At 61.6% G+C, this 57,671-nt stretch carries 51 protein-coding genes and 1 pseudogene (2 of these 52 only partly in view); 31 read left to right on the forward strand and 21 right to left on the reverse strand.

Annotation, left to right across the window (positions count from 1 at the left end):
• Window positions 1-289: the 5' portion of a helix-turn-helix domain-containing protein gene (locus N554_RS0131670; RefSeq protein ID WP_029587103.1), read on the reverse strand. Its footprint begins 107 nt before the window's first position; 289 of the gene's 396 nt are visible here — the first part of the coding sequence; its start codon is at window positions 287-289; its stop codon lies beyond the left edge, outside the window.
• 934 nt (window positions 290-1,223) lie between these two features.
• Here N554_RS0131670 and N554_RS0131680 point away from each other — a divergent pair.
• On the forward strand, window positions 1,224-1,958 hold the full coding sequence (locus tag N554_RS0131680) for a cytochrome c biogenesis CcdA family protein (protein WP_029587104.1): 735 nt from the start codon (window positions 1,224-1,226) through the stop codon (window positions 1,956-1,958).
• A gap of 108 nt (window positions 1,959-2,066) precedes the next feature.
• Here N554_RS0131680 and N554_RS0131685 read toward each other — a convergent pair whose 3' ends face one another.
• Window positions 2,067-3,341 (reverse strand): serine hydrolase domain-containing protein, encoded by a 1,275-nt coding sequence (locus N554_RS0131685; RefSeq protein WP_029587105.1) that lies wholly within the window; start codon window positions 3,339-3,341, stop codon window positions 2,067-2,069.
• 135 nt (window positions 3,342-3,476) lie between these two features.
• On the opposite strand from N554_RS0131685, the gene N554_RS0131690 reads away from it, so the two are divergent.
• The 4 genes from N554_RS0131690 to N554_RS0131705 all read left to right on the forward strand — a co-directional run bounded on the left by N554_RS0131690 (window position 3,477) and on the right by N554_RS0131705 (window position 7,210).
• On the forward strand, window positions 3,477-4,388 hold the full coding sequence (locus tag N554_RS0131690; RefSeq protein WP_029587106.1) for an intradiol ring-cleavage dioxygenase: 912 nt from the start codon (window positions 3,477-3,479) through the stop codon (window positions 4,386-4,388).
• 107 nt (window positions 4,389-4,495) lie between these two features.
• On the forward strand, window positions 4,496-5,377 hold the full coding sequence (locus tag N554_RS0131695; RefSeq protein ID WP_051677832.1) for an aldo/keto reductase: 882 nt from the start codon (window positions 4,496-4,498) through the stop codon (window positions 5,375-5,377).
• 207 nt (window positions 5,378-5,584) lie between these two features.
• Complete coding sequence (locus N554_RS0131700; RefSeq protein WP_029587108.1) at window positions 5,585-6,526, forward strand: DMT family transporter; 942 nt, start codon at window positions 5,585-5,587, stop codon at window positions 6,524-6,526.
• Window positions 6,527-6,640: 114 nt separating this feature from the next.
• Window positions 6,641-7,210, forward strand: a complete 570-nt coding sequence (locus tag N554_RS0131705) for a carboxymuconolactone decarboxylase family protein (protein WP_029587109.1) — start codon at window positions 6,641-6,643, stop codon at window positions 7,208-7,210.
• A 258-nt stretch (window positions 7,211-7,468) separates the two neighbouring features.
• Here N554_RS0131705 and N554_RS0131715 read toward each other — a convergent pair whose 3' ends face one another.
• Window positions 7,469-7,930, reverse strand: a complete 462-nt coding sequence (locus N554_RS0131715; protein WP_029587110.1) for an Lrp/AsnC family transcriptional regulator — start codon at window positions 7,928-7,930, stop codon at window positions 7,469-7,471.
• 138 nt (window positions 7,931-8,068) lie between these two features.
• On the opposite strand from N554_RS0131715, the gene N554_RS0131720 reads away from it, so the two are divergent.
• Together N554_RS0131720 and N554_RS0131725 are read left to right on the forward strand one after the other, a co-directional pair.
• Window positions 8,069-10,435 carry a transketolase gene (locus N554_RS0131720; RefSeq protein ID WP_029587111.1) on the forward strand — a complete coding sequence of 789 codons (2,367 nt, stop codon included), beginning with the start codon at window positions 8,069-8,071 and terminating at the stop codon, window positions 10,433-10,435.
• Window positions 10,436-10,749: 314 nt separating this feature from the next.
• Window positions 10,750-12,180 (forward strand): aldehyde dehydrogenase family protein, encoded by a 1,431-nt coding sequence (locus N554_RS0131725; protein WP_029587112.1) that lies wholly within the window; start codon window positions 10,750-10,752, stop codon window positions 12,178-12,180.
• A 134-nt stretch (window positions 12,181-12,314) separates the two neighbouring features.
• Here the strand turns inward: N554_RS0131725 and N554_RS0131730 are convergent, their stop codons facing one another.
• A complete protein-coding gene (locus N554_RS0131730) occupies window positions 12,315-13,283 on the reverse strand; it encodes an SMP-30/gluconolactonase/LRE family protein (protein ID WP_029587113.1) in 969 nt (322 codons plus the stop codon).
• A gap of 158 nt (window positions 13,284-13,441) precedes the next feature.
• On the opposite strand from N554_RS0131730, the gene N554_RS0131735 reads away from it, so the two are divergent.
• Together N554_RS0131735 and N554_RS0131740 are read left to right on the forward strand one after the other, a co-directional pair.
• Complete coding sequence (locus tag N554_RS0131735) at window positions 13,442-14,266, forward strand: NAD-dependent epimerase/dehydratase family protein (RefSeq protein ID WP_029587114.1); 825 nt, start codon at window positions 13,442-13,444, stop codon at window positions 14,264-14,266.
• A gap of 113 nt (window positions 14,267-14,379) precedes the next feature.
• Complete coding sequence (locus tag N554_RS0131740) at window positions 14,380-16,086, forward strand: IlvD/Edd family dehydratase (RefSeq protein WP_029587115.1); 1,707 nt, start codon at window positions 14,380-14,382, stop codon at window positions 16,084-16,086.
• A gap of 145 nt (window positions 16,087-16,231) precedes the next feature.
• Here N554_RS0131740 and N554_RS0131745 read toward each other — a convergent pair whose 3' ends face one another.
• Window positions 16,232-17,035, reverse strand: coding sequence for an enoyl-CoA hydratase/isomerase family protein (locus N554_RS0131745; RefSeq protein ID WP_029587116.1), 804 nt, complete (start codon window positions 17,033-17,035; stop codon window positions 16,232-16,234).
• Between the two features lie 145 nt (window positions 17,036-17,180).
• Here N554_RS0131745 and N554_RS0131750 point away from each other — a divergent pair, with 145 nt between their 5' ends.
• Together N554_RS0131750 and N554_RS0131755 are read left to right on the forward strand one after the other, a co-directional pair.
• A complete protein-coding gene (locus N554_RS0131750; RefSeq protein WP_156042222.1) occupies window positions 17,181-17,351 on the forward strand; it encodes a hypothetical protein in 171 nt (56 codons plus the stop codon).
• Window positions 17,352-17,355: 4 nt separating this feature from the next.
• Entirely contained in the window at window positions 17,356-18,576 is a 1,221-nt protein-coding gene (locus tag N554_RS0131755) for an NAD(P)/FAD-dependent oxidoreductase (RefSeq protein ID WP_029587118.1), read from the forward strand.
• Here the strand turns inward: N554_RS0131755 and N554_RS0131760 are convergent.
• Together N554_RS0131760 and N554_RS0131765 are read right to left on the reverse strand one after the other, a co-directional pair.
• Window positions 18,573-19,526: a ribokinase gene (locus N554_RS0131760; protein ID WP_051677827.1), complete on the reverse strand. Its 954-nt coding sequence runs from the start codon at window positions 19,524-19,526 to the stop codon at window positions 18,573-18,575. The genes N554_RS0131755 and N554_RS0131760 overlap by 4 nt on opposite strands.
• A 25-nt stretch (window positions 19,527-19,551) precedes the next feature.
• Complete coding sequence (locus N554_RS0131765) at window positions 19,552-20,445, reverse strand: sugar kinase (protein WP_029587120.1); 894 nt, start codon at window positions 20,443-20,445, stop codon at window positions 19,552-19,554.
• A 214-nt stretch (window positions 20,446-20,659) separates the two neighbouring features.
• Between N554_RS0131765 and N554_RS0131770 the strand changes: the two genes are divergently transcribed.
• From N554_RS0131770 to N554_RS0131815, 10 genes are all read left to right on the forward strand, one after another.
• The gene (locus N554_RS0131770) at window positions 20,660-21,919 is read left to right on the forward strand and encodes a Glu/Leu/Phe/Val family dehydrogenase (protein ID WP_029587121.1); all 1,260 of its coding nucleotides are present in this window, start codon (window positions 20,660-20,662) and stop codon (window positions 21,917-21,919) included.
• Window positions 21,916-22,761, forward strand: coding sequence for a VOC family protein (locus N554_RS0131775; RefSeq protein ID WP_029587122.1), 846 nt, complete (start codon window positions 21,916-21,918; stop codon window positions 22,759-22,761). Before N554_RS0131770 ends, N554_RS0131775 begins: the two co-directional genes overlap by 4 nt.
• 246 nt (window positions 22,762-23,007) lie before the next feature.
• Window positions 23,008-23,715 (forward strand): TetR family transcriptional regulator, encoded by a 708-nt coding sequence (locus N554_RS0131780; RefSeq protein ID WP_197033825.1) that lies wholly within the window; start codon window positions 23,008-23,010, stop codon window positions 23,713-23,715.
• Between the two features lie 211 nt (window positions 23,716-23,926).
• The gene (locus tag N554_RS0131785; RefSeq protein WP_029587124.1) at window positions 23,927-24,736 is read left to right on the forward strand and encodes an ABC transporter permease; all 810 of its coding nucleotides are present in this window, start codon (window positions 23,927-23,929) and stop codon (window positions 24,734-24,736) included.
• A gap of 59 nt (window positions 24,737-24,795) precedes the next feature.
• On the forward strand, window positions 24,796-25,785 hold the full coding sequence (locus N554_RS0131790) for an ABC transporter substrate-binding protein (protein WP_029587125.1): 990 nt from the start codon (window positions 24,796-24,798) through the stop codon (window positions 25,783-25,785).
• Window positions 25,786-25,811: 26 nt separating this feature from the next.
• Window positions 25,812-26,660 carry an ABC transporter ATP-binding protein gene (locus N554_RS0131795; RefSeq protein WP_029587126.1) on the forward strand — a complete coding sequence of 283 codons (849 nt, stop codon included), beginning with the start codon at window positions 25,812-25,814 and terminating at the stop codon, window positions 26,658-26,660.
• An 11-nt stretch (window positions 26,661-26,671) separates the two neighbouring features.
• Window positions 26,672-28,075: an enolase-like domain-containing protein gene (locus N554_RS0131800; protein ID WP_029587127.1), complete on the forward strand. Its 1,404-nt coding sequence runs from the start codon at window positions 26,672-26,674 to the stop codon at window positions 28,073-28,075.
• Entirely contained in the window at window positions 28,072-29,223 is a 1,152-nt protein-coding gene (locus N554_RS0131805; RefSeq protein WP_029587128.1) for a Gfo/Idh/MocA family protein, read from the forward strand. Before N554_RS0131800 ends, N554_RS0131805 begins: the two co-directional genes overlap by 4 nt.
• 12 nt (window positions 29,224-29,235) lie before the next feature.
• Window positions 29,236-30,429 (forward strand): dihydrodipicolinate synthase family protein, encoded by a 1,194-nt coding sequence (locus N554_RS0131810; protein WP_029587129.1) that lies wholly within the window; start codon window positions 29,236-29,238, stop codon window positions 30,427-30,429.
• Window positions 30,429-31,292, forward strand: coding sequence for a sugar phosphate isomerase/epimerase family protein (locus tag N554_RS0131815; RefSeq protein WP_029587130.1), 864 nt, complete (start codon window positions 30,429-30,431; stop codon window positions 31,290-31,292). The genes N554_RS0131810 and N554_RS0131815 overlap by 1 nt, the downstream gene beginning before the upstream one ends.
• A gap of 130 nt (window positions 31,293-31,422) precedes the next feature.
• On the opposite strand, the gene N554_RS0131820 is transcribed toward N554_RS0131815, so the two are convergent.
• On the reverse strand, window positions 31,423-31,938 hold the full coding sequence (locus N554_RS0131820) for a Cache 3/Cache 2 fusion domain-containing protein (protein WP_029587131.1): 516 nt from the start codon (window positions 31,936-31,938) through the stop codon (window positions 31,423-31,425).
• A 168-nt stretch (window positions 31,939-32,106) separates the two neighbouring features.
• Window positions 32,107-33,327, reverse strand: coding sequence for a cytochrome P450 (locus tag N554_RS0131825; RefSeq protein WP_029587132.1), 1,221 nt, complete (start codon window positions 33,325-33,327; stop codon window positions 32,107-32,109).
• 114 nt (window positions 33,328-33,441) lie between these two features.
• Here N554_RS0131825 and N554_RS0131830 point away from each other — a divergent pair, with 114 nt between their 5' ends.
• From N554_RS0131830 to N554_RS0131855, 6 genes are all read left to right on the forward strand, one after another.
• The gene (locus N554_RS0131830; protein ID WP_029587133.1) at window positions 33,442-33,987 is read left to right on the forward strand and encodes a thiamine pyrophosphate-binding protein; all 546 of its coding nucleotides are present in this window, start codon (window positions 33,442-33,444) and stop codon (window positions 33,985-33,987) included.
• Window positions 33,984-34,574, forward strand: coding sequence for a thiamine pyrophosphate-dependent enzyme (locus N554_RS0131835; protein WP_029587134.1), 591 nt, complete (start codon window positions 33,984-33,986; stop codon window positions 34,572-34,574). The genes N554_RS0131830 and N554_RS0131835 overlap by 4 nt, the downstream gene beginning before the upstream one ends.
• A gap of 67 nt (window positions 34,575-34,641) precedes the next feature.
• The gene (locus N554_RS0131840) at window positions 34,642-35,343 is read left to right on the forward strand and encodes a TetR/AcrR family transcriptional regulator (RefSeq protein ID WP_029587135.1); all 702 of its coding nucleotides are present in this window, start codon (window positions 34,642-34,644) and stop codon (window positions 35,341-35,343) included.
• A 1-nt stretch (window position 35,344) separates the two neighbouring features.
• On the forward strand, window positions 35,345-36,538 hold the full coding sequence (locus tag N554_RS0131845; protein ID WP_029587136.1) for an efflux RND transporter periplasmic adaptor subunit: 1,194 nt from the start codon (window positions 35,345-35,347) through the stop codon (window positions 36,536-36,538).
• An 18-nt stretch (window positions 36,539-36,556) separates the two neighbouring features.
• Window positions 36,557-39,652: a MexW/MexI family multidrug efflux RND transporter permease subunit gene (locus N554_RS0131850; RefSeq protein ID WP_029587137.1), complete on the forward strand. Its 3,096-nt coding sequence runs from the start codon at window positions 36,557-36,559 to the stop codon at window positions 39,650-39,652.
• A 162-nt stretch (window positions 39,653-39,814) separates the two neighbouring features.
• Entirely contained in the window at window positions 39,815-40,558 is a 744-nt protein-coding gene (locus N554_RS0131855) for a 2-amino-5-chloromuconate deaminase CnbZ (RefSeq protein ID WP_029587138.1), read from the forward strand.
• Between the two features lie 117 nt (window positions 40,559-40,675).
• On the opposite strand, the gene N554_RS0131860 is transcribed toward N554_RS0131855, so the two are convergent.
• The 12 genes from N554_RS0131860 to N554_RS0131915 all read right to left on the reverse strand — a co-directional run bounded on the left by N554_RS0131860 (window position 40,676) and on the right by N554_RS0131915 (window position 54,608).
• Complete coding sequence (locus N554_RS0131860) at window positions 40,676-41,569, reverse strand: ABC transporter permease (protein WP_029587139.1); 894 nt, start codon at window positions 41,567-41,569, stop codon at window positions 40,676-40,678.
• 3 nt (window positions 41,570-41,572) lie between these two features.
• Complete coding sequence (locus N554_RS0131865; protein WP_029587140.1) at window positions 41,573-42,514, reverse strand: ABC transporter permease; 942 nt, start codon at window positions 42,512-42,514, stop codon at window positions 41,573-41,575.
• 166 nt (window positions 42,515-42,680) lie between these two features.
• Window positions 42,681-44,192 (reverse strand): ABC transporter substrate-binding protein, encoded by a 1,512-nt coding sequence (locus N554_RS0131870; protein WP_029587141.1) that lies wholly within the window; start codon window positions 44,190-44,192, stop codon window positions 42,681-42,683.
• A gap of 23 nt (window positions 44,193-44,215) precedes the next feature.
• The gene (locus N554_RS0131875) at window positions 44,216-45,325 is read right to left on the reverse strand and encodes an ABC transporter ATP-binding protein (protein WP_029587142.1); all 1,110 of its coding nucleotides are present in this window, start codon (window positions 45,323-45,325) and stop codon (window positions 44,216-44,218) included.
• Entirely contained in the window at window positions 45,322-46,311 is a 990-nt protein-coding gene (locus tag N554_RS0131880) for an ABC transporter ATP-binding protein (protein ID WP_029587143.1), read from the reverse strand. Before N554_RS0131880 ends, N554_RS0131875 begins: the two co-directional genes overlap by 4 nt.
• Window positions 46,308-47,018, reverse strand: a complete 711-nt coding sequence (locus tag N554_RS0131885; RefSeq protein WP_029587144.1) for a DUF1028 domain-containing protein — start codon at window positions 47,016-47,018, stop codon at window positions 46,308-46,310. Before N554_RS0131885 ends, N554_RS0131880 begins: the two co-directional genes overlap by 4 nt.
• Before the next feature lie 8 nt (window positions 47,019-47,026).
• Window positions 47,027-48,829 (reverse strand): gamma-glutamyltransferase family protein, encoded by a 1,803-nt coding sequence (locus N554_RS0131890; protein WP_029587145.1) that lies wholly within the window; start codon window positions 48,827-48,829, stop codon window positions 47,027-47,029.
• A 96-nt stretch (window positions 48,830-48,925) separates the two neighbouring features.
• Window positions 48,926-49,927, reverse strand: coding sequence for an ABC transporter ATP-binding protein (locus N554_RS0131895; protein WP_029587146.1), 1,002 nt, complete (start codon window positions 49,925-49,927; stop codon window positions 48,926-48,928).
• Window positions 49,924-50,910, reverse strand: a complete 987-nt coding sequence (locus N554_RS0131900; RefSeq protein ID WP_029587147.1) for an ABC transporter ATP-binding protein — start codon at window positions 50,908-50,910, stop codon at window positions 49,924-49,926. Before N554_RS0131900 ends, N554_RS0131895 begins: the two co-directional genes overlap by 4 nt.
• 28 nt (window positions 50,911-50,938) lie before the next feature.
• Window positions 50,939-51,913, reverse strand: a complete 975-nt coding sequence (locus N554_RS0131905; RefSeq protein ID WP_029587148.1) for an ABC transporter permease — start codon at window positions 51,911-51,913, stop codon at window positions 50,939-50,941.
• Window positions 51,914-51,927: 14 nt separating this feature from the next.
• The gene (locus tag N554_RS0131910; RefSeq protein ID WP_029587149.1) at window positions 51,928-52,908 is read right to left on the reverse strand and encodes an ABC transporter permease; all 981 of its coding nucleotides are present in this window, start codon (window positions 52,906-52,908) and stop codon (window positions 51,928-51,930) included.
• A 101-nt stretch (window positions 52,909-53,009) separates the two neighbouring features.
• Window positions 53,010-54,608 carry an ABC transporter substrate-binding protein gene (locus N554_RS0131915; RefSeq protein ID WP_029587150.1) on the reverse strand — a complete coding sequence of 533 codons (1,599 nt, stop codon included), beginning with the start codon at window positions 54,606-54,608 and terminating at the stop codon, window positions 53,010-53,012.
• A 196-nt stretch (window positions 54,609-54,804) separates the two neighbouring features.
• Between N554_RS0131915 and N554_RS0131920 the strand changes: the two genes are divergently transcribed.
• The 4 genes and pseudogenes from N554_RS0131920 to N554_RS0131935 all read left to right on the forward strand — a co-directional run.
• Window positions 54,805-56,058 (forward strand): NAD(P)/FAD-dependent oxidoreductase, encoded by a 1,254-nt coding sequence (locus N554_RS0131920; protein ID WP_029587151.1) that lies wholly within the window; start codon window positions 54,805-54,807, stop codon window positions 56,056-56,058.
• 116 nt (window positions 56,059-56,174) lie between these two features.
• The gene (locus N554_RS0131925; protein WP_029587152.1) at window positions 56,175-56,429 is read left to right on the forward strand and encodes a DUF6489 family protein; all 255 of its coding nucleotides are present in this window, start codon (window positions 56,175-56,177) and stop codon (window positions 56,427-56,429) included.
• Between the two features lie 3 nt (window positions 56,430-56,432).
• Window positions 56,433-57,234 (forward strand): annotated as a pseudogene (locus tag N554_RS36875) (esterase/lipase family protein).
• 73 nt (window positions 57,235-57,307) lie between these two features.
• On the forward strand, window positions 57,308-57,671 hold the beginning of the coding sequence (locus tag N554_RS0131935) for a WS/DGAT/MGAT family O-acyltransferase (protein ID WP_029587153.1). It continues 1,184 nt past the right edge of the window; only the first 364 of its 1,548 coding nucleotides appear in the window; its start codon is at window positions 57,308-57,310; its stop codon lies off the right edge, out of view.

Below are 57,671 nucleotides of genomic sequence, written 5' to 3' on the forward strand. Positions count from 1 at the left end.
TGTCGAGAAACAGCAGGCTTTCAACCTCTCGAGCCTTGCCGTCGCCGTCGTAGAAGAATGTGACGGGTACGTCGAGCGCGGTAGCGATTTGCTGAAGACGGGCGGCGCCGACCCGGTTGACGCCCTTCTCATATTTTTGAACCTGCTGAAAGCTAACGCCCAGTTTGTCGCCGAGCTCCGCCTGTGAGATTCGTTGCTCGACGCGCCGCAGCCGGATGCGCTTGCCCAGCTCAATGTCCGGCTTGCCGGCACTGCGCTGCTTCATTTTCTTTGCTGCTGATTTGTTCATTCTGGTTTCACCGTCCTTCGGTCGAAGCCCCGCACACATGGGTTAGGGATTCACCTCTATATACTGCTTTAAATTCTATACTGCTTTAAATTCGTTTGAATCGATGAATCGTCTTAGCATGAGAATTTTGTAAGATGAAAGGCTTCTACCAACCAATCGATCATTTGCCGTGCTCTCGGCATCGGCCGCTGGATGATACGACAGCCAAATATTGAATGGCCGGCGTAATTCAATCTCAAGAGGTACTATCTTCCCGCCAAACGCGCAATCGTAGGTCGGAAGCATGCGTTGCTGACAACGGTCCACGAGGTGGCGCCCGTTCCGCCTGCTAGCTTGGCAGAATATTTCGCAATCCACAACCGCAGCGGGTTCGCCGGCCACGCGTTTTGACGCTTATGCTATTTGTCCCGTGCCAGGGGAACTCAGGGGTTCGCGAAAGCGAGGCCCATATAGGCCTTCAGCTATAGGCCTTCAGTTGTAAGTCTTTCGAGGTCAATCGCGCGCTCGACAATTGCCCGAAAGGTTCTGGATCATTTCAACCGCGCAACCCAGTTCGTCCGCTGGATCGCGCGCTTTGAACCGTATCCTGCGAAATGCTATCCGAGCGCAGTAGCCCGTCGTGCTACGCTTGCAGATCCTTCACCGCGTTGTTGAACAAACGACAGACTCATCGCCCTCTGCTGAAGCTGGTCAAAGAGCGGCGTCGGTTCGTGAACGGGATACGCCGAATCCCGTCCGCGGTTTGCCGATAGCGTTGCGGCCGCGGTGCGCGACCAGTTGCCGCAATGCCGCATTGTTGATCGAGAAGGTCCACCGCCATCGCCGGTGCGATTGCGCATTTTTGCGCATCCGCTACACCAATCGGGACCAACCGGTGCTTCCCGATACCAGGCTTAGCCAAGATGGCAAGCCGCAAATTATCAGCGATGACTGAATGATTCACGATGTCTCGATTCCCGCGGCGCTGATTGCCGGCCTGGTCAGCTTTCTGTCGCCGTGCGTGCTGCCTTTGGTGCCGCCGTATCTGATCTACCTCACCGGCGCGACCATCGAGCGCGTCGCCAATGAACAGACGGTATCGTCCTCGAAGCGCGCGGTGATGGTATCTGCGCTCATGTTCGTGCTCGGCTTTTCGACGATATTCGTGGCGCTCGGCGCCAGCGCGTCGCTGATTGGCGGCTTGATCCGCGCCTGGTCGGCGGAGCTCGCGATTGTCGCAGGCATCGTCATTATCGTCATGGGCCTGCACTTCCTCGGGCTGACGCGGATCGGATTTCTGATGCGGGAAGGGCGTCTGCCGATTCCAAAGCCCGTGGGTTTGTGGGGGGCCTATGTGATGGGCCTGGCCTTTGCGTTCGGCTGGACCCCCTGCATTGGCCCGATTCTCGCAGCGATCCTTTCGGTCGCTGCCGCCGAAGCAACGGTGGCGAAGGGCGCAGGCCTGCTCGCAGTCTATTCCGCCGGGCTCGGGGTTCCCTTCCTGATAGCGGCTTTCATGGTTGAACAGTTCTCGACGCTGTTCTCGCGAATGAAGCGGCATCTCGCGACCGTGGAGCGGGCGATGGGCGTGCTGATGATCATCACCGGCATCGGCTTTCTCACCGGCACCGTATCCAATGTGAGCATCTGGCTGCTGGAGACGTTTCCAGCGTTGCAGAATTTTGGCTAGGGCCAAATCATCGTGAGCATCGAGAAGCCCGAAATCCGCCAAAATTTCAGCTCGCAAGCTACCTCCAACTGACGCCCGCGAGCGCGATGCGAAAGGCGCGCCGTTTCCTCAGAGATTGCTGTCGGTAATCGCCGAATAAATCATGGTGCGCAGTTCGCGGCGTATCGGATACGCGCTCGACGGCAGCACCTGGGTCATGAAAATGGCGATCAGCTCTTCCACGGGATCGATCCAGAACGATGTCGTGGCAACGCCTCCCCAGGCATATTCGCCGGCGCTGCCCGGGATCAATGTCTGCGCGGGGTTCATCGTGACGGAAAAACCAAGACCGAAGCCGATGCCGTTGTAGGTCGCCTCAGAGAACAGTGACCTCGACATTTCCGGCAGGGCGCGTCCGCCGGGCAGATGATTTGTCGTCATCAGTGCCAGCGTTTTGGGACTGATCAGCCTGACGCCGCCGAGTTCACCGCCGCCGAGCAGCGTGCGGCAGAAGGTGAGATAATCGGCCGCGGTCGAACACAACCCGCTGCCTCCCGAAACGAACGACGGCGGCGAGAGGAACGCGCTCTTGGTCGGATCGTCCTGCAGCGTCATGCCGCCCTTGCGATCGGTCGCATGGAACGTGATGCCGCCTTGCGGGTCGGCCGAGTAACACGCCGCGAAACGATGGGCCTTGTCGGCCGGCACAAAAAAGTCGGTATCGGTCATGCCCAGCGGCTCAAAGATACGCTCTTTCAGAAACTGTTCGAATGGCTTGCCGCTGATTTTGCCGATGAGATAGCCAATCACGTCAGTCGACACGGAATAATTCCAGGCCTCGCCGGGCGAGAATTCCAATGGAATTCCTGCAAGTTCGTCGATCATCGATTGCAGCGTTCCCGCCTTCACGACCTCGCCGACTTTCATTTCGCGATACGCGGCATCCACGTTGGACCGCTGCTGGAAGCCGTACGTCAGGCCGGAGGTGTGCCGCAGAAGATCTACGATCAACATTGGTCGTGACGGCGGCTTGGTCAGAAATGCCGGCGCTGTTCCGGCCTGGAAAACGCCGAGGTTTTTCCATTCCGGGATATATTCATGAACGGGCTCGTCGAGCGCGACGCGGCCTTCCTCGAACAGCATCATGAACGCCACGCTCGTGATCGGCTTGGTCATCGAATAGATGCGAAAGATGGTATCGTCTTTCACGGGCGCTTTGCGCTCGACGTCGGCAAAGCCCTGTACCGCGCTATGGACGACCTTGCCGCGGCGGTAGACCAACAGCTGCGTTCCCGGGAACCTGCCGGCATCGATGTAGCGGTGCTTCAGATGCGCTTCGACACGGTCGAAGGCGGCCTTGGACATGCCGGCGGATTCGGGGAAGGCAGGGGGCGGGGCTAACATCGGGATGATCTCCGGAGCTTTCGCTGGTCAGCTTGATAGCCGAAAGCGCGCCAGGTTCCAATCGCCGTATGCTTACCCTTGTCCGGTCGCTGATGTAGGCTTACGCGTGCAATCGCGTAACCCGCAGGAGCAACGATGCCCCAATTCGACGACACCGAACTTACCGCCGCCGTCATCCGCAGCTTTGAGGAGACGCCGGACCCGCGCGTCAAGTTCCTAATGGAAGAACTGGTGAAATCGTTGCACGATTTCGTCCGCAAAACCGATCTCACCTTCGACGAATGGGGCGCCGCGATTGATTTTCTCACCCGTACCGGGCAGAAATGCTCGTCGACCCGCCAGGAGTTCATCCTGCTCTCCGATGTCCTTGGGGTTTCCATGCTGGTCGACGCCGTGAACCATCGTGATCGCGACGGTGCTACCGAGACCACTGTGCTCGGCCCATTCTACGTCGGCGAGCACAAACCAACGGCTCACGGTGCGGACATTTCGGCCGACCTGCCGGGAGAACGGATGTTTGTGCAAGGCCGCGTCACCGATCTCAAGGGCAAACCGCTGGCGGGCGTCCCGGTGGACGTCTGGCACGCCGACGACGACGGTTTCTACGATTCGCAGAAGCCGTCCTATGAGACGCAGGGTTCGTCATCCCGGGCGCGGTTTATTACCGATGCCGACGGCCGGTTCTTCTTTCGCACCATCCTGCCTTGCAGCTATCCGATCCCGACCGATGGCCCGGTCGGTGAGATGATCCTGCAGGTTCGGCGTCACCCGATGCGGCCGGCGCATGTGCATTTTCTCGTCGATGCGCCGGGCTATGAGCCGCTGATCACCCATGTCTTTATCGAAGGCGACAAGTATCTCGATTCCGACGTGGTGTTCGGCGTGAAGAACGACCTGATCGCCAGAGTCGAGAAGCGCACAGATCCGGTGATGCCGGACGGCAAGCCCGCTGCCGCGCCCTGGCATTTGATGAGGTACGATTTTCGTATGAAGCCCGGCAAAGGGACCGCACCGAAACCGATGATGGCGGCGACTGAAGACGCCTGAAATCGGCAGCACGGCGACGCGCTTATCTTTTGTGCGGCGCACAAAGAATGGGCCTATCGCAACTTTGGGATGCGAACGGGCAGTCGGGGTGTTCTATGCTTTTTGCGATGCGTTTCGGCACGACGGCGCCCAATCTGTGCGAGGCACTTTTGAAAAAACAAAACTTTGGCTTGAGCGGTCCGCACGTGTCCGTGATCGGGCAAGGCACCTGGTATATCGATCGCGGAGATCGCAAGCGGGCGGTCGCAGCCTTGCGCCGCGGCATCGACGTCGGCATGACCCACATCGACACCGCCGAAATGTATGGCGATGCCGAGCTGGTGATCGCGGACGCGATCGCCGGTCGGCGCGACGAGACCTTTCTGGTATCGAAGGTGTTGCCGAGCAACGCATCGCGGCGCGGCACGATCACGGCGTGCGAGCGTTCGCTGAAGCGGCTCAAGACCGACCGGCTCGATTGCTATCTCCTGCACTGGCGTGGGTCATATCCGCTGGCGGAGACTGTGGCTGCGTTCGAGGAATTGGCCGGCGCCGGGAAAATCCGCTCTTGGGGCGTCAGCAATTTCGACGCCGATGATCTCGAGGAGATGCTGGCGCTTGCCGGCGAGGGCAGGATTGCCTGCAACCAGGTACTCTATCATCTCGGGGAACGCGCGATCGAACACGCGGTGATTCCGTGGTGCGAGGCGCACGGTGTTGCCGTGGTCGCCTATTCGCCGTTCGGTCACGATGATTTCCCGTCTCTGCGCAGCAAGGCGGGCGAGCTGCTGCAGTCGATAGCGGAAGCGCATGGCGGATCGTCGCGCCAGGTCGCCTTGAGTTTTCTGACGCGGGTCCCGTCGGTATTTGCCATTCCGAAAGCCTCGACGCCGGAACACGCCGCCGACAACGCCGCGGCAGGGGAACTGACGCTTAGCGAGAGCGAGATCGCCGAGCTGGACAAAGCCTTTCCGCGCGGGCCCCGCCCGCCAAGCCTGCCGATGCTGTAGCGGACACAGTTCTTAACAAGACGTTTCAGCGGCCCCGACGAGCCGCCGCGCGCAATCGCGCATATCGGCTTCTTGATTTCGGACCTTGTAGAATTCAGGCAATTAGCGTTTTTGAAGGAACTTGCCCGATTCGATAGTTTCAATTCTGCGCCCGAGTTGACCGTGACCCCGCCACCCGCCGCAGCCGCCAGGCTAGACAGCGCTCCATTGCCTTTACCTGACAAGAAGCCGATCGCACGCACCGCACCGGCGCGCGCCGACCGGCCGTTCCGCGGCATCGCGCTGATCCTCGCATCGACCGTGTTTCTCGGGGCGTCAGATGTCACCGCGAAATACCTTTCGGCAACGCTTCCCTCGATCGAGATCGCCTGGGTTCGATTTCTGGTGTTCGCGCTGATCATGGTTCCGGCGATGCTGCCGGGCTCGCCCTTGTATGCCTTGCGGACCGAGCGCCCCGGTCTTCAGCTGATGCGTGGCGTCGCATTGGTGTCGTCCTCGGTGTTTTTCATCTCCGGCTTGCGGTTTCTCCCGATCGCCGAAGCGTCCGCCACCGGTTTCGTCGCGCCGCTGTTCGTTACGGCACTGTCGATCTTTTTTCTTGGCGAGCGGGTGGGCGTGCGCCGGTGGCTTGCGACCGCGGTTGGATTGATCGGCGTGCTGATTATCCTGCGGCCGGGCACGGCCGCGTTTCATCCCGCCGCGTTCTTCCCGATCGTCTCGGCGCTGGCTTGGGCCTGTACGTTGATCATGACGCGGATGATGAGCGGAGGGGAACACGCCATCACCACGATGACCTATTCGTCGATCACGGGCGTTTGCATTTTATCAGCGCTGGTCCCGTTCGTCTGGGTCACCCCGAGCTGGAACGATATTCTGTTCGGAATTTTCATCGGCGTTGCGTCGACCGCGGGACAGTGGATCGTCGTGCTCGCTTTTCGTTATGCCGACGCCTCTGTGCTCGCGCCGTTTTCGTACATCCAGCTTTTGTGGGTCAGCATCCTCGGCTTTGTGGTTTTCGGCGAGGTGCCGGATATCTGGACCGTCGGCGGCGCTATCTTTATCGTCGCTAGCGGTCTCTACACCGCACACCGCGAGCGTGTCAGGCGGTCGCAGCTTTCGGTGCAGGCCGAGCCCTCTCCCAACGCCTGATTAGCGGCATTCTCTCACGTCGACGTGAGGCTGCCCCGCTGAAGCATCAATTCGTTTGCCATTGCGTTGTTGAACGGCGATCATCTCCGCGCCGGGTCACATGGAGACAGTGACATGCGTTTGCCAATCCTTCCGCCAGCGGAACTGAATTCCGAGCAGAAGCCCCTTTATGACGACATGCGAGAGGGCATAGCCAGGAACTTTCAGGGCTTCATCAATATACGCGACGATGGCGCGCTGCTCGGTCCGTGGAATCCGTGGATTCACGAACCGCAATTCGGCAAGCCGGTTTGGGAACTGACGAAAGCGATGGTGTCGAAGCCGTCGTTGCCAGCGGCCGTGCGGGAAATTGCTATTCTCGTGACCGGCGCGCATTTCCGGTCAGCCTATGAGCTCTACGCGCACGCCATCTTTGCGGAGCATCGGGGCCTGTCGGACGAGAAGCTGGCGACGATCGTCGCGGGGCAGCGGCCGACGGATCTGACACGGCAGGAAGCTGTCGCCTACGACGTTGCCTCGGCGCTTGTTGGCGGCGGTGTGCTGCCCGAGCTCACTTATCGCGCGGCCGTCGAGCAGTTCGGCCAGCATGGCGCCGCGGAACTGTCCTATCTCGTGGGGCTGTATTGTCTGGTGTCGGTCACGTTGAACACGTTCGACGTCCCGGTGCCGGAGACTTCGAGATAGACCGACGTGGCTGGCGCCGACCGCCGCGGCATCGACGGCGTCGCCGCCGCGTACACTGACGTGGCCAATCCGGAGCGTCACACCAAGATCATCGTCGAGCCGTGGCGGTAACTCTGGTTTTCCTCATGGTGAGAATCGCGTCCTTCGAGATTGGCGAACCGTCATTGCGAGGAGCTTGAGCGACGAACCAATCCGGCCTTGCTTCCCTAGGCTAGTTCTGGATTGCTTCGCTTCGCTCGCAATGACGGCCTGATACAATCACACCGGTAGTGCGATCGAATACTTCACCTGGCTGAGCGCAAAGCTCGATTCGATTGAGGCGATGCCGTCGAGCCGGGTCAGCTTGTTTTTCAAAAAAGCCTCGTATGAAGACAGGTCGGCGGCGACGACGCGCAAGAGATAGTCGCGATTGCCGGTCATCAGATAGCACTCCAAAACCTCGTCCCATCTCGAGATCGCTTTCGCAAACCGGTTGAGATCCTCCTCCTTTTGCCGCGCGAGCTTGATCGAGATGAACACGCTGACGTGCAAGCCCAGCGATTTCTGGTCGACGGTCGCGATGTAGCGCGTGATTACGCCGCGCTCTTCCAACAATTTGACCCGGCGATGGCAGGGCGAGACGGACAATCCAACCTTGTCGGCGAGCTCCTGCATGGTGGTACGGCTGTCGGATTGCAGCACGGCAAGGATTTTGCGGTCGATAGCATCCAAGGCTTGCATTGGGATAAACTCTGGCAGGCGAGGTTCGGATTGGTATACTATCCCAATCTACAGGTGTATGTCGCGCGAATTTGAGATATTTAGCGGAAGGCGACACGCTACCATCGCCGGGTAATTAGGAGCGCCCGGAGCACCGCCATGGCGAGAGAACCCGCACGCCTTGAACTGCTGTCCGCGCTGGCACGCAAAGTCTTATGGCTGTCCTCGTGGACCATCCATCACGCCAATCACATCCGGCTCAATGCCGACGGCTTGAAGGTCGGCGGTCATCAGGCCTCGTCGGCATCGCTCGCGACCATCATGTCGGCGCTGTATTTCTCGGTGTTGCGGCCGGAAGACCGCGTCGCAGTGAAGCCGCATGCCAGCCCGGTGTTTCACGCCATCCAGTATCTGTTCGGACGCCAGACCCGCGAGAAGCTGGAAAATTTTCGCGGGTTTAAGGGCGCGCAGTCCTATCCGTCGCGCACCAAGGACGCCGACGACGTCGATTTCTCCACCGGCTCCGTGGGGCTCGGCGTGGCGCAGACATTGTTCTCCTCGCTGGTGCAGGATTACGTGAAGGCGCATGGCTGGATGAAGGATCGCCCCGAAGGGCGGATGATCGCACTGGTCGGCGACGCGGAGATGGACGAGGGCAATATCTTCGAGGCGTTGCTGGAGGGCTGGAAGCACGGCCTGCGCAACACCTGGTGGGTGGTCGATTACAACCGCCAGAGCCTGGATGCCGTGGTGCGCGAAGGGCTGTGGGAGAAATTCGAGACCATGTTCCGGAATTTCGGCTGGGATGTGGTGATCGTGAAATACGGCAGCCTGATGCGGGCGGCGTTCGCCGAACCCGGGGGCGAGGCGCTGAAGCGTTGGATCGATGCCTGCCCGAACCAGTTGTATGCCGCGCTGTGCTTTCAGGGCGGAGCCGCGTTCCGCAAGCATCTGCGCGACGAAATTGGCGATCAGGGTGCGGTGTCGCAACTGATCGAGAAGCGCAGCGACGACGAATTGCTTGAACTGATGTCCAATCTCGGCGGCCACGACATGGCCAGCATGTGTGAGGCCTTCGACGCCATCGATCATGATCGGCCGGTCTGCTTCATCGCCTATACCATCAAAGGCATCGGTCTGCCGTTCCAGGGTCACAAGGACAACCATGCGGGGTTGATGACCGTTACGCAGATGGAGAAGTGGCGTGCGGCGCAGAACATCCGACCGGGTCACGAATGGGAGAAATTCGAAGGGCTCTCTCAAGAGCCGGCGGCGCTGGAGGCGTTTCTCGCGGATGCGCCATTCAACCGCGAATCCCAGCGTCGCCTGACAGCCCCTGTAATCGATGTGCCGCAGCAGCTGTCGCTGAAACCGTCGCCGCAGATGTCGACCCAACAGGGCTTTGGCTTTGTGCTTAACGAACTCGCCCGCGGCGATACCGAATTGGCTTCGCGCATCGTCACCGCTTCGCCCGACGTCACCGTGTCGACCAATCTTGGCGCCTGGGTCAACCGCCGCGGGCTGTTCGCGCGCGCCGAGAAGGCCGACCTGTTTCGTAGCGAGAAGATACCCTCGACCTTCAACTGGGATTTCTCGCCGAAGGGACAACACATCGAACTTGGCATCGCCGAGATGAACCTGTTCATCCTGATGTCGGCGCTGGGGCTGTCGCACGCCATCAACGGTGAACGGCTGCTGCCGATCGCAACGTTGTACGATCCCTTCATCGAGCGCGGCCTCGATGCGCTGAACTACGCCTGTTATCAGGACGCGCGCTTCATGGTGGTGGCGACGCCGTCGGGCATCACGCTGGCGCCGGAAGGCGGCGCTCATCAGTCGATCGCGACGCCGCTGATCGGGATGGCGCAGGATGGCCTCGCCTCGTTCGAGCCGGCCTTTGTCGATGAGTTGGCTGTCATCATGGGCTGGGGATTCCGCTACATGCAGCGCGAAGGCGGCGAGGGCGGTTCGGTTTACTTAAGGCTTTCGACCCGCACGATTGATCAGCCGCAGCGGATGATGACACCCGACTTGCAGAAGGGCATCACCGACGGGGCCTATTGGCTGCGCAAGCCGGGACCGAACGCGGAAGCCGTGATCGCCTATACCGGCGCGGTCGCGCCCGAAGCGATCGAGGCCATCGGCCTTATCGGCGAAAGCCGCCGGGATGTCGGCTTGCTGGCGATCACGTCGGCCGACCGGCTGCATGCGGGATGGACCGCGGCGCGCAAGCTGCGCCGCGACCGGCGCGGCGTGCCGCATCTCAGCCATATCGAAAAATTGCTGACGCCGCTGCCGCGCGATTGCGGCATCGTCACCGTGATCGACGGCCACCCCGCGACACTGGGCTGGCTCGGTAGCGTGCGCGGCCACAAGGTCGAAGCGCTCGGCGTCGAGCAATTCGGTCAGACCGGGACGATCGGCGAGCTCTATCGCCATCACGGCATCGACGCCAACGCCATCATTGATGCGGCCGAAAGCCTCACCGCCGGCGGGCCGGTGCGGCACCGCAAAATGGCGGTGTAGTTTTCAGGCTGTCGCCCCGGCGAAAGCCGCGGCGCATGGTCCGCGGCGGTCGCTATCTTTAAACGGCGGCAGACACTTCCTTTAACAAATGGCGCTGGTGGCTATGGGTGCCGGTCCGGCGCGCGCTTCGCTCGGCCGGAACGACGCCTAAACTGACTGGTGTTGCTTCCTCCACAACCCTGATTATATATGCTGCTTGCGCTGCCATGCGGCGTCCCGCATATGGCGGGTTCAATTTTCCGAGCATTCGTGCAAGGATGCTTGCTGAACGCACCGTTCGCCTTCCATTTGCCGCTGAAATCAAGAGGTTTACGATGGTCAACCGCATGCAATTCTACATCGATGGCGCTTGGGTCGATCCCGTCGTCAAGAAGTCTACGCCCGTCGTGAACCCCGCGACGGAGGAGGCGATGTATGAGGTTGCGCTAGGCTCCAAGGCCGACGTCGACAAGGCCGTGGCCGCCGCGCGCCGCGCCTTCGAGACGTTTTCGCAGACCAGCCGCGAGGACCGCGTGGCGCTGCTCTCGAAGGTCATCGAAATCTACAAGACCCGCATGAAGGATATCGGCGCCGCCGTTTCCGACGAGATGGGCGCGCCGCTGCCGATGGCGGAGAAGCTGCAGGCCGGCGCCGGCCTCGGGCATCTCGCGTCCACGCTGGAGGTTCTCAAGAACTACAATTTCGAAGAGCCTGTCGGTTCGGCAATGGTGGTGCGCGAACCCGTCGGCGTCATCGGCATGATTACGCCATGGAATTGGCCGCTGAACCAGATCGCCTGCAAGGTCGCGCCAGCGCTTGCCGCCGGCTGCACCATGATCCTGAAGCCGTCGGAATTCACGCCGTCGTCGGCGCTGATTTTCGCGGAAATCCTGCACGAAGCCGGCGTACCCAAGGGCGTCTTCAACCTGATCAACGGCCTCGGCCCTGAAGTCGGCGCCGCCATGAGCGAGCACCCGGACATCGATATGATCTCCTTCACCGGTTCAACCCGCGCCGGCATCGATGTGGCCAAACGCGCCGCGCCGACGGTCAAGCGCGTCAGCCAGGAATTGGGCGGCAAGTCGCCGAACATCATCCTTGAAGGCGCTGATTTGGCGAAGGCCGTCACCGGCGGCGTGATGCACATCTTCAACAATTCCGGGCAGTCGTGCAACGCACCGTCCCGGATGATTGTGCCGCTGTCGAAGATGAAGGAAGTCGCCGCCATCGCCAAGAGCGTGGCCGACAAGACCAAGGCCGGCGATCCTCGCGCCGAGGGCACCACCATCGGCCCAGTCGTATCTCGCATCCAGTGGGACAAGATCCAGACGCTGATTCAGAAGGGCATCGAGGAAGGTGCAACGCTGGTTGCCGGTGGTCCCGGTCTGCCGGAAGGTGTCAACAAGGGCTTCTATGTGCGCCCGACCATCTTCGCCGACGTCACCAACGACATGACCATCGCGCGCGAGGAAATTTTCGGCCCCGTTCTCACCATTCTCGGCGCCAAGGATGAAGCCGACGCGGTGCGGATCGCCAACGATACGCCGTATGGTCTGGCGGGTTACGTCTCCGCCGACACCGTCGAAACCGCCCGCAAGGTCGGCCGCAAGCTGCGCGCCGGCAACGTCAACCTGCAGGGCGTGCCGAACGACCGCACCGCGCCGTTCGGCGGCTACAAGCAGTCCGGCAACGGCCGCGAATGGGGCAAATACGGCCTGGAAGAATATCTCGAGGTCAAGGCGATCGCCGGCTTCAACGCCGCGTAAATCTTTGCGGTGACGCAGCGCCGGAGCGGGATTAAATCCCGCTCCGGCGTTTTGCGTCTTGAGACAGTTGTACAAACTCGACGTCGTCCGGGCCACGCGAAGCGCGAGCCGGGTTTCGCAGGGACGAGGATGAATTATCCGCCCAGCGCCCCCTGGGTGTTTACGTACAACGCATAGATCGACTGGCTCGCGGCCATGAACAGCCGGTTGCGCTTCAATCCGCCGAAGCAAACGTTGGCGCAGCGTTCGGGTAGCGCGATGCGGCCGATCAAAACGCCATCGGGCGCGTAGACCACGACGCCATCGAGCTCGGGATCGCCCATGCCCCAGCCGCACCACAGATTGCCGTCGATGTCGCAGCGCATGCCGTCGGGTGTGCCGGGCCCGGCGTCGATGAACACCCGCTTGTTGGAGATTTTATCCCCGTTGGCCGCCACGTCATAGGCGAGGATCTTGCGGTTCGGCACACCGCGCGATTCCACGACATAGAGGATCTTTTCGTCCGGCGAGAAGCACAACCCATTGGGGCCGAGCACGCCTTCGGCGACGATGCTGGCCTTTCCGCTCTTGGCATCGATCCGGTAGACGTTGGCGTCGATCTCGGATTCGGCCTTGTAGCCTTCGTAGTTGCTGAGCAATCCAAAAACCGGATCGGTGAACCAGATCGAGGCATCGGATTTCACCACGACGTCGTTCGGCGAGTTCAGTCGCTTGCCGTCGAAGGAGTCCATCAGCACCGTAATCGAGCCGTCATATTCGGTGCGGGTGACACGGCGTCCGCCATGCTCGCAGGTGATCAGCCGTCCCTGGCGATCGCGAGTATGACCATTGGCGAAATTCGATGGCTTGCGGAAGATGCTGACGGCGCCGGTTTCCTCTTCCCACTTGATGATGCGGTTGTTGGGAATGTCGCTGCACAACAGATAGCCTCCGTCGCCGAACCACACCGGACCTTCGGCCCAGCGCAATCCCGTGGTCAGCCGCTCCACGGCCGACAGTTTCAGCCAGTACTTTTCAAAGCGTGGATCGAGCGCCTGGATTGCCGGATCGGGATAATACGTCGCCGGCCGCCAACCGGCGGAATGGGGTGTTGCCTCGGACATTTGCTGTTCTCGTTGTTGCCGTGCTTCCTCGCAAGTTTGCTACCATTGACTTTCTACAACAGCAAGCAAGGCGATGGTGTTTGGGTTGCGCGTGGTCGCTTGCCGCATCGCGGCCACCGCGCCATACTCCCTTCAACGCTGCAAGAACGAGGGATGAAATGCCACGCATATTGATGACTGGAGCGTCGGGGGGTATCGGCACGGCCTTGCGCAAATTGTTGCCGCCGATCTATCCGGATTTGCTGCTGAGCGATGTGAAAACGCCTGCTGATCTCGGCGCCAAAGAAAAATTCAAGGCGGCCGAACTGTCCGACCTCGCGCAGGTCGAGGCGATTTGCGAGGGCATCGACGGCATCCTGCATTTTGGCGGGTTTTCGGTCGAGGGACCGTGGGACGATATTCTGCAGTCCAATATCATCGGCTGTTACAATCTGTTCGAGGCGGCGCGCAAAAAGAACGTCAAGCGCATCGTGTTTGCGTCATCGAACCACGCGGTGGGCTTTTATCCGCGCCATCACCGGATCGGAACGGATGTGACGGCCCGCCCCGACAGCCGCTATGGCGTCAGCAAGGTCTTCGGCGAGGCGGTTGGCGCGCTCTATGCCGACAAGCACGGGCTTAAGGTGACCTGCCTTAGGATCGGAAATTTCGGCGAGAAGCCGTTGGACCACCGCCGGCTATCGATCTGGCTCAAGCCGGAAGATCTGGTGCAGCTGTGCCGGATCGGGCTCGATCATCCCGATATCCAGTTCGAAATTTTCTACGGCGCGTCGTACAACGAGCGCGCGTGGTGGGATAATCACCGCGCCTACGACTTCGGCTATCGCCCGACCGGCCGCGCCGAGGACTTTCGCGAGCATGCCATGGCCGAGCAGGCCAAGCTTGCGGCCGACCCCGTCAGCGATTTCTACCAGGGCGGCGCGTTCTGCAGCATGGAGTTCGGCGGCGACGCCGGCAAGATCATCGACTGGAAACAGGCATAAAATTCGATCCTGCTTGAACTCTTGCTTCGACATTGCGACAACGACGGTGCGCTCGCTCTCCCAATGGGGAGGTGAAGCTGAGCGTCGGCGCTTCTACTCTAAAGGAAACTCAAATGGCTGACGGACTTCGCAAGGGACTGACAAGCTATGGCGACGCCGGATTTTCGCTGTTCCTGCGCAAGGCCTTCATCAAGGCGATGGGCTATTCCGACGACGCGCTCAATCGGCCGATCGTCGGCATCACCAACACCCATAGCGATTACAATCCGTGCCACGGCAACGTGCCGCAGATCATCGAAGCGGTGAAGCGCGGCGTGATGCTGGCGGGCGCGATGCCGATGGTGTTCCCGACCATCTCGATTGCCGAAAGCTTTGCGTTTCCGACCTCGATGTACCTGCGCAATCTGATGGCGATGGATACCGAGGAGATGATCCGGGCGCAGCCAATGGACGCCGTGGTCGTGATCGGCGGCTGCGACAAGACCTTGCCGGCGCAGCTGATGGCCGTCGTCAGCGCCGATCTGCCGACCGTCGTCATCCCGGTAGGGCCGATGGTGGTCGGGCATCACAAGGGCGAGGTGCTCGGCGCCTGCACCGACTGCCGCCGGTTGTGGGCAAAGTATCGCGCCGGCGAAATCGACGATGTCGAGATTGAAGCGGTCAACGGCCGTCTCGCGCCCTCCGTCGGTACCTGCATGGTAATGGGCACCGCCAGCACCATGGCCTGCATCACCGAAGCGCTGGGTTTGTCGCTGCCGATGAGCGCAACGATACCCGCGCCGCACGCCGAGCGGTTTCGCTCCGCGGAAGCCAGCGGCAAGGTCGCCGCCGAGATGGCTATGGCGAAAGCGCCGCGACCGAGCGAGCTGTTGACGCCGGCGGCGTTCAAAAATGCGCAAGTGGTGCTGCAGGCGATCGGTGGCTCCACCAACGGCCTCATTCACCTGACGGCAATCGCCAATCGCACCAAACATCGCATCGATCTCGAAACCTTCGACAAGCTCGGCCGCGAGGTACCTGTGCTGATCGACCTGAAGCCGTCGGGCGAGCATTACATGGAGCATTTCCATCATGCCGGCGGCGTGCCGAAGCTGATGGCGCAGCTCGGCGATCTGATCGACCTCGATGCCAAGACCATCACCGGTGCGACGCTGCGCGACGTCGTCGCCGGCGCCGAGGAGGTGCCGGGGCAGGATGCGATCCGTCAGCTCACTGATCCGATCAAGCCCGAGGGCGCGATGGCGGTGCTGCACGGCAATCTCGCGCCGCGTGGTGCCGTGATCAAGCATTCAGCGGCGAGCCCCAAACTTCTGCAACATACCGGCCGCGCCGTGGTGTTCGAGTCGGTCGAAGACATGACCTTGCGGGTAGATAGTCCCGATCTCGAGGTCAATGCCGACGACGTGCTGGTGTTGCGCAACGCCGGTCCCAAGGGCGCGCCGGGCATGCCGGAGGCGGGCTATCTGCCGATCCCGAAAAAGCTGGCGCGCGCAGGCGTCAAGGACATGGTGCGGATATCGGACGCGCGGATGAGCGGCACCGCGTTCGGCACCATCGTGCTGCACATCACGCCGGAATCCGCCGCGGGCGGTCCGCTGGCGCTGGTGAAGAATGGCGACATGATCCGGCTCGACGTCGCAAAACGAAGCATCGATCTTTTGGTCGACGCGGCCGAGCTTGAAAAGCGCCGTGCGGCGCTGGCGCCCGTGGCGGCCCCGGAATGGGCGAAGCGCGGCTACGCGCATCTGTTCAACGAGACCATCCTGCAGGCCGACGAAGGCTGTGATTTCGATTTCATGCGCGCCAAGGGGAAGGGGTAGCGTCTTTCCGCACCAGACAGCGGTCGTGCCCGCGAAAGCGGGCATCCAGTATTCCATAGTCATGCGATGGAGCCGATGCGTCGCGGCATACTGGATCATCCGCTTTCGCCGATGATGACGGCCAGCGATGCCGCTAGCATCAGAGCTACTTCCCCTTGCTCGTGAACTTCTTCACGGCGATGCGGAATTCTTTGGTATGCATGCAGTCGATGATGGCATTTCGTTCGGCGTCGAGCTGCGCTTCGATCGGCGTGACAGGGGCGCTGTGGATCAGCGCCTTGGTGGCGGCCAACGCTGCCGGCGCGTTTTGCGCCAGGCGCTGCGCCAGTTCGCGAGTGGCGGCTTTCAGCTCAGCCGCGGGGACGACTTTGGCAACCAGTCCCCAGTTATGGGCTTGCGTCGCCGAAAAGCTGTCTTCCGCGAGAAAGATTTGCAGGGCGCGGCGCGCGCCGACGCTTGCGACGGCGCCCACGGTGCCGCCGCCGTCAGGCGATACGCCGAGCTTTGCATAGGCCGGGGTGAAGCGGGCGTCCTCCGCGGCGATGCAGAGGTCCGCGACAAAGGCAAGTGAGAGTCCGGCGCCTGCCGCCGAGCCGTGCACGCTGGCCAGTACGATCTTCGGCATTCGTCGAAGGCTGGTGATGAAGGCGTGATAGTGCAGCAGTAACTCTCCGACCACCGGTGCAATGTTGTCGGCCTCGGCAGCGGCGCCGATAGTCTGCAGATTGCCGCCGGCGCAGAACGCGCGGCCCTCGCCTTCGATCACCAGCACCCGGATGTTGTCGTCCGCCTCAACCTCTGCGCTCAGCTGTTCCAGTTTTTTGGCGATCGAAAGATCGATCGAGTTGAAGGCACTGGGACGATTGAGCGTGATGGTGGCGATCGGACCTTCGATCCTGAGCAGCGCCGGATCTTCGGGAGGAGAGGTGGCATCAACGGACGTCGGCATTTGAAAAAGCCCCGGTCTCGAAAAGATTGCCGGACATTTAAATAGCAGAAGGGAAGAGGTGACAATCCCCGGCGAAATCTGCAAAATGCGGCGAGCGGCCAGGCGGATCACCGCATCGCAACAGCTGAAAACGGGAGCAGGCGTGGTGAGCACAGATGCGCCAATTGATCGTCCGGTCTCCACCGTTGGTTCGTTTTCGCAGATGGCGCTCACCAAGTGCGCTGCGTCGGTCGAACTGACAGGCCATCCGCAGCTCCGGCTGAACAACACGCTACGCGGGCCCGACACCTTGCCGCTTCGCATCGTACCGGCCTGACCGAATGGCGCGGGGAACGGTCGTTATCGTCGGTGCCGGTCACGCGGGATTCCAGCTCGCGGCGTCGCTACGGCAGCATGGATTTAGCGAGCGCATCTGCCTGATCAACGATGAAGCGCACCTGCCGTATCAGCGGCCGCCCTTGTCCAAAGCCTATCTGAAAGGCGACGGCCGTCCGGACAGCCTGATGTTCCGGCCCGACAAATTCTATCGCGAGCAGCACATCGAGTTGATTGCCGATCGCGCCGCTTCGATCGATCGCGCTGCACGCAGGCTGCTGCTCGCATCTGGCTCATCGCTCGATTACGGACACCTGGTGCTCGCCACCGGCGCGCGCAATCGCTTGCTCGATCTCCCGAACGCCAATCTGAGGGACGTGCGCTATCTGCGAGCCCTGGACGAAAGCGAGGCATTGCGGCAGCGGATAGCGTCGGCTCGCCGTGTCGTTGTGATCGGTGCCGGGTTCATCGGTCTGGAGTTCGCCGCTACCGCCCGGGCCAAAGGCCTCGAGGTGGACGTGGTCGAACTCGGAGCCCGCGTCATGGCGCGCGCGGTGACGGCGGAAATCTCAGACTTTTTTCAGGAACGGCACGCCGCGGCGGGTATTCGCATTCATCTCGGCGTGCAGGCCACCAGCATCGAGAGCGATGGTGCGAACGTCGCCGGCATCAGCCTCAGCGACGGCCGCCACGTGCCGGCGGACCTTGTTGTGGTCGGTGTCGGCGTGCTGCCCAATGTCAAATTGGCTGATCAAGCCGGGTTGCCGGTGGCGGCGGGAATCATTGTCAACGAGCAATTGCTGACCCCGGATCCTGATATCTCCGCGATCGGCGATTGCGCGCTGTTCGCAAGCCCGCGCTTCGGCGCGTCGCTGCGGCTGGAATCCGTGCAGAACGCCACCGATCACGCGCGCTGCGTTGCGGCGCGTCTGACCGGTGATGCAAAGACCTATGATGGTTTGCCATGGTTCTGGAGCGATCAGGGCGAGGACAAGCTTCAGATCGCAGGTCTGACCACTGGATACGATCGCGTCGTGGTGCGGGGCGATCGCGGGCAGGGATCGTTTTCGGCATTTTGCTACAAGTCCGGGCAGCTCGTCGGTGTGGAGTCCATCAATCGTGCGTCGGACCACGTGTTCGGACGCCGCGTCCTTGCCATGAACCGGTCGATCGAGCCGGAACAGGCCGCGGATACCGGTTTCGATTTGAAGGCCGCCCTGACTTAAGTCGGCTTGGCCGCCACTTGCATCCGCTGTTCATGACTTTCGGCAATTACCGCCTCAACTTCTGCCGCCGTCGGCATCGACGGCGCGGCGCCCATCCGCTGTACACAGATCGACGCCGCGGCATTGGCATAGGCCAGCGCCTCGCGAATTGATTTTCTTCCCGCGAGTTGCGCGGCGATTGCGCCAACAAAACAGTCGCCGGCACCGGTGGTATCAACGGCGTTGACGGTGCGGCTCGGCACGATCAGCGGCTCGCCATTGATAAACGCCAGCACGCCGCGCTTGCCGAGCGTTACGCAGATGATCTTGTCTTTGCCGGATTGCAGGGATCTGACTGCTTCGATGAAGCGCGCAGGCGCGTCGGTGCCGTGAAGCTCGGTCTCTGTGAAGAAGCCAAGTTCGCTTTCATTGAGAATCAGAATATCGGCGAGTTCGAGCATTCCGGCGTCAAACTCGATCGCTGGTGCCGGATTGAGGATCGTCGTCGCGCCGGCCGCCCGGGCCCGTTCGAAGAAGGCGCTGATTGTGGGCAAGGGAATCTCGAACTGGCTGACCGCGATGTCACCTTTGGTGAGAACAGGTGCGGCGACATCGGCGACACTCACATGAGCATTCGCGCCGGGTATGACGACAATGGTATTGTCGGCATCGACGACGGTAATGACGGCCGTTCCAGTATGAGCGTCTGACGTTTCCTGCACGAAGCTCAGGTCAATACCCTGTGCTGCGAGGAACGCCTTTAATTCACCGCCGAACGCATCCTTGCCGAGCCGGCCTATTAGCGTTGTCGTCGCGCCGAGCTTCGCCGCCGCGATCGCTTGGTTCGCGCCCTTGCCGCCTGGAAAGTAAAGCACTGCATCGCCGGCGACGGTCTCGCCGATGCGGGGATACCGCTTAGCGGTTGCCACCACATCCATGTTGATGCTTCCGGCAACGAAAACGCGGCCCATGTGCACTATTCCCCGAGAGAGCAGGCTACGCCCGGACTTCGAACTCCTGCCTGACGGCCTCGATGTCGGCAAACGTCGGCAATCCTGCCTCGTTGCCGAGACGCTGAATTTTATAGGTCGATGCCGCGCGCGCGAAATCGAAATGGTCGTGCCAGGTCTTGCCGGGATTGCTGAGGTAGGAATAGACGTAGGCGCCGTGAAACACGTCGCCGGCACCGTTGGTATCGAGCACGCGCTCGCGCGGGATCGGAAGTGCCGGAAGCGCGCGAATGGCACCGGCCTCGTCATACCAGAGCAGTCCGCGTTCTCCCATGGTGACGCCGCCGACCCGGCAGCCGCGGCTCTTGAGATAATCCAGCATGTTTTCGGGCGTCAGGTCCATCTGCTCGCACAGCCGCTCGGCGACGATGGCCACGTCGATGAATTCCAGGAGTTCGTGGGTGTTGGTCCGCAGGCCCCCGCCATCGAGTGAAGTCAGGATGCCGGCGTCGCGGCACAGTTTTGCATAATGGAGCGCGGCGTCCGGCTGGTGGCCATCGACATGCAGCGCGCGGCACCCGCCGAGGTTCAGGAGAGGAAAAGGGTGGATATGCTCGTCGTCGCGGCAGCGCACGATGGCCCGCTTGCCGTCCCTTGGCATGATGAACGAGAGCGACGAGGATTTGACCTTGCGCGGGTGGATCGAAATTCCGTACTTCGCGCTCATGTCCTGAAACATCCGGCCGAGCCAGTCGTCGGCGACGGTCGCGATCAGGTCCGGTACGATTCCGAGCTTGGCACAGCAGAAACCCGCCGTGACGGCGTTGCCGCCGAAGGAGACCGCATAGGCCGACGCCACATGCTTCTCGTCGCCGGTCGGCAGGCGGTCGGCAATGAAAGTAACGTCGATATAGGTTTGTCCGATGAAGAGAGCCTGCATAAAGTCATCCGTCATGCGCTGATGGGTGGTACCGGCGGCACTCCACACTAGCACCGCTTATCGCAAGAGATTGGCTAAAATTATCCGCAATGCTACCGCCGTAATGCTTGAGATAACCATGTGGCCGGACTACGACCATCCCTCGACATCGTCAGCGTGCCGCGCCGATCCAACCGCTGCTGTGAGTTCCTGACGGAGGAAAAGGGAGGCCGCGATGACCGTCTATGCCGGTCCGGTGTTCGACATGGCGGTGAACCAGTTCAGGGTGATCGCCGATCACCTGTCGATCCCGATGGACGAGCGCGACCGCCTGCTGTTGCCGAAACGGGCGATCACCATTTCTTGTCCGATCCACCGCGACGACGGCACGGTTGCGGTCTTCGAGGGCTATCGCGTGCAGCATCACCTCACCCTCGGTCCGACCAAGGGCGGCACCCGGTTTGCGCCCAGCGTTGATATCGGCGAGATCGCCGCCCTTGCGATCTGGATGAGCTGGAAATGCGCGCTGGTCGGCCTGCCCTATGGCGGCGCCAAGGGGGGCGTTCGAGTCGATCTCACGACGATTTCTAAACATGAGCTGGAGGCGCTGTCGCGGCGCTATATGCAGGAGATGATCCCATTCGTCGGGCCGCATACCGACGTGAGGGCGCCGGACATGGGCACCAACGAGCAGATGATGGCCTGGTTCATGGACACCTATTCGATGTATCAGGGCCGCACCGTCACCGAAATCGTCACTGGCAAACCGGTGTCGTCCGGCGGCACCTTGGGCCGGCTCGAAGCAACCGGTCGCGGCGTGGCGCATCTTGCGAAGCGGGTGATGAAAGAACTCGCGATCGACCTGAACAGTGCCACCGCCGTGGTTCAGGGTTTCGGCAATGTCGGCTCTTATGCCGCGCTCGGGTTGCATCAGTTCGGTCTCAAGGTGATCGCGGTCGGCGATCATACCGGCGCGCTTTACGATAAAGGCGGCCTCGATATCCCGGTGTTGATGCGCCACGCCGGCGCGCACGGCAGCATCGCGGGTTTTTCCAATGAGCTCCAATTCGATCCCGCGCAAATTCTCACGCTGCCCTGCGATGTCCTGGTGCCGGCGGCGATGGAGCGCGTGATCGACGCGCAAGTCGCGCAAAACCTGCAGTGCCGGGTGCTCGCGGAAGGCGCCAACGGACCGACCACGCCGGACGCCGATCTGGTGCTGGAAAAACGCCAGGATGAGATTTTCCTGATACCGGACATCCTGTGTAATTCCGGGGGTGTCGTCGTCAGCTATTTCGAGTGGGTGCAGGACCTGCAGCAGCTGTTCTGGGAGGAAGAGGAGGTGACGCGGCGCGAATATCACATTCTCGATCGCGCCTTCGATCAGATGGCGGCACGCTCAAAAGCGGACAAGATTCCCCACCGCACCGCCGCGATGGCGATCGGCGTGGAAAAAGTCCGCGCCGGCAAAAACGTGCGAGGGCTTTTTCCGTGATCACGGGGCTCGATCATGTTGTCCTGTTGGTCAATGATATCGGGGCCGGCACGATGGCCTACCAGACGCTGTTTGCGTGCGCGCCGGCGTGGCAGAGCGCGGACGATGGTGCCGAGCGCGTGCTGTTCACGCTCGACAATATGACGCTGGAGCTCATGTCGCCCAAAGGTAATAGCACGACCGCTGATCGGATTCGTGCGGTCATTGCCGAGCAGGGCGAGGGCCTGGCGAACATCTGCTTTCGTACTGGCGACATCGCGAAAATGCACCGCAGGCTGGATCGGCTCGCGCTGAAACCGGAACCGATCACCGAGGCCGAAAGCCGCGATGCGGCCTCCGGTGCAACATTGTCGTGGAAGCGAACCCGCGCAGCAACCGATGCGACGCGCGGCGTCCGGCTGTTTTTCCTTGAACTGACCAAAGAACGCCCGCGCTCGGTGCCGTCAGCTGACGCGCCGATCACCGCGATGGATCATGTGGTGGTCTCATCAGCGGATCCCGAACGGGCGGCAGCGCTCTACGGTGCGCGGCTCGGGCTCGATATGGCGCTGGACCGTTCGCATCCGGATTGGGGCCGGTTGATGTTCTTCCGCTGCGGCGATCTCATCGTTGAGGTCGTACACAGGCCGGACGCGAAAGCAGACAAGGCACCTGACAAGCTCTGGGGCTTGAGCTGGCGCGTCGCCGACGTCGAGGCAACGCGGGCGCGGCTCGTGTCGGCAGGCATCGATGTGTCCGATGTGCGCACCGGCCGCAAGCCGGGAACGCGCGTGCTCACCGTGCGCTCCGGTACCTGCGGCATTCCCACGCTGCTGGTGGAACGCACGGCCCGGGCGGCTTGATACTTCCCTCTCCCTTGTGGAGAGGGTGGCGAAATCGAGCGTAGCGAGATTGAGCCGGGTGAGGGGTCTTGCCTTGAGGATAGAAACCCTTCAGCCCGCGTTCGCTCAGGCACCCTCTCCTACAAAGGAAAGGGGAAGAAAGACCTCATTCATTCTCAAACCGCGCGGCGCGTGCTACATGCGGTCTACTAACGTTGTGGTTTTCCGATGTTCTCAGGACATCACCGAACGATGGGTCTTCCGGTCTTGGCCAAGGCAAAACGAATTTTGAAATGGCAGCGCGATCCCGAGGGTATGCGGCTTCGCATTCTCGAGGCCGCGAAGCAGGAATTTGCCACCCATGGCCTTGCCGGCGCGCGCGTCGATCGGATCGCGGCCAAGGCCGGCGCCAATAAGCGCATGCTGTATTATCATGTCGGCAAGAAAGACGATCTCTACCTGGCCGTGCTCGAGGGCGCCTATGAGAAGATACGGGTCGAGGAACGCGGGCTCGATCTGGAACATCTCGATCCGCCGGAGGCGATCGAGCGTCTGATCGCCTTCACCTGGAATTATTTCATCCGCAATCCGGAATTTTTGGCGCTGCTGAACACCGAAAATTTGGCACGGGCGCGGCATCTGAAGCGATCCACCAAGGTCAAATCGATGCATTCGCCGTTCGTCGAGATGATCCGTACCGTGGTGACGCGCGGCGTCCAGAGCGGCGACTTCCAGGTCGCGGTCGATCCGGTGCAGCTCTATATCTCGATCGCGGCGTTGTGCTTTTTCTATCTCTCGAACAGCGCGACGCTCAGCGTGATCTTCGGCCGCGATCTCTTGACGAAGCAAGCCAAGGATGAACGCCTTGAGCATATGGTCTCTCTTGTGCTGGCGGCCCTGACCGGAAAGTCAGCCGCGGCATTCGCGAAGGACAAAACGCCGAGACTGCGTGCGCCGGCGCATTCCAGCGTTTGATTGTTTATGGTCCTCGCGAACGCGAGGACCATAGCCACAGGCCTTGGTTTTTACCGGCGGTGTCAGCCCCCAGTGCTCCGTTGAGAGGCCGCCGCGTATGGGCCCCTGCGGTTCGCAGGGGCGACATGGATTTTGCCGATCGAAGCCTCTGGACAGTATTTATCCAACGGGTTAATTTGTGACCGAAAATCGATAGACGAGGGAGAGAAACTTGGCCGAACCAAATGGGCCAGGAGGTGTGTCGAAGGCGCTGAATGCGGCGTGGGTTCGCCCGTTTTTGTTCCTGATTTTCATCGTCGTCGCCTGGGATTTGACCATCCGGCTGTTCCGGATTCCGCCGTATCAAATCCCCGCGCCGGGCGACGTTGTGGTGGTGCTGTGGCACGACTGGCCGGAACTGATGCGGCAGGCCTGGCCCACAACTTACGCGACAATATGCGGTTTCCTGCTGTCGGCGGTGTTCGGCATTCCCGTTGCAATGCTGATCGCGGGATCGAAGACCGTGGAGAGCTATGTCTATCCGCTCTTGGTGTTCTCCCAGTCGGTGCCGAAGATCGCGATCGCGCCTTTGTTCGTGGTCTGGTTCGGCTTCGGCATCATCCCGAAGGTGATCTCGGCGTTCCTGCTGGGATTCTTTCCGGTGGTGGTCTCCGCCGTGCAGGGCTTCAAGTCGGTCGATCCTGACATGGTCGATCTCGCCCGCGCGATGCAGGGCAGCCGCTTCCGGGTGTTCTGCGCAGTGAACCTGCCGCACGCGATGCCGGCGATCTTTTCGGGATTGAAAGTCTCGGTGACGCTGGCGGTGGTCGGTGCCGTGGTCGGTGAATTCGTCGGCTCCAATTCAGGCATCGGCTACGTGCTGCAGCGCTCGATCGGCACTTTCGATCTGCCGACCATGTTTGCAGCATTGGTGATCCTGGCGCTGCTCGGCGTCGTCCTGTTCTGGATCGTCGATCGGATCGAGCGTCTTGTAATTCCCTGGCACGTCAGCCAGCGCGAGGAAGTTATTTTCGCCGCGTGAGCGGTGAGGCGAAAAAAGCGGCCTGCGGAGGGCCGCGAAAACACCAACGGGAGGATGACATGACGCGATTGATAGCGGCGCTTTCCACAGTGCTGATTGGGGCCGTGCTCGCGGTGACGCCGGCTGCGGCCGCCGACAAGGTCGTGCTGATGCTGAACTGGTATGTCTATGGCGAGCACGCGCCGTTCTATTACGGCAAGGCCAAGGGCATTTACGCCGCCGAGAACATCGATCTCGAAATCCAGGAAGGCCGCGGCTCGGCCGCGACCACGCAGGCCGTCGCCGCCAAGACTGCCAATTTCGGCTATGTCGACGTGCCCACCATGATGCGCGCCGCCGTCAAGGGCGCGCCGGTGGTCGCGACCGGCGTGCTGCTCCAGACCAGCCCGATGTCGGCGATGGGGTTTGTCGAGAAGAACATCAGGAAGCCCGAGGACATCAAGGGCAAGACGGTGGCGATTACGCCGGCGGATTCCATGACGCAGATCTGGCCGCTGTTCCTGAAGAAGACCGGGCTGAAGGAAAGCGATTTCACCACCGTGGCCGGCGACGGTCAGACCAAGCTCAACGCTGTGATCAACGGTCAGGCCGACCTTTTGCTCGGTTACGTCATGGACCAGTCGATGAAGATCAAGGACGCCACCGGCAAGGATGTCTATCCGATCAAGTTCGCCGACTACGGCATCCACATGGTTTCGTCCGGCATCGTCGCCAACACCGATTACGTCAAGGCCAATGCCGATCTCGTAAAACGTTTCATGTCGGCCTCGACCAAGGCCGTCGAAGCCGCCGAGAAGGACCCGAAGGGAGCTGCGCAATCGATCCTCGACGCCAATCCGAAGGGCGGCAAGATCGATACGCTGACCCAAGGCTTCGAGCTGACCCTGCCGCTCTATCGCACCCCGGAGACCAAGGGCAAGCGCCCGTTCCAGGTGACCGATCAGAACATGACCGACAGCGTCAACCTGATGGTCGAGTATGGCGGCCTCGATGCCAAGGCCAAGGAAAATCCGAAGGCGTTCTACACCAACGACTATCTGCCGAAATAGGCAATTCTTGAATAGGACTCGGCTGAATGGACCCAGCGACCAAAATGTCAGGTGTCGACCAATCGGGCGCGCGTCTGCGTCTCGTCTCTGACCGCGCTGCCGGCGGCACGCCGGGGATTCAACTTTCCGGCGTGTCGAAAACCTATCGGTCGCGCGACGGCGACGTGCCGTCGCTGCGGCCGCTGGACTTCCATATCAACGCGGGCGAGTTCTTCGTCGTGGTCGGCCCCTCCGGCTGCGGCAAGTCCACGCTGTTGAAAATGATTTCCGGGCTCTTAGCGCCCTCAAGCGGTGAGATATTTGTCGAGGGCGAAGCGGTGACCAGACCGCACGGCAATGTCGGCATCGTGTTTCAGAACTCGCTGCTGCTCCCATGGCGCAACATACTTGCCAATGTGATGCTGCCGATCGATATGAAACGGCTGCCGCGCGACGAATATCTGCCGCGCGCGATGGAGCTGTTGAAGCTGGTCGGGCTCGAGAGCTTTGAGAAGAAGCTGCCCTGGCAACTGTCCGGCGGCATGCAGCAGCGGGCGTCGATCTGCCGGGCATTGGTGCATGATCCCAAGATCATGCTGATGGATGAGCCGTTCGGCGCGCTCGACGCCATGACGCGTGAGCGCATGAATGTCGAGCTGATGCGCATTCAGCGTGAAACCGGCAAAACCGTGCTGCTGATCACGCATTCGATTCCGGAAGCCGTGTTCCTGGCCGATCGCGTGCTGGTCATGACCGAGCGGCCCGGTGCCATCGCCGCGATCTATGACGTGCCGCTGCGGCGTCCGCGTTCGCTCGACGCCATGGCGGAGCCCGCCTTCACCGAACTGGTGCAGCGCATCCGCAAGCATTTCTTTACCCAAAGCGCGCTGGATTGAGGCAAGACACCATGCCGCCACGTCTAGCCGTGCGGGATATTTCATTGTTCGAGCGGCCCGTTCCGTTCGCAAAACCGTTCCGGTTCGGCTCGGTGGTGATCAACGCCTCGGCGCAGGCCTTCGTGCGCGCCGAGATCGAGGTCGAGGGCAAGGGCATTTCGGTCGGCGCCAGCGCGGAGCTGATGGCGTCGAAATGGTTCGACAAGCGCGCGCATCTGACGCCGCCGCAGACCGTCGAGGAATTACGCCGCTCGCTGACGATCGCGCGCGAACTTTATCTGGCGCGTTCCAGCTTCGACACGGCCTTCGGGAGCCACGCTGCCGTCATCGCCGCGCAGGTCGAGGCCTGCGCGAAACAGGATATCCCGCCGCTCGCCGCCGCCTTTGGGCCGGCTGAGATCGACAAGGCCATCCTGGATGCGCTGCTGCGGGCCGTGGGCGCGAATTTCTTCGACGGCATGGCGCAAAATGTCGCCGGGATGGACGCGCGCCTGTCGACTGATTTGCGCGATGATGACATCACGCAGTTTCTGAACCAGCGCCGGCGGCTCGAACGCGTCGCGATCCGGCACACCGTCGGGCTCGACGATCAGGTCGAGGGTGAGGGGGGCGTCGCCGACGCCAGGGAGAATAGCGGTGCCCGCTATTTCAAGCTCAAGCTCAACGGCGATCCCGAGGCGGATGCCGCGCGCCTGATTCGCATCGGGAAAGAACTCGCCACACTGCCGCATGACTATAGCGTCACGCTCGACGCCAACGAGCAATATGCCGATCTCGCTGCCTTAAGTACGCTGACTGATCGCCTCGACCGCGACAGCGCACTACAGCCGATTGCGGCAAAACTGCTGTACATCGAGCAACCGATGCCGCGCGATATCTTCAGGCAATCGCCGCTCGGCGCGCTTGCCCGCCGCGACTTTATCATTGACGAAGCCGACGACTCCTATGATGCGTTCCCGATGGCCCGCGCGCTCGGCTATCGCGGCATCTCCTCCAAGTCATGCAAGGGGATATACAAGTCGATCGTCAATGCAACGCGCGCCGCCACATGGAGCGCGGAGAGCGAGAAATTCTTTATCACCGGCGAGGACCTGACCTGTCAGGCCGGACTTGCCGTGCAGCAAGACCTGGCGCTTGGCGCCCTTATCGGCGTCACCCATGCCGAGCGCAACGGCCACCACTATGTCGATGGCTTTGGCGAGGCGCCGGCCGCCGAGGCGCAGGCTTATCTCGCAGCGCATCCCGATCTCTACGTCAGCGACAAGAACAACATCCGGCTGTTCATTCACGAGGGCGATCTGCTGACCGGATCGCTCAAAGCGCCGGGGTTTGCAACAAGCGTGCATCCGGACTGGTCGGCGTTGTCGCCGCTCGAGGAACCAAAAACAAAAATCCTGCAGGAGCAAACGATATGACGACGCAACGCCTTGGCGTGATCATGAACGGTGTCACCGGCCGCATGGGGCTCAACCAGCATCTGATCCGCTCCATCATCGCGATCCGCGATTCCGGCGGCGTGCTGCTACGCAATGGCGACCGCATGCTGCCGGATCCGATCCTGGTCGGCCGCGATGCCGACAAGGTCGAGCGTCTTGCCAAACGGTTCAATGTGGCGCGTTGGACCACCGAGCTTGACAAGGCGCTCACCGAGAAGAGCGATACGATCTTCTTCGATGCCGCGACCACGCAGGCGCGTCCGTCGCTGCTGACCAAAGCGATCAACGCCGGCAAACACGTCTATTGCGAAAAGCCGATCGCGACCAATCTCGAGGAGGCGGTGGCGGTCGTCAGGCTTGCCAATGCCAAAGGCGTCAAGCATGGCACGGTGCAGGACAAGCTATTCCTGCCGGGCTTGAAGAAGCTGGCGTTCCTGCGCGATTCTGGCTTCTTCGGCCGCATGCTGTCGGTGCGCGGCGAATTCGGATATTGGGTATTCGAGGGCGACTGGCAGGAAGCGCAGCGACCGTCATGGAATTATCGCAGCGAGGACGGCGGCGGCATCATTCTCGACATGGTCTGCCACTGGCGCTACGTGCTCGACAATCTGTTCGGCGAAGTCGAAAGCGTTAGCTGCCTCGGAACCACGGATATTCCGGCGCGTTGGGACGAGAAGGGCAAGCAATACGAGGCGACGGCGGATGATTCCGCCTACGTGACCTTCAGGCTCAAGGGCGGCGTGATCGCGCACATCAATATGTCCTGGGTGACGCGGGTTTATCGCGACGATCTCGTGACCTTCCAGGTCGACGGCACCCACGGCTCGGCGGTGGCGGGGCTCAGCGATTGCGTGATTCAGGCCCGCCAGGCGACGCCACGGCCGGTGTGGAATCCCGACGAGAAGCGCACGCACGATTTTTATGCCGACTGGCAGACGCTGCCGGAGAACACCGTCTACGACAACGGTTTCAAGGAGCAGTGGGAAATGTTCATTCGCCACGTCTGCGAGGACGCGCCGTATAAATACACGCTGCTGGAGGGCGCCAAGGGGGTGCAGCTAGCGGAATGCGCGCTGCAAAGCTGGCGCGAGCGGCGCTGGATCGACGTCGCTCCGATCAAGGTGTGAGGAGTCAGGACCATGAACAAGCCGGTTTTTCCCGTCTCGTCGCTGTCGCTGAAGTTGCCGAAGGCTGATCGCGGTATCGAGACCTATCGCCTCGCGGCATCGCGGACGTTTCCGTCGAAGCTCGAGGGCATGCTGAATCGCGTGGCGTTTTCCGCAGCCCATGTGGTGGCCGATCCGCTCGCCGACGTCGATCCATGGCTTGCCGCTGCTATCGACTGGGACAGGACGATTGCATTTCGCGAGCACGTCTGGGACCTCGGCCTGGGCGTCGCGGAGGCAATGGATACTGCGCAACGTGGCATGGGCCTGGACTGGCCGACTTCGCTGGAACTGATCCAGCGCTCGGTCAAGGCGGCGAAGGCGAGGGGCAATGCGCTGGTGTTTTCCGGCGCCGGCACCGATCATTTAGCTCCGGAGGAAGCCAAAAACCTCGACGACGTGATCCGTGCCTATGAGGAGCAGATCGCGGCGGTCGAAAAGGCCGGCGGGCGGATTATTTTGATGGCCTCGCGGGCGCTGGCACGGATCGGTCGCAACCGCGACGACTATGCCAAAGTTTACGATCGCGTGCTGTCGCAGGTGCGCGAGCCCGTCATCATCCACTGGCTCGGCGACATGTTCGATCCGGCGCTGGCGAACTACTGGGGCAGCGCAAATCTCGACGAAGCGATGGATGTCGCGGTCGGGGTCATCAATGCCAACGCCGCCAAAGTCGACGGCGTCAAGGTTTCGCTGCTCGACAAGCAGCGTGAGATCGATATGCGCCGCCGCCTCGATGAGAACGTCAACATGTATACCGGCGACGATTTCAATTATGCCGAACTGATCGCCGGCGACAGCCAAGGCTTTTCCCATGCGCTGCTCGGCATTTTCGATGCCATCGCGCCGGCGGCGTCCTATGCGCTGTCACGGCTCGCAGCCGGCGACGCGGCCGGTTTCCATGACGTGTTGGGGCCGACGGTGCCGCTGTCGCGTCATATATTCAAGGCGCCGACGAGGTTTTATAAGACCGGCATCGTGTTCATGGCCTATCTCAACGGTCATCAGGATCATTTCACCATGGTCGGCGGGCAGGAGAGCACGCGTTCGACCTTGCATCTCGCCGAACTGTTTCGCCTGGCGGACAAAGCGGGCTTGCTGGCCAATCCCGAGCTTGCCACGCGGCGCATGAAAGCCGTGCTTGCGCTGCGCGGCATTGAGGCGTGATGCGGGATTTCTCCGCCGATCATCGCTGGCTGTCGCTCAATACCGCAACCGTCCGCAAGCAGGGCGATCTCGCGCAAATTATCGAGGCCTGCGCGCGGCATGGCATCCGCGCCATCGATCCATGGCGCGACCAGGTCGCCGCCATTGGCCTCGACCGCGCGGTGCGTGCCGTGCGCGACGTCGGCCTCGAATTGTCGGGCTATTGCCGGGGCGGGATGTTTACCTCGGACGCGGCGCATCGGATCGAGGCGCGCGACGACAACCGCCGCGCCGTCGATGAGGCCAAGGCGCTGGGCGCGCCCTGCATCGTGCTGGTGGTTGGCGGGTTGCCGCAATATTCGCGGCCGGGAAGTGCGCCTTCAAAAAACATCCGGGAGGCGCGGACGCAGGTTGAGGACGCCATCGCCGAAATGATGGAGTATGCGCGAGCCGCACAGATGCCGTTGGCGATCGAGCCGTTGCATCCGGCCTACGCCGCCGATCGCGCCTGCGTGAACACGACCAGGCAGGCGCTCGACATTTGCGACAGCCTTGATCCCACGCGCACCGGCGCTCTGGGCGTCGCGCTCGACGTCTATCACATCTGGTGGGACCCGGAATTGCTGCCGCAGATTGCGCGCGCCGGAAAAGATCGCTTGCTGGCGTTTCATGTCTGCGACTGGCTGGTGCCGACTAAGGACATCCTCAACGATCGGGGTATGATGGGCGACGGGGTGATCGACATCAAATCGGTGCGCAGCGCGGTGGAAGCGCAAGGTTTTGCCGGTTATGCCGAGATCGAGATTTTTTCCAACGACTGGTGGGAGAAGCCGATGCATAAGGTCTTGCAGGCCTGCATCGAGCGGCATCGGTCGGTGGTTTAGGGCGAGCATTAATGCGGATGCTCGCTTCGAAGCGCATTGCGGCAGAACCACCACGTTCAAAGAATGCCCCCGAGGGGTACGATCCTTCAGAGGGCTGCCTTCATGGACGCTCTGCGTCAGATAAGAACTACTAGTTCTTCAAATAGCCAACGTAATAGATGCCGATCACGTTGCTGCTTGCATCGCGGATTGGTTCATAGCCAGTCACGTAACCCAGGATGTCGGCCTCTCCGAAATAGCTTTCGCCCTTCGCAATAGCCGCCATGGCTTTCCCCTTTGGGTCGAGAACGGTGCCTATCGCCCGCGACCCGTCATCCTTCTTAACGTTGGTTGCCACGCGGACGAACTCGTCGCCGCTCTTGACAAAGATCGTGGCCGTCCCACCCACTTCCTTCTGAACCTCGTCAACCAGCACGAAGTTGCTATTCATCTTGACCGCCCCAAAATGTAAGGCGGGGAGAGTCTTGCCGGCGACAGCCTCCTCCCCGTTGACACTGGGTGCACCCAGCTTCGCGGCCTTCGACTTGAGAAGTTGCATCGCGGCCTGGACATCCTCTGCAGGTCCGGCGAGCACTCGTGCGGGGACTTGAATCAAAAAATCGGCAGTGAAGGCCAGCAGCAACAGTGCGAGCATGGACTTCTTCATGGTTACCTCCCATTGGCCTCACAGCATCTCGATGCGAAGACTATCGGGCGAGGAGGCCCATTGTGGCGATTGTTGAAGCTCGGTAAGTGGACGCCCCTTTTCTCGTGCTTGTCAACGATTGTCGGTCGGTCAGGGGTGCTGCCGTGTTGATGTGATTCGTCCACAGCCCTAACTGATCGCGCACCGCACGCTCAAAAATCCGCGAAACCGGACGCGGCCGCCTCGCCGCGGCGGACCGCGCAGCGCATAATTTGGAAACCGCGCGAGGAATCGCGAAATCGCAATCGCGCCTTCGAGCCGCGCCAGCGCCATCCCGGCGCATTGATGCGCGCCGGTGGCGAAAGCGAGGTGGCGGTTCGGCGTGCGGCCGATGTCGAGCTTCTCCGGATCGGCAAATTGCTGGGGGTCGCGGTTCGCCGCGCCGATGCACAGCGTCACCGGTGTGCCCGCTGATATCGTGACGCCGCCGAGCTCGACGCGCTCCGTCGTCATGCGGTTGCCGAGCTGGTTCGAGCTTTCGAATCGCAGAATTTCCTCGACCGCGGTCTTGATCAGATCTGGATTTTCGATCAGCCGCTTTTTCTCGCCGGGATTTTCTGACAACGCCACCAGCCCGTTGCCGATCAGATTGGTGGTGGTCTCATGTCCGGCGTTGAGCAGGAAGATGCAATTGTGCAGCAATTCCTTTTCGGTCAATCGCTCGCCGTTATCCTCGCCCTCGATGAGGCGTGTCAGCACGTCGCGTTCGGGATTGCCGGGTTTGGCGCGTCGCCGCTCGACCAGGATTTCCAGGTAGGCGAGGAAATCCTTCACCGCCTTGTTGCCGTGGGCAAAGACTTCCGGACCGATCACCGGTTCGAGCGCCCCCAGGATCGCAAGCGACCAGTCCCGTAGCGGTTCACGCTCCTCCATGGGCACGTCGAGCAGATTGCCGATCACCTGAACGGGAATAGCGGATGCAAAATCCCCGATCAGCTCAAAGCTGCCTTTCGCGGCAATGTCATCGAGCAGCCGATTCACCAGAGCGATCAGATCAGGCTCCATCTCCGCGATCGCGCGCGGCGACAGCGCGCCCATAATCAGCCGCCGCACCCGGGTATGCGCCGGCGGATCGTTGAAGACGAGGCTGGTGGTGTGATGCTCGTAAAGCAGGGAATCACCGTACTTCGGCGCGAACTCTCGTCGCTTGTCGGAGCTGAAGAGCTTCGTATTCTTGTAGGCGCTGACAAGATCGTCATAGCGCGTCAGAAAGTAGGAGCCGTTGGGCAATAGCTTGACCGGCTCATGCTCCCGCAGCGTACGATAGGTCGGGTAGGGGTCGGCATAGAATTCCGGCGTCAGTTTCTCGATGTCGAAACTTGCCGCCAGCTCTCGCGCGTTCGCATTCATGCTGCCATACTCTTTGGTGCAGACCGATATGCTGTTTTTTCTCTTCCGAAAAGTGTGGCTCTGTCTACAGTCCCACCCCGAAATGCAGTCTCGGCTAGCCGACTGGAAATGACTATGCACGCCCGCACTGAAGCTCCTTCCGAAACCAGTCCCTCTTGGCCGGAGGATATCTTTGCGATTTTGCAGCGCTTCGATGTCCGCCAGGTGCCTTATGTGCCGGATGCCGGCCATTCGCAGCTGATCGAACGCGTGCTGGGCGCCTCCTCGATGCGCGCGGTCCCGCTGACGACGGAAGAAGAAGGCGTGGCGCTCCTGGCCGGCGCCTGGGCCGGTGGCCAGCGGGGCGTGCTGCTGATGCAGTCCAGCGGGGTCGGCAATTGCGTGAACATGCTGTCGCTGGCCCAGATCTTCCGCTTTCCGTTCCTGACGCTGGTCACGATGCGCGGCGAATGGGGTGAATTCAATCCCTGGCAGGTGCCGATGGGGTCGAGCACGGCGGGCGTATTTGAACTGTCCGGCATCAAGGTATTGCGGGCTAATCATCCGGAAGAGGTACGCGAGGTCGTCGAGGCCGCGGCGGGGCAGGCTTACAATGCCTGCACGCCAACCGCCGTTCTCTTGTCGCAGCGCCTGATCGGCGCCAAGGTTTTCACCAAATGAGCAAAGCAAACCTTCTGGAACGGCGCAGCGTCGTCGGCAGCCTTTTGGCGGAGCGCAAGGAGGCCGTCGTGGTCGGCGGGCTCGGCGCCTCGACCTACGATATCGCCGCCGCCGGCGATCATGATCGCAACTTCTATCTTTGGGGCGCCATGGGCGGCGCCGTCATGATCGGATTAGGCCTTGCGCTGGCGCAGCCTGATCTGCCGGTGGTGGTGATAACGGGCGATGGCGAAATGCTGATGGGAATGGGCAGTCTGGCGACCGTCGGCCTGCAAAAACCTGGGAATCTCACCATCGTGGTGCTTGATAATGAGGTCTACGGCGAGACCGGTGGGCAGGCGAGCCACACGGCGGGTACCGCCGATCTCGTCGGTATCGCCCGGGCCTGCGGGATTGCCGACGCCCGCGCGATTGCGACGATGACTGATATCGAAGGCTTTGCGCGGTCCATGCAGGACGTCTCAAGCGGGCCGCGCTTTGCCAGCATCAAGATCGCCAGCGCGAATCTCGAGCGCGTACTTTCCAGCCGCGACGGCACCTACATCGTGACCCGCATCCGCGGTGCCCTCGGGTTCGGTCCGATCTAAACCCACAGGCCGGGTGCGTCGCAACAACGCCTTGACATTGTGCGAAGGTGAGTGCTTACTCACAAAGATGAGTAGCTTGCGCATGACCAGCGACTTGCGGCGGCAACTGATCTTGGGCGCCGCCAGGCGCTGCTTTGCCCGCTACGGCTTCGCGGGCACCACCACCAAAAGCATCGCGGCGGCTGCCTCAATTTCGGAAGGGTTGCTGTTCAAGCACTTTCCGACCAAGTCGGCGCTGTATGCGGAAATACTAGCGGAAGAGTGTGAGGCGGATCCTGCGCTGCACCGGCTGCTGAAGCTGGAGCCGTCGACGAGGGCGCTGGTCGTGCTGATTCGCGAAATGGTCCGCCATTTCCTGCACGTCTCAGATGTTCCCGATCAGCAGGAAGCCCAGCGCCTCCGGCTGATGGTCACCAGCCACCTCGACGACGGAGAATTCGCTCGGCTGATTTACGAGAAAATCGGAGATTTGATAGGACCTGTATTTACCGCATCGCTGGAGCAGGCAGTGGCGGCAGGGGATGCATCACGGATTGGACGCGAGCCGCTGAACTTGTTCTGGTTTGCCCATCACACCGTGCTAATGGCGGCGCTGGCGCGGCTGCCGTCCGTTCCTTGCCTGTCCTATGCCAATGCCACCGACCTCGAACGACAGGTTTGCGAATTCATTCTCCGCGGAATTGGATTAAACGAAACCGCAGTTGCCTCCCATCTGGATCGCGAATTGTCGCCGGATCCGGGGCAGCCGGTAACTGCAGAAGGTGCTTAATATGAATATTGTGACCGAAGCCAATATCTCGGGCAAGCCGATCGCCGACAAGCCGCACAAGCGTCCGGTCCGGATGGTGCGCTGGTTCATCATCGTCGGGCTGTTGCTCGCGGTGCTGGTCGGCGGTTTGGTCGGCTTCAATGCCTTCCGCAGCAAGATGATCGCGCAGTTCTTCGCCAACAACAAACCGCCGCCGGCGAGCGTCAGCGTTGCGGAGGCGAAGTCGGAGGTGATTCCGAACCTCTTGACTGCGGTCGGAGATCTCGCCGCCGTGCATCAGGTGAATGTCACCACCGATGTCAGCGGGCGTATTACCGATATCCTTTTCACCGCCGGGTCCAGCGTGAAGGCTGGAAGTCCGCTGGTGCAATTGTTCGACGCGCCCGAGCAAGCCGATCTCGCAAGCTTCAAGGCACAGGCTACGGTGGCGCAGCTGTCGCTAGATCGCGCCAAGCAGCTTGCATCGCGTCAGTTCGGCCCGCAGGCCACCGTCGATCAGGCGCAGGCGGCGTACGACCAAGCCAATGCCGGCATCGCCAAGACCCAGGCGATCATTTCGCAGAAGCTCGTTCGCGCGCCGTTCGACGGCGAACTTGGCGTGCGTCGCGTGGAGGTCGGACAATTTCTGACCGCCGGCACGCAGATCGTGTCCTTGACCGATTTGTCGGAGCTCTATGCTAACTTCACGGTGACGGAAAAGGGTAGCGGACAGCTCAAGGTCGGACAGACCGTGCGCATTGCGGTTGACGCCTATCCTGGCCGTACCTTTGAGGGAAAGATCAGCACGATCGAACCGCAGATCGCGACCGATACGCGCAATATTCGCGTTCAGGCGACGATCACCAACCCCGACCACATCCTCAAACCGGGCATGTTCGCGACCACGACCGTGGTGCTGCCGGAGAAGCCACCGGTGGTCACCGTTCCGGAAACGGCTGTCGACTACACGCTGTACGGAGATTCGGTTTTCCTCGTTACCGAGAAGAAAGAGGACGGCGGCAAAACCAGTTTGACCGCCGTTCGCACGTTCGTGCAGACCGGCAACCGGGTCCACGGACGAGCCGAAATTCTGAGCGGGTTGAAGCCCGCCGATCGGGTGGTTGCCGTTGGCCAGCTCAAGCTGCAATCGGGGGCGGCAGTAACCATCTCCACCGACCCGGCCCCGCCGATTCCGGCGACCGCGCCGCGTTACTGACGATCGGAGCGCATTGCCATGGCTTGGACCGATATCTTCATCAAACGACCCGTGCTGTCGGTGGTCGTCAGTCTGCTGATTCTCCTGATCGGCTTCAGGGCCGCGACCAGTCTGCCGATCCGGCAGTATCCGAAGCTGTCGAATACGGTCGTTAACGTCACCACCGCTTATCCCGGTGCGTCGGCCGATATGATTCAGGGATTCATCACGACACCGATCGAGCAGGCCGTCGCGTCCGCCGAAGGCGTCGACTATATGACCTCGTCGTCGGTGCTGGGTACCAGCACCATCCAAGTCTACATCAAGCTGAATTTCGATCCCAACCAGGCGTTGACCGAAATCCTCGCCAAGGTGAACTCGGTCAAATATCTGATTCCAAAGGAATCGAACGATCCGGTCGTGACCAAAACGACCGGTCAGACTACGGCCGTGATGTATCTCGGCTTCTCCAGCGAAGTTTTGTCGGGATCGGCGATCTCAGACTATCTGACGCGTGTGGTTCAGCCGGTGCTTTCCACCGTCGAAGGCGTTGCTTCCGCCGATATTCTGGGCGGCCAGACGTTCGCGATGCGGCTCTGGCTCGATCCGGTGCGCATGGCGGGCCGCAACGTTTCGGCGGATGACGTCTCCGCGGCGATCAGGGCGAACAACTTTCAGGCCGCAGCCGGTCAGTCCAAGGGCTATTTCACCGTCTCCAACGTCTCGACCAATACCGATCTTAAAAATCTCGATCAGTTCAAGCGCATGATCGTCAAGTCCAAAGACGGCGGCTTTGTGCGAATGGAGGATATCGCCACCGTCGAACTCGCGGCGCAGAGCACTGATGCCAGCGTCGCCTTCAACGGCGAGCATGCAATCTTCATCGGCGTGCAGGCGACGCCGCAGGGCAACCCGTTGACGCTGGTCAAGGGCGTCCGCGCGCTGTTTCCGGAACTTGAACGCAATCTGCCGCCGTCGATGAAAATGAAGGTGGCTTACGATTCGACCAAATTCATTCAGTCGTCGATCGACGAGGTGCAGGCGACCCTCGGTGAAGCCGTCATCATTGTGGTCGTGGTGATCTTTCTGTTCCTGGCATCGTTCCGTTCGGTGATCATACCCGTGGTGACCATTCCACTGTCGCTGATCGGCGTCTGCAGCCTGATGCTATTGGCCGGATTCAGCTTCAACCTGCTGACGCTGCTGGCAATGGTCCTGGCGATCGGTCTCGTCGTCGACGATGCCATCGTGGTGGTGGAGAACATCCACCGGCATTTGGAGGAGGGCAAACCTCCGGTCCAGGCTGCGATGCAGGGCGCGCGCGAGATCGTCGGCCCCGTGATCTCCATGACCATCACGCTAGCGGCGGTGTATGCGCCGATCGGCTTCCTCGGCGGCCTCACCGGTTCGCTGTTTCGCGAATTCGCGTTCACGCTGGCCGGCTCGGTCATCGTTTCCGGCGTGATCGCCCTGACGCTTTCGCCGATGATGTGCTCGGTTTTCCTCAAGAACGCGGAAGAGGGACGGTTTGCAAGGATCGTCAACAGGGTCTTCGGCTCAATGACGCGCTGGTATGGCCGGCAGCTCGATCGTTCGCTCGACTATCGTCCCATCACGGGGCTGTTCGCGCTGGCGATCCTCGGGCTCGTTGGCTTCCTTTATATGAACACCGCGAAGGAACTCGCGCCTGAAGAAGATCAGGGCATCGTGTTCGCCGTGACCAAGGCGCCGAAATACGCCAACATCGATTACCTGGATTTTTACGGCGAGAAGCTCGACACCGCATTTCGCAGCTTCCCGGAAACGGATCTTCGCTTCGTCCTGAACGGCATCAACGGTGCGCAAAACGGCATTGCCGGCATGCTGCTCAAGCCATGGGACGAACGTCCCCGCTCGTCGATCGCGCTCAAGTCGCTGGTGCAGGCGGAGCTCAGCAAGATCGAAGGCGTTAATGCATTTGCGTTCAACCTGCCGCCGTTGCCAGGTGGTCCGGGAGGATTGCCGGTCCAGATGGTGATTAATTCAACCAGTGGATTTCAGTCAGTCTACGATCAAATGCTGAAACTGAAAGACGCTGCGCGCAACAGCGGACTGTTCATCGTCTCGGATAGCGATCTCGACTTCAACCAGCCGATCGTGCGGGTCAAGATCGACCGCTCGAAGGCGAGCGATCTCGGCATCACCATGGCGAGCCTCGGCAATACGCTGGCGACGCTGCTCGGCGGAAACTACGTAAACCGGTTTAACCTCGAAGGACGCTCGTATCAGGTGATTCCGCAGGTGCCGCGCGACAAGCGATTGTCGGCCGAGGCACTGGGCGGATATTACGTTGCGACGGCGACGGGCCAGCAGGTGCCGCTCTCGACCGTCGTGTCGATCGAGACCGCAACCGACCCGAACGCATTGACCCATTACAACCAGTTGAACTCCGCAACCTTCCAGGCGGTGCCGATGCCCGGCGTGACGGTTGGGCAGGCGGTCGACTTCCTCGAGGGCGAGGCCAAGAAACTGCCGGCCGGTTTCAGCCACGATTATCTCGCGGATTCCCGGCAATACGTGCAGGAAGGAAACCAACTCGCGATTACCTTCGCCTTTGCGCTGATCATCATCTTCCTGGTGCTGGCGGCGCAGTTCGAAAGTCTGCGCGATCCGCTGGTCATCATGATCAGCGTTCCGATGGCGATCGTCGGCGCGTTGATACCGCTGTTCTTCGGCGTCGCCACGATGAACATCTACACCCAGGTCGGATTGCTTACCCTGGTGGGCCTGATCAGCAAGCACGGCATCCTGATGGTCGAGTTCGCCAACGAGTTGCAGCTCAAGGAAGGTCTCGACAAACGCTCGGCGATCGAGATGGCGGCACGGGTCCGGCTTCGCCCGATCCTGATGACGACCGCGGCGATGGTCGCCGGCTTGCTGCCGCTTCTGACAGCCTCGGGGGCGGGTGCGGCGAGCCGGTTCTCGATCGGACTTGTGGTCGTCGCCGGCATGTCGATCGGCACCCTGTTCACGCTGTTCGTGCTGCCCGCAGTGTATGTGGCGATCGCCACCGATCACAGGGCGAAAGCTGAATCCCGGCGGACCAAGGAGATCGCAGATTTTGATCTAGCTTCAAAGGCGCTCAAGCCGACCTGAGCGGCGGTCGAATGTACCTTGCGCGGCAGCGGCATTGACGGCCGCGGTCGCTTTCTGCAGGCCGACGATGCGCCGGCTGGGCTTTCACCTGAGAAGGTTGCGCAACGGCGCCAGGGGCGTTCGCATGCAACTGGAATTACGGCATCGAGGGGGACACCGGACATGACGCGTGATTTTTCAGCCGGCAACTACCGTTTCATCCCGGCGGTGTTTCAGTATTCGAGCGGCGCCGCGGCCGATTCCGGCTTTGAGATCGAGCGCGTACGCTTCGATAGGCTGCTGCCGCTGGCAGAGGGTTTTGCGGAAGCCGCAACATACATCCGCGCGGCTGGACGGCCGCTGACCTCGTTCTGCGCCTGCGAGCTGCGCTTGCCGGCGGCCTTCACAGAGGACGGTTTTCGCAGGTTCAACGAGCATTATGTCAAGACGCTTGCGGAGTGGGGTATCTTCGACGGAACGACCAATCCGGTGGCGCGCAGCAACGTCTGTCCGGAGATCGACCCGCCGGCCGAGCCGTCATTTTTCGCATTCTCTTTCACGCGCCCCAGCCAAGCCACGACACCGACTTTCGTCATCGCCGGCAGCGCCGAATCGCGCGAAGGGAGCGGAAGCTATCCCGAGCGCATCGTGCGCTACCGCGACCTCAGTCCGGACGGATTGAAGGAAAAGGTCAGGTTCACGGTTGAGTCCATGGAACGCCGTCTCGGCGTGTTCGGGTTCGGCTGGAAGCACACGACGGGAGCACAAGCCTATTCGGTTCACGACTTCCATCCGGTTATCGTTGATGAACTGGTCCGCCGCGGCGCCGCACGATCCGGCCTGACCTGGCATTTCGCGCGCCCACCGGTGATCGATCTCGAATACGAGATGGATTGTCGCAGGGTTATGCGTGAGACGGTGATCTGAGAGCGTTTTCAAGCGAAGGGGAGACCGGTTCGCGTCAAGAAAACGCGGCAAACAAGAATCTAGACCCCCGTTTTCGATTCTATCGAAACGGAGAAGGCTTTGGAACGAGCGGAGACGTTAGCGCTCCCTTGGATCGAGCGCGTCGCGCAGGCCGTCGCCGACCAGATTGAACGACAGCACCACGAGAAAAATCGCGAGCCCCGGCCACAGCGCCATCCACGGCGCGTTGGTCAGGAAGCGTTGCGCGGAATTCAGCATGCTGCCCCAGGACGGCGCCGGCGGCTGCTGGCCGAGCCCGAGGAACGACAGCGCCGCCTCGGCGATAATCGCCGCCGCGATCGAAAGCGTGGCCTGCACCAACAGCGCCGGCATGATATTCGGCAGGATGTGGAATAGCGCGATGCGCCAGGGCGGGTTGCCCATGGCGCGCGCGGCCTCGACGTAATCCTCGACCTTGACGCTCATCACCTGACCGCGGGTCAGGCGCACGAAGATCGGCGTCGCTGAGATGCCGATGGCGATCATGGCGTTGCCGAGGCTGGGCCCCAAAAACGCCGCCAGCGCAATGGCGAGGATCAGGAACGGGCAGGCCAGCATGGCATCCGTGATCCGGCTGATCAGGGCGTCGATGAAGCCGCCGCGGTAGCCCGACAGCAGCCCGAACGGCACGCCGATGCCGAGCGCGATCCCGACCGAGATCGCGCCGGCCATCAGTGACGCGCGCGCGCCATAGATCACGCGCCCGAAGATGTCGCGGCCGAGGTCGTCGGTGCCGAACCAGTGCAGCGCCGAGGGCGGCTTGCGCACCAGGGTCCAGCTGGTCGCGATCGGATCGTAGGGCACGATCAGGGGTGCAAACACCGCGAGCACGATGAACGTCGCGATCACAACGATGCCGGCCACCGCGCCCTTGCGGTGAAACAGCCGGCGCAGCGCGCGCCGCGTCGGGCTTTCCAGCTCGTCGGCATGTACACCGGCAATCGGGATTGTGTTGAGTGCGGCGTCGGTCATGGCTTAAGCCCTCAGCCGTGGATTGACGAGGATATAAGCGATATCGGCGATCAGATTCAGCGTGATGTAGATCGTAGCCGTCACCAGCACGACACCTTGCACGACCGCATAATCGCGGTTGAACACGGCATCGACGATCAGCTTGCCGAAGCCTGGAATCGAAAAAATCTGCTCGGTCAGCACGGCGCCAGACAAGAGCGTACCGAGTTCGAGCGCGCCGAGCGTAATGATCGGCGTCAGGGCGTTGCGCATGGCGTGCTTGAGAATCACCGAGCGTTCGGAAAGGCCCTTGGCGCGGGCGGTGCGGACATAATCGCTTTCGAGCACCTGCAGCATGGCGCTGCGGGTATGCCGCATCAGGATCGCGGCGATGGCGTTGCCCAGCACGAAGGCGGGCATGATCGTGGAAGCGAGGCTCGCGCGCCAGTTTTCGGAAGGAGGCACGTAGCCCGACGCCGGCAGCCAGCCGAGTTCGATCGAGAACAGAAAGATCAGCATGATCCCGAGCCAGAAATTCGGCGTCGAGATTCCCCATAGCGCAAACAGGTTCGCGCCATAGTCCCACATGGTGCCCTTCTTCACCGCCGACACGATGCCAGCGGGAATGCCGATCAGAAAGGCGATCACGATCGCCATCGACGCCAGCTGCATCGTTACCGGCAATTTTTGCGCGATCAGCGCGCGCACCGGCACCTTGATGCGAAGCGACTCGCCGAAGTCGCCGGACAGCACACCCTTGACCCAGTAGACATACTGCACCGGAATCGGCTGATCGAGCCGGTATTGCTCGCGGATTTGCGCGATGACATCGGGATCGCGCTCCTCGCCGGCCATCACCAGCGCCGGATCGCCCGGCAGCAATTGCTGCAGCGAGAAGATCAGGATCGACACGAAGAACAGCGTCGGAATCAACTGCATCAGACGTCTGGTGAGGAAACTCAGCATGGTTTTCGTTTCCCGGGCGCAGCGCAGGGTGCAACGATGCGCTGCAGACCCGGGATCCTGCTTCGAGAGGTAGGTCCGGTAAGACAGGTGGATTCCGGATCAGCAGTGCACCGCCGGCGCGCTGCACTGCATCCGGGACACGCAACGGCGCTTGACTCAACCACCCTCACTTCAACTTCAGCCCAAGCACGCGCACCAGTCCGTCCGGCATCTGCTTGTAGCCCTCGAGCTTGGTGGTGTGTGCGATCAGTATCCTCCGGTGATAGATGTAGAGAAGCGGCTCCTCGTCGCGCGCGACTTTCGCCAGCTTTTCGTAGATCGCCTTGCGTTGCGCCAGATCGGTGACAAGGCGGGCGTCATCGAGTGCCTTGTCGGCGTCGTCGTTGGACCAGGCGCTGTAGTTCTGCGGCGCGCCGGTCTTCAGGAAGACGTAGGAATTGCCGTCGGGGTCGATCCGTCCGCTCCACGCCAGCATGAAAGCCTGGTATTCGCCGGCTTCAGCCTGTTTCAGCGACGTCGCGAATTCGGTAACCCTGATCTTCATGTCGAATCCGGCTTCCGCCGCCATCGACTGGATCACCTGCGCGACCGCTTCGGTTTCCGCACCCTTCGGCACCATGAAATCTACACTTACGGGCGCGGTGACGCCGGCTTCCTTCAGCAGTGCCTTGGCTTTGGCGACGTCACGCGGACGCACCGGGAAGGCTTTCTGGTAGTAGGGATGATCGGGATTGACCCACTGATTGCCGGGCTTGAATTCTCCGTTGAATACGACCTGATTGATCGCCTCGCGATCAATCGAAAGGTCGAGCGCCTGACGCACCTTGGCGGATTGGCTGAGCGGACCCTTGGCCTTGTCCTTGCCGACGTTGAGCGTGATACCCTGATAGCCGAGCTCGATCGCAGTCGACAGTTTGAGCCTCCGGTCCGACTGGACCTCCTTGAGGTCGGTCGCCAGCACGCGCTCGATCAGATCGAGGCCGCCGGACTTCAGATTGGCAAGGCGGACCGTTGCATCCACGAGCGGGAGATAGACGATGCGGTCGATATGGATATTATCCTTGTTCCAGTAGTCGGCAAATTTCTCGAACACGATGCGATCCTGCTGCACGCGCTCGACGAATTTGTAAGGGCCCGCGCAAACCGGCTTCAATCCGAACTTGTCGCCTGCTTCCTTCGCCGCCTTGGGGGAGACCATCATCCCGGCGCGATCGGTGAGCTGCGCGATCAGGGGTGAGAACGGCGTCTTCAGCACCAGCTTGATGGTCAGGGGATCGACGATGTCGATATGGTCGACCTGGGCCAGCTCCGGCTTGCGGAAAGAGGTCGGCAGCGTGAGGTGGCGATCGAGCGAGAATTTGGCAGCCTCGGCGTCAAACGGCTCGCCGTCGTGGAATTTCACGCCAGGCCGAAGCTTGATCGTGACCTCCTTGCCATCGGCGGATGTCTCGTGGGACAGCGCGAGCTGCGGCACGATGTTGATCTTTTCATCGATGTCGAACAGCTTGTCGCAAAACGAGGCGAACACGATGCGGCCGACATAGGTGCGCCCCAGTGTCGGATCGAGAATGTCCGGATCTTCGGCAAGGCCGATGCGCAGCGTGGTCTGGGCTTGAACGCCCGCTTCAAGCGATAGCAGCAACGCCGCCGCGGTCACCGCCAAACGAAGGATTTTCATTGGATGTCTCCATGTTTTGCAATTCATTTGAATCCCGGCGGCATTGCCCCGACTATATCAACCCCGGGCCGGGCGGCTACTTCCTTGCCTCCGCTGAAGGCCGCCACCAGTCGCTCCAGCGACGGTGAAAGGCTGTCGGCAGGAACGATGGCCTCGGCCTGCGGCAGTTCAGCCGTGCGATGGCATGCAGTGGCATGTCCAGCCGCATCAGCCAGCAATTGCGGCGGCTCCACGCGGCAGCGCTCGATCACGTAAGGGCAGCGCGTATGAAAGCGGCAGCCCGGCGGCGGATTGAGCGCGCTGGGCATCTCACCCTGCAACAGAATGCGGCTGCGCTTTGCCCGCGGTTTGGGCACCGGGATCGCCGACAGCAGCGCGCGGCTGCAAGGGTGACGGGGCGAGGCAAACAGCGCCTGCGCATCCGCGGTCTCGACGATGCCCCCGAGGTTCATCACCGCGACACGGTCGGCAATGTGTTTCACGACCGCAAGGTCATGCGAGACGAAGATATAGGCGAGGCCAAGCCGGTCCTGCAGATCGCGCAGCAGGTTCAGGATTTGCGACCGGATCGAGACATCCAGCGCCGACACCGGCTCGTCGCAGATGATGAGTTTTGGTTCGACCGCCAGTGCGCGAGCAATGGCGATGCGCTGGCGCTGGCCGCCGGAAAATTCGTGCGGGTAGCGGCGCGCGAAGCGCGGCTCCAGCCCGACCAGACGCAACAGTTCCTCGACGCGTTCGCGACGGCCGGAGGCCGGCACGAGATCATGCAGCCCGAGGGGCTCACTCAGGATCTGGCTGACAGTCATGCGCGGGTTGAGCGACGCATAAGGGTCCTGGAAGATGATCTGCGCGTCGCGGCGGAAGGCACGCAATTGGTTTGCGTCCAGCGCGAGCAGATCGCGCCCCTCGAAGCGGATGCGGCCGGCATCCGGCTCGATCAGCCGCAGCACCAGTCGGCTCACGGTCGATTTGCCGCAGCCGGATTCACCAACCAGCGCCAGCGTCTTGCCGGCATCGACGCTGAAGCTGACGCCGTCCACCGCCTTGATGAAGGCGGTGGGCCGGCCGAACAGCGAACGGTCGGCGACGAAATGCTTTACGAGATCTTCGACTTCGAGCAGGGCGGTCACGACACCAGCCTCTCCAGCGGGGCCTTGATGCAGCGCGACCAGTGGGTGGGGCTCAATGCCAGCATCGGCGGTGGCGCCGCGACGCAAGCTTCGCCGACGAACGGACAACGCGAGGCGAAGCGGCAACCGGATGGCGGCTTCGTCATGTTCGGAACCATGCCTTCGATGGTGGCAAGATGCGAAGCGCCGCGATCAAGCCGCGGGATCGAGCCGAGCAGGCCGACGGTGTAGGGATGCTGGGGTGATGCGAACAATTCATCGACCGGGGCGCGTTCGACGATCTCGCCGGCATACATCACCGCCACCTCGTCGCAGACCTCGGCGACTACGCCTAGATCGTGAGTAATCAGAATGATCGCCGCCCCGCTGGCCGCCTTCAGCTCGCGCATCAAATCCAGGATTTGCGCCTGCAAGGTGACGTCGAGCGCGGTGGTGGGTTCGTCGGCGATCAAGAGCATGGGATCGCAGGCCAGCGCCATCGCGATCATGACGCGCTGGCGCATGCCGCCCGAGAGCTTGTGCGGATATTCGTCGATGCGCCGTTCCGGCGAGGGGATGTGAACGCGGCGCAAGAGTTCGATGGCGCGCTCGCGCGCCTTGCGTCGCGACCCGCCGCGATGCCGCAGGATGGTCTCGGTGATCTGCTCGCCAATCGTGAAACTCGGATTGAGCGACGTCATCGGCTCCTGAAAAATCATCGCCAGGCGGTTGCCGCGGAGGTCCCGCAGGGTCTCGTCGGGCACATCAAGCAGATCTAAGCCGTCGAACCGGATCGAACCTGTGACGTCAGCGGTTTGTTTCGACAGCAGTCCCATGATGGCGAGCGAGGTCACGCTTTTGCCGCAGCCGGATTCGCCGACCAATCCGAGCGTTGCGCCGTTGGCGACGCTGAGATCGACGCGGTCGACCGCGTGCGTGGTACGGCCGTCGTCGCCGCGAAAGGTAACCCGCAAGCCTTCGATTTCGATCAACGGGCTTTCGGTCATCGTTCGCCCGCAATCGCCGCTTCGATCCCGGCGTCGATGGTCGCGCGATCGGTAATCCCGGCGGGGTTCATGCGAGTCGGGAGATACTTTCGGAAATGCACCCAGCGCTCGCGGCTCACCTGCTCGAGACGTTCGAGTTCGGTAAGCGGATCGTTGTGGTCGTCGACGCGCAGATCGAGCGCCGCCCATTCTTCGTCACCGTAGATCAGAAGTGCCGCCGATTGCTTGCCGCGCTTGTCTCCGCCAGCGGCTTCGCCGGCGCGCATCGCCGCGATCAGCCGCCGTGCGAACGGAAGCTTTTCGTTCGCGACGTAGGCCTTCGCGGTATCGTCCAGCACGCGGGCGCCCGCAAGCATGTTACCGGCGATCGAAAAGCCGCTGCCCTCGATATGCCCGCACCATTCGATGCATTCGCGCCCGGTATGCGAAGCGATGCCGCCGCTGGCGTCCATGATATGAAGTTGCCGGGCCTTGCGTCCCGGGTCCGCTGCAATCACGGTCTCAACCACGTCGTGCGCGCTGCGCCCTTCGCGCAGCAGCCTTACACCATCGATGCCGTAATAGGGATTGACCAGCGCCTGCGTCGCAATGGCGCCCATACCGGCGGCGATATGCGGCACGTGCGCGCCCGCCGCGAAGAATCGTGTCGCGACCGCTATCCCGAACTGGCCGGTTGAGTCGTCTCGGGCGATAATCGACCAGGTCATCTCAGCCCCTACCGTCCGGCGGCATAGCCCTGCATCCCGCGGGGATTGGCGGCGGCGCGCCGGCGGCGGCCGACCTTCGAGGCGGCGGTGAGACGGCCTTCCGACCAGTCGGGTCCGGTCTCGACGATATGACCGCGGCTCTTGAGCGTATCAACGGTCGCCTTCGGCACACGGTTCTCGACCACCAGCACGCCGGGCCGCGCCGTGCGCGGCCAGAACGAAATCGGGAAATGCTCGGAATGCCACGCCGGCGCGTCGATCGCTTCCTGCAGATTGAGCTTGGCATGAACGTGCCGCAGAAAGAATTGCGTGTTCCATTGATCCTGCTGATCGCCGCCCGGCGAGCCCCAGGCCAGATACGGCTCGCCATCGCGCAGCGCCATGGTCGGACTGAGCGTGGTGCGTGGCCGCTTGCCTGGCGCCAGTGCCGCGGGGTGATTTTCCTCAAGCCAGAACATCTGCGCGCGGCTGCCGAGGCAGAAGCCGAGCTCCGGAATCACCGGCGACGATTGCAGCCAGCCGCCGGACGGCGTCGCTGAAATCATGTTGCCGGCCTGGTCGATGATATCGAAATGCACGGTGTCGCCGCTCACCTCGCCGAACCGGCCGACCGTGGGTTCGCCGGCGCCCATCGCACCGACCGCCTCGCGCTGGCCTTCCTGCCGGCGCAGTTTTACAATCGAACCGAAACCTTCGACCGAGCCGGGGACGAAGTCGAGTGACGCTCTGTCCGAGATCAGCTTGCGGCGCGCGTCATTGTAGGCATCCGACAACAGCGTCGCGATTGGGATTTCGCTAAAGTGCGGATCGCCATAGAATTTTTCGCGGTCGGCAAAGGCGAGCTTGGCGCATTCGACCTGCAGATGAATGAACTCCGGGCCAGCGGGATCGAGCCCGTCGAGTTCGAATCCCTTCAGGAGCGCAAGCTGCTGCAGCATCACCGGACCCTGGCTCCAGACCCCGGGCTTGCAGACGGTGTAGCGGCCATAGTCGTAGGTCAGCGGCGCTTCGACGCTCGGCTGCCAGCGTGCCATGTCATCGGCGCGTAGCACGCCGCGATGCGGCGAGCCGCTGACGTCCATGATCTCCTGCGTGCGGCAGAACTTGTCGATCGCCTCGGCGACGAAGCCGTGCGACCAGGCTTTGCGCGCGCGCTCGATCTGCGCGACGCGATCAGAACCGGCGCTTTCGGCTTCCTTCAGGATGCGGGCATAGGTTTCTGAGAGCGTCTTGTTGGTGAAGAGCGTGCCGGGCTTTGGCACTTCGTTGTTCGGCAGATAGACCGCGGCCGATGTGCTCCAGTGCTTGCGGAACAGCTGTTCCACCGTCGCAATCGTGGCGGCGGCGCGCTCCACCAGCGGGTAGCCGTCGCGCGCATAGGCGATGGCCGGCTCGAGCACGTCGCGCAGCCGCAGCGTGCCGTAATCGCGCAGCAGCAGCATCCAGGATTCGAACGTGCCGGGAACGCAGGCGGCGAGCAGGCCCGTGCCGGGCACCATCTCCAGGCCTTCGCTGCGGTAATGCGCGATGGTTGCGCCCGACGGCGCGGGGCCCTGGCCGCAAATCACTTCGGTGCGGCCGCGTTTGGTGTCGTGCACGATGATCGGCACGTCGCCGCCGGGGCCGTTCAAATGCGGCTCCACGACCTGCAGCGTAAACGCGGTGGCGACACCGGCGTCGAATGCATTACCGCCTTTTTCCAACGTAGCCATCCCGATCGCGGTGGCGATCCAGTGGGTGGACGTCACGACCCCAAAAGTGCCTTCGATTTCCGGCCTGGTCGTGAACGGATCGGGATTGATGTTGCTCATGTGAATCCATCGTTGGGCTGTGGGCGGGCGCACTTGACCACAGCCAAGGCGGCCTGCCAACCGGCCCGCTGCAATGCCTCGCTCTCATTATCGTCATTATGCCGGCACAGTGGCATGGATGGGATTGTTGACGGCGTGGCAGGCGACGCCGTCGATCAATGCGGGGGTCTGCTTGCGGCAGAGGTCGAACGCCAGCGGGCAGCGCGGATTGAAGGCGCAGCCGGGCGGCGGGTCGATCGGGTTGGGGATTTCGCCCTTGACGGGAATCCGCTGGCGGCCGGACATCGAGAGATCGGGCACCGCGCCCAGCAGCATCTTCGTGTAGGGCATCCGCGGGCGGCTGAACAGTTCGCGCCCCTCGGCGATCTCGACGATGCGGCCGAGATACATCACGCCGATGCGGCTCGCCATGTGCCGGACCACGGCCAGGTTGTGGCTGATGAACAGGTAGGTCAGGCCGAACTTGTCCTGCAGGTCGCGCATCAGGTTCAGAATCTGCGCCTGCACGGAGACATCGAGCGCCGAGGTCGGCTCGTCGCAAACGATGAACTCGGCCTCAGAGGCCAGCGCCCGCGCGATCGCGATCCTTTGCCGCTGACCGCCGGAAAACTCGTGCGGATACTTCGCACCGTCATCGGCATGCAGGCCGACCAGATTCAACAATTCGCCGACCCGCGCCTGGATGTTGCGCTCGCCCTGGATCAGATCGAAGGCGCGGATAGGTTCGGCGACGATCCCATCGACCCGAAAGCGCGGATTGAGGCTCGCATAGGGGTCCTGGAAAATCATCTGAATGCGGCGACGCAGCCGCTGGCGCGTCTGCAACTGCCTGGGGTCGCTCATCGACACGCCATCGATGATCACTTCGCCCGAGGTCGGCGGCAACAGCCCAACCACCATCCGGGCCACGGTCGTCTTTCCCGAGCCGGATTCGCCGACCAGCGCAAAAGTCTCGCCCTTGGCGATGTCGAAGGTGACGCCGTCGACCGCTTTCAGAAACTCAAGGTGACCGCCTTCGAGCATCCGGTTGAGCCATGGCTTTGAGACGTCGAATACCCGGCGCAGATTTCTGACGTCGACAAAGGGCGCTGATGTCATGCCGCAGTATCCTTCGCGGCGGCGTCATAGAGATGGCAGGCGACGGCTTGTGTGCCGTGCTTGATCTGCTCAGGCCGTTCGATCCGGCAGCGATCGAACGCGAACGCACACCGCGGATTGAACGAGCAGCCCGGCGGGATCGCAGAAAGCCGCGGCATCGAGCCGGGAATCTGCACCAGACGCGCGGCGTCGCCGGAGAGCGTCGGGATCGCGCCCATCAAACCCTTGGCATATGGATGCAGCGGGTTCTGCACGACGTCCAGCACCGGGCCGATTTCGGCGATACGCCCGGAATACATCACCGCGACGCGGTCGGAGGTTTCGGCGATCACGCCCATGTCGTGGGTTACGAGCATCACGGCGGTGCCGTGGTCGCGTCCAAGGCGCTTGATCAGCGAGATGATCTGCGCCTGCACGGAAACGTCGAGCGCCGTGGTCGGCTCGTCCGCGATGATCAATTCGGGCTCGGCGCAAATCGCCAGCGCGATCACGACGCGCTGGCGCATGCCGCCGGAAAATTCATGCGGATAGGCATCGACGCGCTTTTCGGGCGCGGGAATGCCGACCTCGGCCAACAGATCGACGGCGCGCCTGCGCGCAGCCGATTCGGTGAGATTGAGATGGGTTTTGATGGTTTCGACCAACTGATCGCCGATCCGGTATAGTGGATTGAGGCTGGTGAGCGGGTCCTGAAAAATCATCCCGATCCGCTTGCCCCGGATCCGGCGCATTTTTTCCGGCGGCAGATTGTCGATCCGCATGCCCGACAGATAGATCTCGCCACCGGCAATGCGGCCGGGCGGATCGATCAGGCCGATCACCGCCAGGCCTGTGAGGGATTTTCCGGCCCCGGATTCGCCGACCACGCCGAGCACTTCTCCCTTGGAGATGTCGAAGGAAATCCCGTCGATGGCGCGCAGCGTGCTGCGGCGGGTAACGAACTCCACTTGAAGATTGCGTACTGAGAGAACGGGTTCGGTCATGCGGTCCGTCTGGAAAATGCGGGGCTTGTCATCGCAGCTTCGGATTGAGCGCGTCGCGCAGCCAGTCGCCGAGCAGGTTGATGGAGAGGATAAGCGCCGCCAGCGCAATGCCCGGGAAGGCCACGATCCACCATTCGCCCGCAAACAGATAGTTGTTGCCGATCCGGATCAGCGTGCCCAGCGAGGGCATGGTGTCGGGCATGCCGGCTCCCAGGAACGACAACGTCGCCTCGGTGATGATCGCGAGCGCGAGATTGATGGTCGCGATCACCAGGATCGGCCCCATCGCGTTGGGCAGCACGTGACGCAGCATGATTACCCAAGCTGGAAGACCGATCAGCTGCGCCGCCGCGACATAATCCTTGTTCTTCTCCACCATCACCGAGCCCCGCACGGTGCGTGCGTATTGCACCCAGAAACTCAATCCGATCGCAATCACGAGTACCACCAGCGTACTCATGGCGTCGAGGCGATTGCCGAACACCGACTTGACCACGCCATTGACGAGCAGCGCAATCAGAATGGCGGGAAAGGTGAGCTGCACGTCGGCAATGCGCATGATCAGACCGTCGACCGCGCCTCCGATATAACCGGCGATCAGTCCCAGGATGATGCCCAGCGTGCCGGAGAACAGCACGCCGAGAACACCAACCGTCAGGGAAATGCGCAAGCCATAGAGAATGGCGGAAAAGACGTCGCGGCCCTGCTCGTCGGTGCCGAGCAGGAACGGGCTTTGGCCGTCGGCGGTCCAGATCGGCGCGATGCGCGAATTCATCAGTTGAAGTTGGGCCGGATCGAACGGGTTCTGCACGGCAAGAACGGAGGCGAGTATCGCGAGCAGAAAAAACAGCACGGTCATGGCGGTCGCAACCATCGTGAGCCGGGAGCGACGAAATGAATAGAACAGGTCGCTCTCAATGGCCCGGGCGAACCAACTTCCCGGCAAAGGACGCTTTCGCGGCGTGTCTGCTTTGGCTTGGTGCGGGACGAGAGCTTCACTCATGCACTATCTCGCGTTCAGACTGGACGGCTGATGGTCGAGCGCAGGCGCGGATCGACAACCGTGTAGAGGATATCAACCACCAAATTGATGGTGACGAAGATCAGGGACACCATCAGCAGGTAGGCCGCCATGATCGGAATATCGACATTTTGCACGGCCTGCACAAACAGCAATCCCATGCCCGGCCACTGGAATACGGTTTCGGTGATGATTGCGAATGCAATAACCAAGCCAAACTGCATGCCGGCAACCGTGATGACGGGAACCAGGGTATTCTTGAGCGCATGGCCGAAGTGAATCGCCCGTGTCGTTAATCCGCGCGCCCGTGCAAAGCGGATATAGTCGGTGCGCAGCACTTCGAGCATCTCGGCCCGCACCAGCCGCATGATCAATGTCATCTGGAACAGGCCGAGCGTGATCGAGGGCAAGATCAGCGCTTTCAGGCCTGAGATCGTCAGTAGCCCGGTGGTCCACCAGCCGATCCGCACCACTTCGCCGCGGCCAAACGACGGCAGCCAGCCCAGCGTGACGGAGAACAGATAGATCAGGAGGATACCGATCAAAAAGGTCGGCAGCGAGATTCCGATCAGCGATATGGCCTGTAATATTTTCGCAAGCAACGAGTCTCGATGCAGTGCCGAATAGACTCCCATCAGGATGCCGAAGACCATCGCGAGTATAGTGGCGCAGATAGCAAGCTCCAGTGTCGCCGGCATCCGCTCTTTCAGGAGATCCGCCACCGGCAGCCGAAACTGATAGGAGACGCCGAATTTGAACTGCGCCGCGTTGGCGAAGTAGCGCCCCAACTGCACCAGCACGGGATCGTCGAGGCCGAGCGATTGACGGATCGCTGCCCGTTCCGCAGCAGAGGTATCCATTGAGACGATCTGGTTTACGGGGTCGCCCGCGAAGCGGAACATCGAGAACGCGATGACTCCGACTGCAATCATGACGCCAATGGCTTGGATCGCCCGGCGAAGAGTGAAAGCGAGCATGTGAGCCTTTCACTTCTTTTCAGAGGCGGCGCGCTTCGTTGCGCAGCCTGAAGCGAAAAATCCCGGAAGCGCATGCCTCCGGGACTCCACTTTTGAGAGCCTTATTCTTCTTGTTTGGTTGCCCAATAGAGCAGGACCTGATTATCGGCACGCTGCGTGAGCTTCACCTTTTTCGATACGCCCCACGCCAGCGCCTGTTGATGCAGCGGGATATATCCGAAATCCTTAGCAGCGATTTCGAACGCTTCCTTGATCAGCAAATCACGTTTGGCGGTATCGGCCTCCTGCAGCACCTTGTCGGCAACTTCATCCAATTTCTTGTTGCAGTAGCCGCCGAGATTGGCCTCGCCGCGCGACGATTTCGGATCGTCGCGGCAGCCCAAGATATCATTCAGCACGTTGTGGGAATCGGACGAGGCGGGGGTCCAGCCCAGCATGTAGAAAGATGTCTGGTAACCGCCGGGCTTGAGAACCTTGGCGAAATACTGCGCCTTGGGTTGCGCCAAGAGGTTGATCTTGACGCCGATGCGGGCCAGCATGCCGACCACCGCCTGGCAGATCGCGGCGTCATTGACGTAGCGATCGTTTGGGCAATCCATCGTGACTTCGAAACCATCGGGATAGCCGGCTTCGGTGAGAAGCTTCTTGGCGCCGTCAGGATCGAATTTCGGCCGAGCGAAATCCTTTGAAAGCACGTACAGCTGAGGAGCGACCATCAGCGCCGACGGCGTCGAAAGACCGCGCATCACGCGGCTCTTGATCAGTTCGACATCGATTGCCTTGTAGAACGCCTCGCGGACGCGGATATCCTTGAACGGATTCTTGCCCTTGACGTTCGAATACAGGAGTTCGTCGCGCACCTGGTCCATGCCGAGAAAGATGGTGCGAATTTCCGGGCCGGTCATGACCGTGCCGGTGCCGCTCGCATTGACCCTCTGGATATCCTGAATCGGAACCGGCTCGACCACGTCGACTTCGCCCGAGAGCAGGGCGGCGACCCGCGTAGCATCCGAACCGATCGAGGTGAAAATGATTTCCTTGAGATTGTGCTCGGGCTTGCGCCACCAATTCGGGTTCGCCTTGAACACGGTCTTCACGCCGGGCTGATGGCTCTCGATCATGAAGGGGCCAGTACCGTTTTCGTGCAGCGATGCATAGCTCGGCGTGGTAGCGGAAGCCGGCGTCGGCGCGACCGCGTTGTTTTCCTCGCACCATTTCTTGTTCATGATGTACCAGCCGTCCCATTGTGAAATCAGAATGGGATTGGGCGAGTCGAGCTTCACATCGACCGTGTAGTCGTCGATTTTGACGAACTTCGCATCGGCCGGAACGTTGGTCAGGAAGTTGGAGCCCTTGGCCCGTATGCGGTCGGCGGAAAAGATCACATCGTCCGCGGTGAAGGGGTTTCCGTTGTGGAATTTCACGTTCTTGCGGAGATGGAAGCGCCACCGGGTCGGCTCCAAGGTTTCCCAGCTTTCCGCCAGCGCCGGAACGATCTTCAGATCCTTGTCGCGGGTGACCAGGCCCTCATAGACATGAGCATGATGGGCAATGGTGGTGGTTTCCTTGAGCGTATAGGGATCTAGCGATTTGAGCTCACCCTGGTTGGCATAGCGCAGGGTCTGGGCCGATGCCGGAGATATCGCAAAGGCGACGATTGAGACGATGGCTGCTGCAAGCAAGCTTTGACGTACTGACATTTGTTCACATTCTCCGCTATGGCGCAGTGGTCATTTCTGCAATATCGACGGCCGTGACCGAGCCATGTTGCCAGAGTTTGGCCGCCGCGCAAGCGCGATTTCCCAAAAGCCAGTCCGGTTTGCGCGACGACGCCGCCACGGCTAGCTTCACTGTAGGCAGCGAGTGCAAGCGCGTAACATTCAACGGGAGTGCCGGATGGCGGAACTAAGGGCCGATGTGCTCGTATTGGGCGCAGGCATGGTCGGCGTCGGCGCCGCTCTGCACTTGCAGAAGCGTGGCCGGGACGTGGTCCTGGTCGACAGACACGAACTCGCCGGCCAAGAGACCAGTTTTGGCAATGGCGGAATAATCGAATGCGCCTCGGTCTTCCCCTATATGTTTCCCCGGGATCTTGGACAGATATTGCAATATGCGATCAATCGCAGTCCCCAAGTGCGCTACCAATTTTCGGACCTGCCGACCTTCCTGCCATGGCTGGTGCGCTATTTCCTCGCATCCTCGCCGGCTCGCGCGCTGCACAGCGCGATGGCCGAATTGCCCTTGATCCGGCGCAGCCTGGTCGAGCACGAGACGCTGATCGCGGAAGCCGAAGTGCCGGAGCTATTGCGGCGTACCGGCTGGATCAAGCTGTTTCGCTCTGATGCAACGCTCGCAAACGCGGCGCGCGATCTCGATCGGGCCAAGCAATATGGCGTCGCGGGCGAGATTCTCGACAGCAAGGCGATCGCGGCGCGCGAGCCCAATCTGACCGGAGACTTCGCCGGTGCGGTCTACTGGCCCGCGCCCGGATTCGTGCCCGATCCGGGCGGATTGGCCAAAGCCTATGCGGCGCTTTTCAAGCGCAAGGGTGGGCGCTTTCTGGTCGGCGATGCGCGTAAGCTCGAACAAGTCACCGGCGGATGGCGGATTGCGGGGCCGGATACAACGGCGGTCGCGCGCGAAGTCGTCGTGGCATTGGGTCCCTGGTCCGATCTGGTCTTTGCTCCGCTCGGATATTCCATTCCGCTCAGCGTCAAGCGCGGTTACCACCTTCATCTGGCGCCGCGCGGCAATGCCGCGCTCAATCATCCCGTGCTCGATAGTGATCATGGCTATCTGCTGGCGCCGATGAACCGCGGCATTCGTCTTACGACCGGCGTCGAGTTCGCCCGCCGCGACGCGCCACCCACGCCGATCCAGCTTCAGCGGGCGCTGCCGCGCGCCCATGCGTTGTTTCCATTGGGCGACCCGGTCGATGCAAAACCCTGGATGGGCGCGCGGCCGTGCTTGCCCGACATGCTGCCGGTGATCGGCAAGGCGCCGCGCCATGCCGGGCTGTGGTTCGATTTCGGGCACCAGCACCACGGTCTGACGCTCGGCCCCGCGACCGGGCGACTGCTGGCGGAAATGATGACCGGCGAGACGCCGTTCGCCGATCCCGGGCCGTTCGCGGTCGAGCGCTTTGGCTAAGCCTTTCTGCCGAACGAAGCCGGAAAGGTAGAGCCTCGCCCGTCAGGTCGCTTGCGTCCTGCGGCCTCTCGCGGCGATACTGTAGCGAATTGTCAACATTGCAATCAGGAGCGGACATGAAAGTAAACGTTGAGATAGATTGCACGCCCCTCGAAGCCCGGCAGTTTTTTGGACTTCCCGATGTGCAGCCGATGCAGACGGCGGTAATGGAGAAACTCCAGCAGCAGCTGATGAGCAACATCGAAAAGGTCTCGCCGGAAGCTTTGATGCAGAGCTGGTTTACGTTCGATCCGAAGATCGCCGAACGGTTCCAGGACATGTTCGTGACGATGGCAGGCCTCGGCGGTGCGCGCGCCAGCGACAAGAAGTAAATAATGAAGCCCGCCGACCGGAGCGAACCGCAGGCCACGGGCCGGCTTAGCCCGCCGGGACTTGGCCTGTTGCTGGCCGAGGCGAGGGGAATATTCGAATTCAACGCCAGCCTGCTGCTTTCGCCGCTCCTGCTGCGTGCGCCAAGGGGCGATGGTCATCCGGTTTTGAACGCTGCCCGGGTTCCTCGCCAGCGATCTGTCGATGGCGCCGATGCGGAGGTATCTGAAGGAACTGGGATACGATACCTACGCATGGAAAATGGGCCGCAACATCGGCGGCTTTTCGCGGATGCGGGTCGCGCTGCGGGATCTGCTCGCCGAAATTCACACGGCAACCGGCCGCAAAGTCAGTATCGTGGGATGGAGTCTGGGCGGCGTCTACGCGCGCGATCTGGCGCTGCAGGCGCCGGACATGGTGCGATATGTGGTTACGCTGGGAAGTCCGTTTACCAGCGACGTGAGAGCGACCAACGCCACTCAGCTTTATGAGACGCTGTCCGGCGAGACGATCGAGGACAATGCCGAGCTTCGAGCGGCAATCGCGGGGGATTTGCCGGTTCCGACCACGTCGATCTATTCGCGCGCCGACGGCATCGTGAACTGGCGAACATGCCTGCTGCGTCCTTCCAGTACTGCTGAGAACATCGAGGTGCACCTTGCCAGCCATATCGGACTGGGCGTGAACCCCGCCGCCTTGTGGGCGGTGGCGGATCGTTTGGCCCAATCCGAGGGCCAATTTAGGCAATTTGACCGATCGGGTCCGTTTGTCATTGCATATGCGCCTCCGGAAAATGCACAATCGTAGTTCCTGAGCCCCAGGGCCGTCTGAACGCCAGAAGCGCTACCAACGCGCCGCGTGATCTCATCGGGAGGGAACTATGAGTGACGCCAGGAAGCTTTCCTCAATGGACGCGTCGTTTCTGTATCTGGAAACGCCGGAAATGCCGATGCATGTCGGGAGTATGGCGATCTTTCGCCTGCCCGAGGATTACAAGGGCGACTTCTTCGAAGAGTTCAAGGCGATGATCGGCTCGCGGCTGCATGTGGCGCCGATCCTGAAAGCGCGCCTGGAAAAGGCGCCGCTCGACATCGATCATCCCTCCTGGATCGAGGACGACCAGTTTGATATCGATCGCCACATCTTCCGTGGCAGCTTGCCTGCGCCCCACGACCGCGCGACGCTGGAGCGCATCGTCGGCTGGATGCATGCCAAGCTTCTCAACCGCGCTCGCCCGCTGTGGG

The sequence above is a fragment of the Bradyrhizobium sp. URHD0069 genome (assembly GCF_000701345.1).
Lineage (GTDB): Bacteria > Pseudomonadota > Alphaproteobacteria > Rhizobiales > Xanthobacteraceae > Bradyrhizobium.

Bases quoted from the DNA above. Each gene is read 5' to 3' on its own strand.
- N554_RS0131735 (WP_029587114.1), top strand. From the start codon at position 13,442: ATGCCACGCATATTGATGACTGGAGCGTCGGGGGGTATCGGCACGGCC.
- N554_RS0131810 (WP_029587129.1), top strand. From the start codon at position 29,236: ATGAACAAGCCGGTTTTTCCCGTCTCGTCGCTGTCGCTGAAGTTGCCG.
- N554_RS0131920 (WP_029587151.1), top strand. From the start codon at position 54,805: ATGGCGGAACTAAGGGCCGATGTGCTCGTATTGGGCGCAGGCATGGTC.
- N554_RS0131855 (WP_029587138.1), top strand. From the start codon at position 39,815: ATGACGCGTGATTTTTCAGCCGGCAACTACCGTTTCATCCCGGCGGTG.
- N554_RS0131860 (WP_029587139.1), bottom strand. From the start codon at position 41,569: ATGACCGACGCCGCACTCAACACAATCCCGATTGCCGGTGTACATGCC.
- N554_RS0131865 (WP_029587140.1), bottom strand. From the start codon at position 42,514: ATGCTGAGTTTCCTCACCAGACGTCTGATGCAGTTGATTCCGACGCTG.
- N554_RS0131890 (WP_029587145.1), bottom strand. From the start codon at position 48,829: ATGAGCAACATCAATCCCGATCCGTTCACGACCAGGCCGGAAATCGAA.
- N554_RS0131895 (WP_029587146.1), bottom strand. From the start codon at position 49,927: ATGACATCAGCGCCCTTTGTCGACGTCAGAAATCTGCGCCGGGTATTC.
- N554_RS0131790 (WP_029587125.1), top strand. From the start codon at position 24,796: ATGACGCGATTGATAGCGGCGCTTTCCACAGTGCTGATTGGGGCCGTG.
- N554_RS0131870 (WP_029587141.1), bottom strand. From the start codon at position 44,192: ATGAAAATCCTTCGTTTGGCGGTGACCGCGGCGGCGTTGCTGCTATCG.
- N554_RS0131850 (WP_029587137.1), top strand. From the start codon at position 36,557: ATGGCTTGGACCGATATCTTCATCAAACGACCCGTGCTGTCGGTGGTC.
- N554_RS0131915 (WP_029587150.1), bottom strand. From the start codon at position 54,608: ATGTCAGTACGTCAAAGCTTGCTTGCAGCAGCCATCGTCTCAATCGTC.
- N554_RS0131825 (WP_029587132.1), bottom strand. From the start codon at position 33,327: ATGAATGCGAACGCGCGAGAGCTGGCGGCAAGTTTCGACATCGAGAAA.
- N554_RS0131830 (WP_029587133.1), top strand. From the start codon at position 33,442: ATGCACGCCCGCACTGAAGCTCCTTCCGAAACCAGTCCCTCTTGGCCG.
- N554_RS0131795 (WP_029587126.1), top strand. From the start codon at position 25,812: ATGGACCCAGCGACCAAAATGTCAGGTGTCGACCAATCGGGCGCGCGT.
- N554_RS0131800 (WP_029587127.1), top strand. From the start codon at position 26,672: ATGCCGCCACGTCTAGCCGTGCGGGATATTTCATTGTTCGAGCGGCCC.
- N554_RS0131815 (WP_029587130.1), top strand. From the start codon at position 30,429: ATGCGGGATTTCTCCGCCGATCATCGCTGGCTGTCGCTCAATACCGCA.
- N554_RS0131905 (WP_029587148.1), bottom strand. From the start codon at position 51,913: ATGAGTGAAGCTCTCGTCCCGCACCAAGCCAAAGCAGACACGCCGCGA.
- N554_RS0131770 (WP_029587121.1), top strand. From the start codon at position 20,660: ATGACCGTCTATGCCGGTCCGGTGTTCGACATGGCGGTGAACCAGTTC.
- N554_RS0131740 (WP_029587115.1), top strand. From the start codon at position 14,380: ATGGCTGACGGACTTCGCAAGGGACTGACAAGCTATGGCGACGCCGGA.
- N554_RS0131885 (WP_029587144.1), bottom strand. From the start codon at position 47,018: ATGACCTGGTCGATTATCGCCCGAGACGACTCAACCGGCCAGTTCGGG.
- N554_RS0131880 (WP_029587143.1), bottom strand. From the start codon at position 46,311: ATGACCGAAAGCCCGTTGATCGAAATCGAAGGCTTGCGGGTTACCTTT.
- N554_RS0131820 (WP_029587131.1), bottom strand. From the start codon at position 31,938: ATGAAGAAGTCCATGCTCGCACTGTTGCTGCTGGCCTTCACTGCCGAT.
- N554_RS0131765 (WP_029587120.1), bottom strand. From the start codon at position 20,445: ATGCAGGCTCTCTTCATCGGACAAACCTATATCGACGTTACTTTCATT.
- N554_RS0131805 (WP_029587128.1), top strand. From the start codon at position 28,072: ATGACGACGCAACGCCTTGGCGTGATCATGAACGGTGTCACCGGCCGC.
- N554_RS0131925 (WP_029587152.1), top strand. From the start codon at position 56,175: ATGAAAGTAAACGTTGAGATAGATTGCACGCCCCTCGAAGCCCGGCAG.
- N554_RS0131910 (WP_029587149.1), bottom strand. From the start codon at position 52,908: ATGCTCGCTTTCACTCTTCGCCGGGCGATCCAAGCCATTGGCGTCATG.
- N554_RS0131900 (WP_029587147.1), bottom strand. From the start codon at position 50,910: ATGACCGAACCCGTTCTCTCAGTACGCAATCTTCAAGTGGAGTTCGTT.
- N554_RS0131760 (WP_051677827.1), bottom strand. From the start codon at position 19,526: ATGGGCCGCGTTTTCGTTGCCGGAAGCATCAACATGGATGTGGTGGCA.
- N554_RS0131715 (WP_029587110.1), bottom strand. From the start codon at position 7,930: ATGCAAGCCTTGGATGCTATCGACCGCAAAATCCTTGCCGTGCTGCAA.
- N554_RS0131835 (WP_029587134.1), top strand. From the start codon at position 33,984: ATGAGCAAAGCAAACCTTCTGGAACGGCGCAGCGTCGTCGGCAGCCTT.
- N554_RS0131725 (WP_029587112.1), top strand. From the start codon at position 10,750: ATGGTCAACCGCATGCAATTCTACATCGATGGCGCTTGGGTCGATCCC.
- N554_RS0131845 (WP_029587136.1), top strand. From the start codon at position 35,345: ATGAATATTGTGACCGAAGCCAATATCTCGGGCAAGCCGATCGCCGAC.
- N554_RS0131690 (WP_029587106.1), top strand. From the start codon at position 3,477: ATGCCCCAATTCGACGACACCGAACTTACCGCCGCCGTCATCCGCAGC.
- N554_RS0131680 (WP_029587104.1), top strand. From the start codon at position 1,224: ATGATTCACGATGTCTCGATTCCCGCGGCGCTGATTGCCGGCCTGGTC.
- N554_RS0131730 (WP_029587113.1), bottom strand. From the start codon at position 13,283: ATGTCCGAGGCAACACCCCATTCCGCCGGTTGGCGGCCGGCGACGTAT.
- N554_RS0131720 (WP_029587111.1), top strand. From the start codon at position 8,069: ATGGCGAGAGAACCCGCACGCCTTGAACTGCTGTCCGCGCTGGCACGC.
- N554_RS0131840 (WP_029587135.1), top strand. From the start codon at position 34,642: ATGAGTAGCTTGCGCATGACCAGCGACTTGCGGCGGCAACTGATCTTG.
- N554_RS0131685 (WP_029587105.1), bottom strand. From the start codon at position 3,341: ATGTTAGCCCCGCCCCCTGCCTTCCCCGAATCCGCCGGCATGTCCAAG.
- N554_RS0131705 (WP_029587109.1), top strand. From the start codon at position 6,641: ATGCGTTTGCCAATCCTTCCGCCAGCGGAACTGAATTCCGAGCAGAAG.
- N554_RS0131745 (WP_029587116.1), bottom strand. From the start codon at position 17,035: ATGCCGACGTCCGTTGATGCCACCTCTCCTCCCGAAGATCCGGCGCTG.
- N554_RS0131695 (WP_051677832.1), top strand. From the start codon at position 4,496: ATGCGTTTCGGCACGACGGCGCCCAATCTGTGCGAGGCACTTTTGAAA.
- N554_RS0131755 (WP_029587118.1), top strand. From the start codon at position 17,356: ATGGCGCGGGGAACGGTCGTTATCGTCGGTGCCGGTCACGCGGGATTC.